The sequence below is a fragment of the Actinotalea endophytica genome (assembly GCF_025717005.1).
Taxonomy (GTDB): domain Bacteria; phylum Actinomycetota; class Actinomycetes; order Actinomycetales; family Cellulomonadaceae; genus Actinotalea.
The window spans coordinates 1-54,592 of sequence record NZ_JAOVZU010000001.1 but is presented as its reverse complement, the minus strand read 5'-3'; the positions used below and the strand labels follow the sequence as shown (position 1 = coordinate 54,592).

Annotated in this window: 59 protein-coding genes (1 of these 59 cut by a window edge); 28 read left to right on the top strand and 31 right to left on the bottom strand. The window is 72.9% G+C overall.

The window, feature by feature from the left end; all coding sequences use genetic code 11:
• From OEB99_RS00295 to OEB99_RS00280, 4 genes are all read left to right on the top strand, one after another.
• Positions 1-309 carry the 3' end of a universal stress protein gene (locus OEB99_RS00295; protein ID WP_263507576.1) on the top strand. 558 nt of this gene lie to the left of the window's left edge, so only the last 309 of its 867 coding nucleotides appear in the window; its start codon lies beyond the left edge, outside the window; it ends in the stop codon at positions 307-309.
• Positions 310-351: 42 nt separating this feature from the next.
• The gene (locus OEB99_RS00290) at positions 352-696 is read left to right on the top strand and encodes an STAS domain-containing protein (protein WP_263507575.1); all 345 of its coding nucleotides are present in this window, start codon (positions 352-354) and stop codon (positions 694-696) included.
• Between the two features lie 242 nt (positions 697-938).
• Positions 939-1,328, top strand: coding sequence for a hypothetical protein (locus tag OEB99_RS00285; RefSeq protein WP_263507573.1), 390 nt, complete (start codon positions 939-941; stop codon positions 1,326-1,328).
• A 117-nt stretch (positions 1,329-1,445) separates the two neighbouring features.
• Complete coding sequence (locus tag OEB99_RS00280; protein WP_263507572.1) at positions 1,446-2,612, top strand: hypothetical protein; 1,167 nt, start codon at positions 1,446-1,448, stop codon at positions 2,610-2,612.
• A gap of 173 nt (positions 2,613-2,785) precedes the next feature.
• On the opposite strand, the gene OEB99_RS00275 is transcribed toward OEB99_RS00280, so the two are convergent.
• The 8 genes from OEB99_RS00275 to OEB99_RS00240 form a co-directional block, all read right to left on the bottom strand.
• Positions 2,786-3,229, bottom strand: a complete 444-nt coding sequence (locus OEB99_RS00275) for a hypothetical protein (RefSeq protein WP_263507570.1) — start codon at positions 3,227-3,229, stop codon at positions 2,786-2,788.
• Between the two features lie 220 nt (positions 3,230-3,449).
• Positions 3,450-3,797: a type II toxin-antitoxin system HicB family antitoxin gene (locus OEB99_RS00270; protein ID WP_263507568.1), complete on the bottom strand. Its 348-nt coding sequence runs from the start codon at positions 3,795-3,797 to the stop codon at positions 3,450-3,452.
• A complete protein-coding gene (locus OEB99_RS00265) occupies positions 3,794-4,012 on the bottom strand; it encodes a toxin HicA (RefSeq protein ID WP_263507567.1) in 219 nt (72 codons plus the stop codon). Before OEB99_RS00265 ends, OEB99_RS00270 begins: the two co-directional genes overlap by 4 nt.
• Positions 4,013-4,209: 197 nt before the next feature.
• Positions 4,210-4,935, bottom strand: a complete 726-nt coding sequence (locus OEB99_RS00260) for an ABC transporter permease (protein ID WP_263507565.1) — start codon at positions 4,933-4,935, stop codon at positions 4,210-4,212.
• A complete protein-coding gene (locus tag OEB99_RS00255) occupies positions 4,932-5,843 on the bottom strand; it encodes an ABC transporter ATP-binding protein (RefSeq protein ID WP_263507564.1) in 912 nt (303 codons plus the stop codon). The genes OEB99_RS00260 and OEB99_RS00255 overlap by 4 nt, the downstream gene beginning before the upstream one ends.
• On the bottom strand, positions 5,840-6,715 hold the full coding sequence (locus OEB99_RS00250) for an ABC transporter permease (RefSeq protein ID WP_263507563.1): 876 nt from the start codon (positions 6,713-6,715) through the stop codon (positions 5,840-5,842). Before OEB99_RS00250 ends, OEB99_RS00255 begins: the two co-directional genes overlap by 4 nt.
• Positions 6,712-7,671, bottom strand: coding sequence for an ABC transporter ATP-binding protein (locus OEB99_RS00245; protein ID WP_263507562.1), 960 nt, complete (start codon positions 7,669-7,671; stop codon positions 6,712-6,714). Before OEB99_RS00245 ends, OEB99_RS00250 begins: the two co-directional genes overlap by 4 nt.
• A 70-nt stretch (positions 7,672-7,741) precedes the next feature.
• The gene (locus tag OEB99_RS00240; protein ID WP_263507560.1) at positions 7,742-9,841 is read right to left on the bottom strand and encodes a S9 family peptidase; all 2,100 of its coding nucleotides are present in this window, start codon (positions 9,839-9,841) and stop codon (positions 7,742-7,744) included.
• Positions 9,842-9,975: 134 nt separating this feature from the next.
• On the opposite strand from OEB99_RS00240, the gene OEB99_RS00235 reads away from it, so the two are divergent.
• Together OEB99_RS00235 and OEB99_RS00230 are read left to right on the top strand one after the other, a co-directional pair.
• The gene (locus tag OEB99_RS00235; protein ID WP_263507558.1) at positions 9,976-11,109 is read left to right on the top strand and encodes an exonuclease SbcCD subunit D; all 1,134 of its coding nucleotides are present in this window, start codon (positions 9,976-9,978) and stop codon (positions 11,107-11,109) included.
• Complete coding sequence (locus OEB99_RS00230; protein ID WP_263507557.1) at positions 11,109-14,045, top strand: AAA family ATPase; 2,937 nt, start codon at positions 11,109-11,111, stop codon at positions 14,043-14,045. Before OEB99_RS00235 ends, OEB99_RS00230 begins: the two co-directional genes overlap by 1 nt.
• Positions 14,046-14,060: 15 nt before the next feature.
• Here the strand turns inward: OEB99_RS00230 and OEB99_RS00225 are convergent, their stop codons facing one another.
• Entirely contained in the window at positions 14,061-14,372 is a 312-nt protein-coding gene (locus OEB99_RS00225; protein ID WP_263507556.1) for a hypothetical protein, read from the bottom strand.
• 78 nt (positions 14,373-14,450) lie between these two features.
• On the opposite strand from OEB99_RS00225, the gene OEB99_RS00220 reads away from it, so the two are divergent.
• The 3 genes from OEB99_RS00220 to OEB99_RS00210 all read left to right on the top strand — a co-directional run bounded on the left by OEB99_RS00220 (position 14,451) and on the right by OEB99_RS00210 (position 16,838).
• Complete coding sequence (locus tag OEB99_RS00220; RefSeq protein ID WP_263507554.1) at positions 14,451-15,104, top strand: LmeA family phospholipid-binding protein; 654 nt, start codon at positions 14,451-14,453, stop codon at positions 15,102-15,104.
• 436 nt (positions 15,105-15,540) lie between these two features.
• Complete coding sequence (locus tag OEB99_RS00215) at positions 15,541-16,287, top strand: purine-nucleoside phosphorylase (RefSeq protein ID WP_263507553.1); 747 nt, start codon at positions 15,541-15,543, stop codon at positions 16,285-16,287.
• Between the two features lie 296 nt (positions 16,288-16,583).
• Positions 16,584-16,838, top strand: coding sequence for a hypothetical protein (locus OEB99_RS00210; RefSeq protein ID WP_263507552.1), 255 nt, complete (start codon positions 16,584-16,586; stop codon positions 16,836-16,838).
• Here the strand turns inward: OEB99_RS00210 and OEB99_RS00205 are convergent.
• On the bottom strand, positions 16,810-17,472 hold the full coding sequence (locus OEB99_RS00205) for an HNH endonuclease family protein (RefSeq protein WP_263507551.1): 663 nt from the start codon (positions 17,470-17,472) through the stop codon (positions 16,810-16,812). The genes OEB99_RS00210 and OEB99_RS00205 overlap by 29 nt on opposite strands.
• 124 nt (positions 17,473-17,596) lie before the next feature.
• On the opposite strand from OEB99_RS00205, the gene OEB99_RS00200 reads away from it, so the two are divergent.
• Positions 17,597-18,886 (top strand): hypothetical protein, encoded by a 1,290-nt coding sequence (locus tag OEB99_RS00200; RefSeq protein ID WP_263507550.1) that lies wholly within the window; start codon positions 17,597-17,599, stop codon positions 18,884-18,886.
• Between the two features lie 364 nt (positions 18,887-19,250).
• Here the strand turns inward: OEB99_RS00200 and OEB99_RS00195 are convergent, their stop codons facing one another.
• From OEB99_RS00195 to OEB99_RS00180, 4 genes are all read right to left on the bottom strand, one after another.
• Complete coding sequence (locus OEB99_RS00195; protein ID WP_263507548.1) at positions 19,251-20,186, bottom strand: phosphotransferase enzyme family protein; 936 nt, start codon at positions 20,184-20,186, stop codon at positions 19,251-19,253.
• Positions 20,187-20,460: 274 nt separating this feature from the next.
• Positions 20,461-20,949, bottom strand: a complete 489-nt coding sequence (locus OEB99_RS00190) for a methylated-DNA--[protein]-cysteine S-methyltransferase (protein WP_263508261.1) — start codon at positions 20,947-20,949, stop codon at positions 20,461-20,463.
• Positions 20,946-21,383 (bottom strand): YdeI/OmpD-associated family protein, encoded by a 438-nt coding sequence (locus OEB99_RS00185; protein ID WP_263507546.1) that lies wholly within the window; start codon positions 21,381-21,383, stop codon positions 20,946-20,948. Before OEB99_RS00185 ends, OEB99_RS00190 begins: the two co-directional genes overlap by 4 nt.
• A 265-nt stretch (positions 21,384-21,648) precedes the next feature.
• Complete coding sequence (locus OEB99_RS00180; protein ID WP_263507544.1) at positions 21,649-22,593, bottom strand: EamA family transporter; 945 nt, start codon at positions 22,591-22,593, stop codon at positions 21,649-21,651.
• A gap of 70 nt (positions 22,594-22,663) precedes the next feature.
• Between OEB99_RS00180 and OEB99_RS00175 the strand changes: the two genes are divergently transcribed.
• Positions 22,664-23,116, top strand: coding sequence for a helix-hairpin-helix domain-containing protein (locus OEB99_RS00175; RefSeq protein ID WP_263507543.1), 453 nt, complete (start codon positions 22,664-22,666; stop codon positions 23,114-23,116).
• Here the strand turns inward: OEB99_RS00175 and OEB99_RS00170 are convergent.
• Complete coding sequence (locus OEB99_RS00170; protein WP_263507541.1) at positions 23,113-23,577, bottom strand: hypothetical protein; 465 nt, start codon at positions 23,575-23,577, stop codon at positions 23,113-23,115. The genes OEB99_RS00175 and OEB99_RS00170 overlap by 4 nt on opposite strands.
• Positions 23,574-24,035, bottom strand: coding sequence for a hypothetical protein (locus OEB99_RS00165; protein ID WP_263507539.1), 462 nt, complete (start codon positions 24,033-24,035; stop codon positions 23,574-23,576). The genes OEB99_RS00170 and OEB99_RS00165 overlap by 4 nt, the downstream gene beginning before the upstream one ends.
• Positions 24,036-24,113: 78 nt before the next feature.
• Here OEB99_RS00165 and OEB99_RS00160 point away from each other — a divergent pair, with 78 nt between their 5' ends.
• The 3 genes from OEB99_RS00160 to OEB99_RS00150 all read left to right on the top strand — a co-directional run bounded on the left by OEB99_RS00160 (position 24,114) and on the right by OEB99_RS00150 (position 27,040).
• The gene (locus tag OEB99_RS00160) at positions 24,114-24,407 is read left to right on the top strand and encodes a hypothetical protein (RefSeq protein WP_263507538.1); all 294 of its coding nucleotides are present in this window, start codon (positions 24,114-24,116) and stop codon (positions 24,405-24,407) included.
• A gap of 136 nt (positions 24,408-24,543) precedes the next feature.
• The gene (locus tag OEB99_RS00155) at positions 24,544-26,220 is read left to right on the top strand and encodes a choice-of-anchor I family protein (protein WP_263507537.1); all 1,677 of its coding nucleotides are present in this window, start codon (positions 24,544-24,546) and stop codon (positions 26,218-26,220) included.
• A gap of 448 nt (positions 26,221-26,668) precedes the next feature.
• Positions 26,669-27,040 carry a hypothetical protein gene (locus tag OEB99_RS00150; protein ID WP_263507536.1) on the top strand — a complete coding sequence of 124 codons (372 nt, stop codon included), beginning with the start codon at positions 26,669-26,671 and terminating at the stop codon, positions 27,038-27,040.
• A 100-nt stretch (positions 27,041-27,140) separates the two neighbouring features.
• On the opposite strand, the gene OEB99_RS00145 is transcribed toward OEB99_RS00150, so the two are convergent.
• The 4 genes from OEB99_RS00145 to OEB99_RS00130 all read right to left on the bottom strand — a co-directional run bounded on the left by OEB99_RS00145 (position 27,141) and on the right by OEB99_RS00130 (position 31,336).
• Positions 27,141-27,635: a hypothetical protein gene (locus OEB99_RS00145; protein ID WP_263507534.1), complete on the bottom strand. Its 495-nt coding sequence runs from the start codon at positions 27,633-27,635 to the stop codon at positions 27,141-27,143.
• A 130-nt stretch (positions 27,636-27,765) separates the two neighbouring features.
• A complete protein-coding gene (locus tag OEB99_RS00140; RefSeq protein ID WP_263507533.1) occupies positions 27,766-28,152 on the bottom strand; it encodes a DUF2237 family protein in 387 nt (128 codons plus the stop codon).
• Positions 28,153-28,156: 4 nt separating this feature from the next.
• Complete coding sequence (locus OEB99_RS00135; protein WP_263507532.1) at positions 28,157-29,833, bottom strand: HNH endonuclease signature motif containing protein; 1,677 nt, start codon at positions 29,831-29,833, stop codon at positions 28,157-28,159.
• A gap of 90 nt (positions 29,834-29,923) precedes the next feature.
• Positions 29,924-31,336, bottom strand: coding sequence for an MDR family MFS transporter (locus tag OEB99_RS00130; protein WP_411910638.1), 1,413 nt, complete (start codon positions 31,334-31,336; stop codon positions 29,924-29,926).
• Between the two features lie 151 nt (positions 31,337-31,487).
• On the opposite strand from OEB99_RS00130, the gene OEB99_RS00125 reads away from it, so the two are divergent.
• Complete coding sequence (locus OEB99_RS00125; protein WP_263507531.1) at positions 31,488-33,323, top strand: MFS transporter; 1,836 nt, start codon at positions 31,488-31,490, stop codon at positions 33,321-33,323.
• Between the two features lie 4 nt (positions 33,324-33,327).
• Positions 33,328-33,771, top strand: coding sequence for a MarR family winged helix-turn-helix transcriptional regulator (locus OEB99_RS00120; protein ID WP_263507530.1), 444 nt, complete (start codon positions 33,328-33,330; stop codon positions 33,769-33,771).
• A 10-nt stretch (positions 33,772-33,781) separates the two neighbouring features.
• Here the strand turns inward: OEB99_RS00120 and OEB99_RS00115 are convergent, their stop codons facing one another.
• Both OEB99_RS00115 and OEB99_RS00110 read right to left on the bottom strand, forming a co-directional pair.
• Positions 33,782-34,153, bottom strand: a complete 372-nt coding sequence (locus tag OEB99_RS00115) for a hypothetical protein (protein ID WP_263507529.1) — start codon at positions 34,151-34,153, stop codon at positions 33,782-33,784.
• Between the two features lie 131 nt (positions 34,154-34,284).
• Entirely contained in the window at positions 34,285-35,259 is a 975-nt protein-coding gene (locus OEB99_RS00110) for an ADP-ribosylglycohydrolase family protein (protein WP_263507528.1), read from the bottom strand.
• Between the two features lie 194 nt (positions 35,260-35,453).
• Here OEB99_RS00110 and OEB99_RS00105 point away from each other — a divergent pair, with 194 nt between their 5' ends.
• The gene (locus OEB99_RS00105; RefSeq protein ID WP_263507527.1) at positions 35,454-35,678 is read left to right on the top strand and encodes a hypothetical protein; all 225 of its coding nucleotides are present in this window, start codon (positions 35,454-35,456) and stop codon (positions 35,676-35,678) included.
• Between the two features lie 132 nt (positions 35,679-35,810).
• Positions 35,811-36,083: a hypothetical protein gene (locus OEB99_RS00100; protein ID WP_263507526.1), complete on the top strand. Its 273-nt coding sequence runs from the start codon at positions 35,811-35,813 to the stop codon at positions 36,081-36,083.
• Here the strand turns inward: OEB99_RS00100 and OEB99_RS00095 are convergent.
• Both OEB99_RS00095 and OEB99_RS00090 read right to left on the bottom strand, forming a co-directional pair.
• Positions 36,080-37,315, bottom strand: coding sequence for a phosphotransferase (locus tag OEB99_RS00095; RefSeq protein WP_263507525.1), 1,236 nt, complete (start codon positions 37,313-37,315; stop codon positions 36,080-36,082). The two genes, OEB99_RS00100 and OEB99_RS00095, sit on opposite strands and share 4 nt — an antisense overlap.
• Positions 37,316-37,345: 30 nt before the next feature.
• Positions 37,346-38,464: a DNA glycosylase AlkZ-like family protein gene (locus OEB99_RS00090; protein WP_263507524.1), complete on the bottom strand. Its 1,119-nt coding sequence runs from the start codon at positions 38,462-38,464 to the stop codon at positions 37,346-37,348.
• A 184-nt stretch (positions 38,465-38,648) separates the two neighbouring features.
• On the opposite strand from OEB99_RS00090, the gene OEB99_RS00085 reads away from it, so the two are divergent.
• Genes OEB99_RS00085 through OEB99_RS00075 form a run of 3 tightly spaced genes read left to right on the top strand, consistent with a single transcriptional unit; the run spans position 38,649 to position 40,593 of the window.
• On the top strand, positions 38,649-39,092 hold the full coding sequence (locus OEB99_RS00085) for a GntR family transcriptional regulator (protein ID WP_263507522.1): 444 nt from the start codon (positions 38,649-38,651) through the stop codon (positions 39,090-39,092).
• On the top strand, positions 39,089-39,937 hold the full coding sequence (locus tag OEB99_RS00080) for an ABC transporter ATP-binding protein (RefSeq protein WP_263507520.1): 849 nt from the start codon (positions 39,089-39,091) through the stop codon (positions 39,935-39,937). The genes OEB99_RS00085 and OEB99_RS00080 overlap by 4 nt, the downstream gene beginning before the upstream one ends.
• Positions 39,934-40,593 (top strand): ABC-2 transporter permease, encoded by a 660-nt coding sequence (locus OEB99_RS00075; protein WP_263507519.1) that lies wholly within the window; start codon positions 39,934-39,936, stop codon positions 40,591-40,593. Before OEB99_RS00080 ends, OEB99_RS00075 begins: the two co-directional genes overlap by 4 nt.
• A 100-nt stretch (positions 40,594-40,693) precedes the next feature.
• Here OEB99_RS00075 and recQ read toward each other — a convergent pair whose 3' ends face one another.
• Positions 40,694-42,535 (bottom strand): DNA helicase RecQ, encoded by a 1,842-nt coding sequence (gene recQ / locus OEB99_RS00070; protein ID WP_263507518.1) that lies wholly within the window; start codon positions 42,533-42,535, stop codon positions 40,694-40,696.
• Between the two features lie 152 nt (positions 42,536-42,687).
• Here recQ and OEB99_RS00065 point away from each other — a divergent pair, with 152 nt between their 5' ends.
• The 3 genes from OEB99_RS00065 to OEB99_RS00055 all read left to right on the top strand — a co-directional run bounded on the left by OEB99_RS00065 (position 42,688) and on the right by OEB99_RS00055 (position 46,041).
• Complete coding sequence (locus OEB99_RS00065) at positions 42,688-44,040, top strand: DUF429 domain-containing protein (protein WP_263507516.1); 1,353 nt, start codon at positions 42,688-42,690, stop codon at positions 44,038-44,040.
• Between the two features lie 490 nt (positions 44,041-44,530).
• Positions 44,531-45,172, top strand: coding sequence for a DUF6318 family protein (locus OEB99_RS00060; protein WP_263507514.1), 642 nt, complete (start codon positions 44,531-44,533; stop codon positions 45,170-45,172).
• The gene (locus tag OEB99_RS00055; protein WP_263507513.1) at positions 45,169-46,041 is read left to right on the top strand and encodes a hypothetical protein; all 873 of its coding nucleotides are present in this window, start codon (positions 45,169-45,171) and stop codon (positions 46,039-46,041) included. The genes OEB99_RS00060 and OEB99_RS00055 overlap by 4 nt, the downstream gene beginning before the upstream one ends.
• Positions 46,042-46,425: 384 nt before the next feature.
• Here OEB99_RS00055 and OEB99_RS00050 read toward each other — a convergent pair whose 3' ends face one another.
• Complete coding sequence (locus OEB99_RS00050) at positions 46,426-47,181, bottom strand: glutamine amidotransferase-related protein (protein WP_263507512.1); 756 nt, start codon at positions 47,179-47,181, stop codon at positions 46,426-46,428.
• A 111-nt stretch (positions 47,182-47,292) separates the two neighbouring features.
• Complete coding sequence (gene asnB / locus OEB99_RS00045; protein ID WP_263507511.1) at positions 47,293-48,816, bottom strand: asparagine synthase (glutamine-hydrolyzing); 1,524 nt, start codon at positions 48,814-48,816, stop codon at positions 47,293-47,295.
• 214 nt (positions 48,817-49,030) lie between these two features.
• On the opposite strand from asnB, the gene OEB99_RS00040 reads away from it, so the two are divergent.
• Complete coding sequence (locus OEB99_RS00040) at positions 49,031-49,693, top strand: DUF6318 family protein (RefSeq protein WP_263507510.1); 663 nt, start codon at positions 49,031-49,033, stop codon at positions 49,691-49,693.
• A gap of 790 nt (positions 49,694-50,483) precedes the next feature.
• Complete coding sequence (locus OEB99_RS00035; protein WP_263507509.1) at positions 50,484-50,666, top strand: hypothetical protein; 183 nt, start codon at positions 50,484-50,486, stop codon at positions 50,664-50,666.
• 18 nt (positions 50,667-50,684) lie between these two features.
• Here OEB99_RS00035 and OEB99_RS00030 read toward each other — a convergent pair whose 3' ends face one another.
• On the bottom strand, positions 50,685-51,209 hold the full coding sequence (locus OEB99_RS00030) for a hypothetical protein (protein WP_263507507.1): 525 nt from the start codon (positions 51,207-51,209) through the stop codon (positions 50,685-50,687).
• Between the two features lie 146 nt (positions 51,210-51,355).
• Positions 51,356-52,087, bottom strand: a complete 732-nt coding sequence (locus OEB99_RS00025) for a PadR family transcriptional regulator (RefSeq protein ID WP_263507505.1) — start codon at positions 52,085-52,087, stop codon at positions 51,356-51,358.
• 73 nt (positions 52,088-52,160) lie between these two features.
• On the opposite strand from OEB99_RS00025, the gene OEB99_RS00020 reads away from it, so the two are divergent.
• Positions 52,161-52,895 carry an SdpI family protein gene (locus tag OEB99_RS00020; protein ID WP_263507503.1) on the top strand — a complete coding sequence of 245 codons (735 nt, stop codon included), beginning with the start codon at positions 52,161-52,163 and terminating at the stop codon, positions 52,893-52,895.
• 147 nt (positions 52,896-53,042) lie between these two features.
• On the opposite strand, the gene OEB99_RS00015 is transcribed toward OEB99_RS00020, so the two are convergent.
• Both OEB99_RS00015 and OEB99_RS00010 read right to left on the bottom strand, forming a co-directional pair.
• Positions 53,043-53,504, bottom strand: a complete 462-nt coding sequence (locus tag OEB99_RS00015) for an SLOG cluster 4 domain-containing protein (protein ID WP_263507501.1) — start codon at positions 53,502-53,504, stop codon at positions 53,043-53,045.
• Positions 53,505-53,539: 35 nt separating this feature from the next.
• Positions 53,540-54,124: a DUF1349 domain-containing protein gene (locus tag OEB99_RS00010; protein WP_263507500.1), complete on the bottom strand. Its 585-nt coding sequence runs from the start codon at positions 54,122-54,124 to the stop codon at positions 53,540-53,542.
• Between the two features lie 30 nt (positions 54,125-54,154).
• Here OEB99_RS00010 and OEB99_RS00005 point away from each other — a divergent pair, with 30 nt between their 5' ends.
• Positions 54,155-54,583 carry a DUF3054 domain-containing protein gene (locus tag OEB99_RS00005; RefSeq protein WP_263507499.1) on the top strand — a complete coding sequence of 143 codons (429 nt, stop codon included), beginning with the start codon at positions 54,155-54,157 and terminating at the stop codon, positions 54,581-54,583.
• Positions 54,584-54,592 lie beyond the last annotated feature (9 nt).

The window sequence follows — 54,592 nt, the reverse complement described above, 5'->3', positions numbered from 1 at the left end:
GTCGACGTCTACCCGGAGGGCCTCGCCGAGTCGATCAAGGAGGAGGAGCGTCTGGTGCTCGCCGAGTCGGTCGCCGGCCTGGCCGAGCAGTACCCGGACCTCGTGGTGCACGAGCGGCTCGTGCGCGAGCAGCCCGGGACCGCGCTGCTCGACGAGGCCGAGCACGCCCGGCTGCTCGTCGTGGGCAGCCGCGGCCGGCACGGTCTGACCCGGCTGCTGCTCGGGTCGGTGAGCCACACCGTGGTGCTGCACGCACCGTGCCCGGTGATGATCGCGCGGACCCGCCACGTGGAGACGCAGCACACCTGACGATCTCGGGAACCTGCCGCGCCGCCCACTCGTCTGCCAGGTGTGGGTGACGCGACGCTGCAGGACCTCGAGCAGGACGGGCTCGAGGCGGTGGCCGTTGGGGACGGCACCCTGGTGCGCATGTGGGGCTCGGTCGACGAGTCCCTGCGCTCCAGGGCCGGCGTCGCGATGGCCTACGCGCTGGCCAGGTCGGGGCCGGTGGTGATGGACGCCGGCCGGGTGGAGTTTCTGGACTCCTCCGGCCTGGCGTTCATCCTCCAGATGCTCCAGGCCGGCGAGGAGGACGGGCGCGCCGTGGTGCTGCGCGACCCGCCCGACCTGCTGCTCGACATGCTCCAGGTGCTCGGGCTGGCCGGTGAGGTCCCGCTGGAGTTCAGCTCGCGTTGAGGGTGCGGCTGAGCGCAGCCGAGCATCGACCATGACCGCCATCCGGGCCGACCCGGTCAACGGCAGGCAGGTCGAACGCGCGCGACGAGCGGCACGAGCGGACGAACTGCGCCGCCCGGTTCTCGACGCGGCGGGTCACGTGGCCCACGAGCATCGCGATGGAATCATGGTCGAGCGGCCACCCGGTGACGGCGGCTGGTGGGGCAGGTCGTCGGTGAGGCGGTGCGGCTGAAGGGCGGGGCGTGCAGCGGCTTCGACGCGAGATCGACGACAACAACCGGCGCGCGTGGTCCGAGCACTTCGCTGGTGCCCAGCTCGACGAGATGGTCGCCGCGGCGAGGCGCCAACTTGTCGGGGTCGTTCTGATGCTTGTGCTGGTGTGCGTCGCCTTGGCCCTCGTCCCCACGATGGGCTCGCTCCATCCGAGCGCCCGCGTGGCGATCGTGTTGGCGGTGACGGTCCCCGGGTGCGCGGTCTTCCTTCGACGCGTTCGAGAGCAGAACGGGATCGCCGCGAGGGGCCTCGGCCTGACACCGCGAGAGATGCGCCGCCTCGACGCCCGATCGCCCGAACGCTTCCGTTCCTCGCTCGCGCGGATCCACAACCGACGCAATGCACGACCAGCGGCATGAGCCGATGAGATGCCGCCGTGCCATCAGCGGCATGAGCGGATGACTGTCGTGCGGGCCGGTCGGTCGCCTGGGCTGCGAGTGGGGCGTCCGGGTGTGCCTGCCACCTACGATCCGTTCATGAGTCGACGGGTTTCCGCGCCGCCCAGACCCATGGCTCCGGGTGACGTCGTCACGGCGTTCTCCGATGCGTTGGGCGAGTGGACGGCAGCCCAGGTGACCGACCTCGATCCGAGCTGGGGCACGGCTGGTGTGCTCGACTTGGCCTGGTCGGGCCCCGAGCCGAGCTCCGTCGGGGATCTCGGGGACCCGGCGCCACTTGTCCTGACCCATCACGCGTGGACAGGCAGGCCCTCCCACCGCAACTACGACTGGCTGTTGCCGCGCGGGTGCACGGTGATCGGCAACGTGCCGGCCTTGGTGGAGCGCAAGTCGGACACGTACGCAGCGGGTTGGCACCTGGGCGATCAGCTCGCCCTGCAGCGCTCCTGGGACCGTGGTGAGCGCACGTCGACCCACCGGGGAGAGCGGTCCTTCACCGGCGCTGAGGTCGCGAGCCTCGTCGCCACGGGGGCTGTCTTCCCCGACGTGTGGAAGGTCTCGATCACGGAGATCGACTCCTTGGACTGTGGCGGCCTGGTCACGGTCCTTCCCAACGTGACGCGGCTGTCCTTGTCCGGGGACCTGGGGACGTTGGTCAACGCTTCGAGCCTCAACGGTCTGACCGGGCTCAGGTCGCTGCTCGTGAGCAAGCTGTTCGGGATGGTCGCGTCCGACCTGCTTGTGCCCGAGTCGGCCCCGGGCCTGGAGATGCTCGCACTGCACAGCATCCCCGCCGAGTACGCCGCGGCTATGAGGAAGGTGTGGACCCCGGAGATCCCCCACGGCACCCGAGTCGATGTGACCGGCGCCCGCAAGCCGGAGTGGGTCGCCGAGAACCGCGACAACCCGTTGCGTGACTGGGACGGCCGCGGTCACATCAGCGCAGTGCGCTTCCGCAAGGCCGTCGCCCAGTACAAGGCGACCCGACGTGCCGTCCTCGACGCCCTCGACGACGCCGAGGGCGCGGTGGACACCGCCCGTCTGACCGCGCTCGGCAGGGAGTACGGGGAGGCGTTCAACCGCCTGGACGGGAGCCGGAGCCCGTTCATCGAGACCGAGGAGCGTGAGGACCTCTTCAGGGCCCTCGAAGCGATCGTCGACCAGGCCGAGGCGATCAGCGGCACGCCCCTTCCCGGCGCACGTGAGCACCTCCTCGCGGGCCTCGACAGCATCCGGGAGTGGTGACCACACCAACCGCCGGCAACCCGCTGCGCGCCCGCCGTACCCGTGCACCAGCCACGAGGCCCGGGCATCCGCCCGCCGCCATGCCATCAGCGGCATGACCGTGCGGCACCCGGAGGGTACGCGCTCAGTGCAGCCCGATGATCTGGGTGTGCGGCTCAGGCACGATCATGCCTTCACCATAGGAAGAGCGAGGCTGTCAGCAGGAGTGTCCCTGCGACGAGAGCCCAGGTGGCGGGCGCGATATGGCGGCGACTGGGTGGGCCAGCCTCGTAGACGACCAGGCGCCCGAGGAACAGGCGGCGAGGGCGCGCCCTCACGAGGCGCAATGCCGCGAGGTACCCCATCGCGAAGACGATCTCGCTGGCCGCCGACCAGGCGACGGGCGCGTTCAGGGACGATCCCTCGGGCCAGTGGGCCGCGACCGAGACGACCCCGAAGACGGCAAGCACAGCCGAGAAGGCGCCGATCGCACCGGCAACGGGCCCCCACTTGGCGCCGCGCCGCCAGTAGTCCGGGGCGCCCAGGTGGAAGCTCTCGGTGCCGCGCCAAGCCAGAGCGCAACTGAACGGGACCGAGACGAGCGCGAGAAGGGCGCCGACGAACTGCAGTCCGGACACCGTTCCTCCCCAGGCTCCGACAGCACTGGCCACGATCTTCCCGGATCTTGCCGTGCCTCCTGAGCCGCTCGAGACGGTCCGAGTTCGGCGACGAGGCCGATGCCGTGCGGGAACCAGTCGAACTAGCACGGTGGACTGGTGAGGCCGGCGACAACTCCGCGTCGCGGAGATCGCCTTGAGCGCCCCGATCGACCAGCGGACTGGCCGCCCGGAACCCGGATCAGGAGGCGTTGGTCAGGCGGCGTACGACGTACTGGTTCAGGCTCAGATGCTCCTCGGCGGCCTCGGTGGCGAGCTTGCGGTGCAGCTGCTCGCCGACCCGGAGGTTGAACTTGCCCGAGTAGGTGCGCGAGGAGAGTGGTTCGGGCACGGGTTCGCCGTTGGCGTCCAGGTTGGCGACGGTCTCGGTGACCAGGTCTCGCATCCCGCGCAGCGCCTCGTCCTGGGTGCCGGCCAGCCAGGACAGCGAGGGCAGCTCCAGGCAGGTGGCGACGTACTCGGCGTCTTCGGCGGACCAGGTGACCCGGTAGGTGTACCAGGTGATGTCGATACGGCCGGTGGAGCTCATGCCTGGGCCTCCTTCTTGTCGATCGCGGCCAGGACCTGCCTGACCTGGTAGGCCTTGGCCTGCCCGTGGTCGTTCTGGATGTTGACGCGTGGGTCGCCGGGCCAGGGAGTCTTGAACACGGCGTGCGACCCTCCCGTGGTTCTCGGCGGGCCGAAGTAGTGCTCGCAGACCTTGGCCAGGTCGTCGTAACGGATGCTGCGTGGGTTGGCACGCATGGCAGCGACGATCTTGGCTACCGACGGCACCGCCCCATGGTACCGCGGGCGGTACTGCTTCGTCAGGTCTCCACACGACCGGAACTCGGCATGACCGCGCATGCGCCGGGGCCGCCGAGCGCGCACGCGGGAGAACTGGGCGTGCCGTTGGCGGGTGACCGGCGCCAGGGCGCCCCCGCCCGTCGCCGCCGCAACCGTCAGTCGGCGGCGGCCAGGCGGAGGGTCTGGAGCCGACGGATCGCCACCCACGTCGCCCCGACCACCAGCACCGCGAGCAGCGACAACCCCACCGGCACCGTGACCGCCGACTCGACACCCCACGCTCTCGCGTTGTCGCCGAGCAGGGCCTCGGCCGGGGCCAGTGCCCACTGCCGCACGGAGACGTCCCGGATGCCCGGCACGAACCCGCCGAGCAGCGTCTCCCACAGCAGGGCGTACAGCAGGCCGATGATCACCGCGTTGCGGGTCAGCACCGACAGCGCCACGAACAGCGTGGTGTACGCGATCCCGGCGAGCAGCGCCGCGAGGCCGTAGGCGGCGGTGAGCTGTAGGCCCTCGTCCCCGGCGATGGCCGCCGAGGCCGTGACCGGCAGCACGGCGAACACCAGCATCGCCGCGAGGCCCACGCCGAGCTTGGCGAACAGGATCGTGCGCCGCGGCAGCGGCTTGGCCAGCAGGTACACGATCGAGCCGTCGTCGATCTCCGGGCCGATCACGCCGGTGCCGATCAGCAGGCACATCAGCGGGAGCAGCGTGCCCATCGCGAAGCCGCCGGTCAGGTTCGCCGAGTCGGTGACCGAGCCCGCCGAGGCCCAGCGGGTCAGCCCGGCGAGCACGAGCAGCAGCACCGGCAGGATCACGAGCAGCAGCGAGCGGCGGCGGCCCAGCAGGCCGCGCGCGGTGAGTCCCACGACGACGTTCATCGGGCCACCAGGTACGCGAAGACGCTCTCGAGGGACTCGTCGGCGGGCGACACCTCGAGCAGTCGCACGCCCTGCTCACGGGCGACGCGGGGCAGCGCGTGCACGAACCGCCCCCAGTCCGAGGTCTGCACGGCCAGCACCCCGGCGCCCACCGTGACACCGTCGGCAGCACCCGCCGCGATCAGGGCGCCGGCCAGGCGCCGGTCGTCGGTCGACGCGATCGTGTACTGGTGCGGCCGCTCGGTCATCAGCCGTCGGATCCGGCGGTAGTCGCCCGACGCGGCGTGCCGGCCGGCGACGAGGACCTCGATGGTCCCGGCGATCTGCTCGACCTCCTCGAGGATGTGGCTGCTGAACAGCACCGTGCGGCCATCGGCGGCCAGGCGCGTGAGCAGGTCCATCAGGTGCAGCCGCTGGCGGGGGTCCATGCCGTTGAAGGGCTCGTCGAGCAGCAGCACCGACGGGTCGTGGACCAGCGCCGTCGCCATCTTGATCCGCTGCTTCATGCCCTTGGAGTAGGTGGAGATCGGCCGGTCGCTCGGCTCGACCATGTCGACCACCTCGAGCGCCCGCTGCGCCGCCGCCCCCGCGTCGGCCAGGCCGTGCAGGCGGGCGTTCGCGAGCAGGAACTGCCGGGCGGTGACCATGTCGTACATCGCCTCGGGCTCCGGGACGAGCCCGATGGTCCGGTAGATCTCGGGGTTGCGCCACACCGGCCCGCCGTCGAGCGTCACCGTGCCCGTCGACGGAGCGAGGAAGCCGCCCATCATCGAGATGAGCGTCGACTTGCCGGCGCCGTTCGGCCCGAGCAGCCCGGTGATGCCGGGGCCGACGGTGATCGACACGTCGTTGACCGCGACGACGTTGCCGTACCAGCGGGAGACGGAGTCCAGGACGATGGTGGTCACAGCGGCACCGAGTTCCGGTAGCGGCGCAGCAGAAGCCCGCCGAAGCCGAGCACGCCCAGCAGCCAGGCCAGGGCGAGGACACCGGCCTGCCAGGCGGCCGTCGGCGCGAACTCGCCGATCGCGGCGTCCACGCCGAGCACCCACGACGACAGCCCGTCGATGAGCCGGTAGGGGTCGAGCGCACCGGCCACGACCGCCAGGTCGGACAGGTCCTCCTCGGACGCAAGGCCCGACAGCGCGAAGCTGAAGCCCTGCACCACCAGCAGGATCGTGATGATCGCCGCGACCCCCACGCCGCGTCGGGGCGTGAGCGTCGCGACCGCGAGACCGAAGGCCGAGAGCAGCACCGCGAGCAGCGCCGACATCAGCAGACCCCCGGCCCAGCCCACCAGCTGCTCGTCCACCGGCAGCTCGGCCAGCAGCGCCGCGATCATCAGCAGCGTCTGCGGCACCGCCATGATCGCGAACATCGAGATGGCCAGGCCGGCGTACCGGGCGGCGAGGTAGTCCGAGCGCATCAGCGGCCGGGACAGGTACAGCGACATCACGCCGTGCCGCAGGTCGCGCGAGACGGCGTACGGCGCGGAGCCGGCCAGGAACAGCGAGATCGGCAGGTTCAGCTGGTACAGGTACTGCGTGTAGGAGATCGGCGGCCGGTCCGCACCGGTGATCAGCACGACGAGACCGATGACGATCGGCGGCAGCGCCAGGATCGCGACCAGCAACCACGGCATCACCTTGCTGCGCGCCGGGCGACCCAGGCCGAAGATGCCGCGGATCGTGTCCACCAGCAGCGACCGCACGATCCAGCCGCGGCCGAACCGCTCGCCCTCGTAGCGCCGGAAGCCGATGTCGTGGATGACGTCGCTCATCGCGTCCCCCCGAACAGCTCGGTGAGGTGGTGCCGGCGCCGCTGCATGCGCACCAGCCCGACGCCGAGCTCGGCGGTCGCGGCCGTCACCGCGTCGAGCACGCGCGCGTCGGCAGCGACGGAGAACGTCGGGCCGCCGTCGGTCTCGACCGCGGCGCCCAGGGCGCGCAGCCGCGCGACCACCTCGTCGGCGCGGTCGGTGACCTCGACGAGCAGCACGCCGGACAGCGCCGTCGCCTCGGCCGTGGAGGTCGACCGCTGCAGCACGCCGGCCTCGATGACGACGACGTGGTCGGCGATCCGTTCCAGCTCGCCCAGCAGGTGCGAGGTGACCAGCACCGAGATGCCGAAGTCCACGTGGACCCGGCGGATGAGGTCGAGCATCTCGTCGCGCCCGGCCGGGTCCAGGCCGTTGGTCGGCTCGTCGAGCAGGACCAACTGCGGGTCGTGCACCAGGGCCTGCGCCAGCTTGACCCGCTGCTTCATGCCGGTCGAGTAGCCGCCGATGGGGCGGTACCGCTCCTCGTACAGCCCGACGTGGCGCAGGGTGTCCGCGGCGCGCTCGCGGGCGGCGGCGCTCGGCAGCCCGGACATCCGGGCCAGGTGCACCACCAGCTCGGTGGCCGACACGTCCGGCGGCAGGCAGTCGGACTCGGGCATGTAGCCCACGACCTGGCGGATCGCGAGGCCGTCGGTCCGCGCGTCCCGGCCGAGGATCTGGGCGTCACCCCCGGTCGGGGGGAGCAGGCCGAGCAGGATCTTGATCAGCGTGGACTTGCCGGCGCCGTTCGCACCGACCAGCCCGACGACGCCCGTGGGCATCTCGACGGACAGGTCCTGCAGCGCGGTGACGGGGCCGAACTGCTTGGTCAGGTGCCGGGTGGTGATCGCCGCGCCGAACGACCGGCGGGTCGGCGGGTTCGGGGTCGCGGCGTGATCGACCGGGTCGGCGGGCACCCGCCCATTCTGGGTGGGGCGGGTGACCGCTGTACATCAGGGTCTGCCCGGAGGCGACCCTGATGAGACCTCAGCCCAGGCTCTCCGGCCGGGTGTGCTCCTCGCCCAGGACGTGCTCGGCGAGGAAGCCGCTCACGACCTGGTACCAGATCTTGGCGTGCTGCGGTGAGAGCACCCAGTGGTTCTCGTCCGGGAAGTACAGGAACCGGTGCGGCGACCGGCCCTGCTCGTCCGCGGCGAGCCTCGACTCCGACAGCAGCTCGTACCAGAGCCGCAGGCCCTCGCCGATCGGCACCCGGTAGTCCTTGTCGCCGTGCACCACGAGCATCGGCGTGCCGATCTCACCGACGAACCGGTGCGGCGAGTTCTCCAGCGCCATCTCGGGGCTCATCTCGCGGCGCCAGTACCAGGCGGCGTCGGTGGTCGGTCCGAACTGGTCCAGCGCCCACAGGCTCGCGTGCGTGACGATCGCCCGGAAGCGGTCGGTGTGGCCGGCCACCCAGTTGGCCATGTAGCCGCCGAAGCTGCCGCCCATCGCCGCCGTGCGGTCCGCGTCGATGTCCTCGCGGGCCTCGGCCGCGTCGGTCACGGCCATCAGGTCCGTGAACGGCGCCTTGCCCCAGGCACCCCAGCCGCGCTGGATGAAGTCCTGCCCGTAGCCGGTGGACAGCGCCGGGTCGGGCAGCAGCACGCCGTAGCCCTGGGCCACCATCAGCCAGGGGTTCCAGCGCCACGACCACGCGTTCCACGAGCCGAGCGGGCCGCCGTGGATCCACAGCAGCAGCGGAGCGGGCTCGTCCGCGGACGCCTCGTCGGGCAGCGCGAGCCAGGCGCGCACCGGCGTGCCGTCGTCGGCCACCGTCCGGACCTCCTCGAGCCGGCCGGGCAGCGTGGGCGGCGGGACCGGGGCGCGCAGCACGGTGACCGTGCCGGGCGCCTCGCCCTGCAGCGCGATCCGCACCGGGTGCGGCGGCGCGAGGTAGGACGTGCGCAGCGCGTAGACCACGGTCGCGTCGGGCGAGACCTGCAGGTCGGAGTAGGTGTAGTCGTCGTCGGTGAGCTGGTGCGCGACGTCGGCCTCGGGGTCCACCAGGAACACCGGTCCGCGTCCGTCCTGGTCCGCGGTGACGACCAGGCCGGAGGCGTCGGGCAGCCACTGCACGCCCGTGACCCAACGGTCCCAGGAAGCCAGCAGCCGCAGCGGCTCGCCACCGACCACGCCGTTCGGCCCGAGCGGCAGGACCCAGAGCTGGACCTGCGGTGCCTGGTGCGGCGTGGACAGGGTCTCGCGCAGGTACGCGATCGCGCTGCCGTCCGGCGCGATGACCGGCTTGAACAGGTCGGCCTCGGGGTCGTCGACCAGCACGGCGCGCTCGCGCGAGTCCAGGTCGACGCTGACCAGCGTGCCGCGCAGCTCGCCGCGCGAGCCGGGGACCTGCCAGGTCGTGACGACGAAGCTGCCGTCGGGCGAGAAGTCGTAGTCGGCCTCGCGCAGGGCGCCGCCGGGGTGCGGGGTGAGGTCGGAGACCTCGAGGTGCTCGACGCTGCGGGAGGCGATCTCGACCGCGCGCGCGGGCTCGTCGTCGTGCCGGAAGTGCCAGCCGAGCAGGTGCGGCTCGTCCGGGCCGAGGTCGTGGTCCCAGTACCGGACCGGGTAGCCGGTGTGCAGCACCGCGGAGACCTTGAGGTCCTTGCGCTGGGTGCGCAGCCGCTCGTCGTCGGCGGCGTCGTGCGCCGAGGGGAGCATGTCGGTGCTGAACAGCACGGCGGCCGAGAAGCGGGCGGTGCGCACGCCGGACACGCCGCCGGGACGGGTCGCGACCACCCGGGCCTCGCCGCCACCGGCCGGCAGCACCCACAGCGCGGGCACGTCGAGCGGCTTGTCGGAGTCCTTGGCGTCGGCGTCCGGGCGCTTGGAGGTGAACAGCAGGTCGCCGTCGGGCGTGAACGCCGCCCCGGTCTCGCCCTGCGCGCTGCGGGTCAGCCGCCGCGCAGGCTTGGACCTGGTCGGGAAGACCTCCCACAGCGCGCTGTGCGCCGTGGTGCGGTCCTGGTTCAGCGTCGAGACCGTGGTGATCAGTCGCGAACCGTCGGGCGAGAGCACCAGGCCGGACATCCGCGGCAGCGCGACGTACTCGTCCAGGTCATGGAACGGGGTGTTGAGAGTCATTCATCCTCCTCGGCCCCCTGATCCTGCCACCTGGACCCCCTCGGATGCCCGCATTGGTGGGCCGGTCGAGTGATCTGTCCGGGTGGCGGCGGGCCTCGACCGGCGTGTCGGCGGGTCCGGATAGCGTGCTTGGCATGCGGCTCGTGCACACCAGTGACTGGCACCTGGGCCGCACCCTGCACGGCGTGCCGATGCTCGAGCACCAGGCCGCGTACCTCGACCACCTCGTCGAGCTGGTGCGGGACAGCGGTGCGCGCGCGGTGCTGGTCGCGGGCGACGTGTACGACCGCGCGATCCCCCCGGTCGAGGCCGTCGAGCTGCTGGCCGACGTCCTGCGCCGGCTGAGCGAGACCGCGACCGTCGTGCTCACGCCGGGCAACCACGACTCCGCGGTGCGGCTCGGGTTCGGCGCCGCCCTGATGCGGTCCGAGGTCCACCTGCGGGCGCGGGTCGCCGACGTCGGGACGCCCGTGCTGCTGCAGGAGGACGGGGTCGAGGTCGCGGTGCACCCGCTGCCCTACCTCGACCCGGACCTCGCGCGCGAGGTGCTCGACCCGGACCTGCCGCGCTCGCACGAGGCCGCGGTGGGCGCGGCGATGGACCGGGTGCGCGCCGACCTCGCGCAGCGCCCGGGAGTGCGCTCGGTGGTCATGGCGCACGCGTTCGTCGTCGGCGGCGAGCCGTCGGACTCCGAGCGCGACATCAGGGTCGGTGGCGTCGACTCGGTGCCCGCGGGCGTCTTCCGCGGGGTGGACTACGTCGCGCTCGGCCACCTGCACGGCGCGCAGCGGATCGCCGGTACCGGGACGGTGCTGCAGTACTGCGGGTCGCCGCTGGCGTACTCGTTCTCCGAGCGGCACCACACCAAGGCGACCGCGGTGGTCGAGCTCGGCGCGACCGGCGCCCCGGGCGTGGACCTCGTGCCGGCCCCGGTGCCGCGGCGGCTGACCGAGCTGGTCGGTGAGCTCGACGTGCTGCTCGGGCTCGTGGAGCACCGCGAGGACTGGGTGCGGCTGGTCGCGACCGACGCCACCCGGCCGGTCGACCTGTACGCCCGGGTCCGGACGGCGTTCCCGCACGTGCTGGCCGTCGAGCACCGCCCGGCCACGGCTCCCGGTGCGCCGAGCCCGGTGGTGACGGCGACCCGCGACCCGCTCGAGGTGGTCGCGGAGTTCGTCGAGCACGTCACCGGTGCCGCGCCGACGCCGGCGGAGGCCGCCGTGCTGCGCGCCGCGTACGAGCACGAGCGTGCGCTGGAGCGTGCGTGATGCAGCTGCTACGACTCCGCCTCGGTGCGCTCGGCCCGTTCCCGGGCGAGCACGACGTCGACCTCGCCGAGCTCGGTGCCTCGGGGCTCTTCCTGCTCGAGGGGCCGACCGGTGCTGGCAAGAGCACGCTGATCGACGCGATCGTGTTCGCGCTGTACGGCAAGGTCGCCTCGCCGGGCGCGTCCGAGGACAGGTTGCGGTCCAACCACGCCGCAGCGGACGCCGAGACCTACGTCGAGCTCGAGTTCGCGACCGGTGCCGGGACCTACCGGGTCCGACGCACGCCGGCGTACCAGCGGGCCAAGCAGCGCGGCACCGGGACCACGACGCAGCAGGCGACGATCAAGCTGTGGCGGCTGAGCTCGCCCGACGCACCGGGAGAGCTCCTCACCACCAGGCTCGACGAGGCCGGGCTCGAGCTGCAGCAGATCGTCGGGCTGGACCGCACGCAGTTCGTCCAGACCGTCGTGCTGCCGCAGGGGGAGTTCGCGGCGTTCCTCCGGTCGGACCCCGAGCACCGCCGGGGCCTGCTGCAGCGCCTGTTCGGCACCGAGGTGTACGAGCGTGTGCAGCAACGGCTCGAGCGGATGCGCGCCGAGGCCTCGCGGGGTGTGGCCGAGGCCGAGCAGGCGGCGGCGCGTGAGGTCGCCCGGTTCCTGGGCGCGGCCGAGCTGCCCGAACCGGAGCAGGTGGACGCGCGGGCGCTCGCGGACCTCACCCGCCGGCTCGAGGCCGACGCCCGGCGCGCATCCGAGGTCGCGCTCAGCGCCGCAGAGGCCGCGGTCGTGGCGCGGGTCGAACGGGACCGCCGTGCTGCGCTCGTCGTGCTGCTCGAACGTCGCGCCGCGCTCCGGGCCGAGTCCACCGAGCTCGACGCAGCCGCCGACGAGCACGCGTCCCGGTGCCGGCGGCTGGCGGCCGCGACGGCAGCCGAGCAGTGCTGGCCCGCGGTCGAGGCCGCGAGCCTCGCGTCGCGCGCCCGGTCCGAAGCCGCGGCGGCGCTCGAGGTCGCGCGCTCAGGGGCGTCGGACGACCTTCGTGCCGTCGTCGGGGCGGCCGACGCCGAGATCGCGCTCAAGGCCCTTGCCGACGAGATCGAACGCACCGCGACAGCTCGGGGTGCGCTCGCCCGTGCGCTGCACCTCGAGGCCGGGCTGACGGACCGCCGGGAGGACCTCGCATCCCGGCGCGAGGCGTTGGCCACCGCGCGGCTGGCCGTCGAGCAGGGGCGAGCGGCGCTCGCCGAGGTGCCGGAGCTGCGTGCCGAGCTGACCGTCGAGCTCGGCATCGCGCGCTCCGCAGCAGGAGGGCTCCCGGCGGCCAGGGTCGCCGCGCGCGAGGCGGAGGCCGCCGTGGCGGCAGCGCACGAGGCCGCGGCGCTCGACGTGCGGCTGGCCGATGCCGAGGTGACGGCTCGCGAGGCTGCGGGTGCGGCTCACGCGGCGGCCGCGGCGCTCGCCGAGGCGCACCGCGCCCGGATCGCGGGGATCGCAGGGGAGCTCGCCGCCACGCTCGAGCCCGGAGCCCCGTGCGTGGTGTGCGGCTCGCTCGAGCATCCGGCGCCGGCGCCGGGTGCGGCCGAGCCACCCGACATCGACGGGCTGGAGGCCGCCCGGGCAGGGGCCGAGGGCGCCCTGAGGTCTGCGGTGAGCGAGGTCGAGCGACTGCGCGAGCGCCGCGCGGCACTCGGCGACGTCACAGCCGACGAGGACGCCGTGGGCGCAGCGCAGGACGCGGTCGCGGCCGCGGAGGCTGCGGTCGTGCGGGAAGCCGAGCTCGCTAGCCGGCTCGCCGCCCATGAGCGGCAGTGGGAGGCGGACCGGGCCGAGCTGACCGCCCGCGAGCAGGTACTCGTCGTGGACGAGACCCGCGCCCAGGCCGAGCTGGCCGCGCTCGAGTCGGACGAGGCCGAGGTCCTGGCCGCTGCGGACGGGGCTCCGAGCGTGCGCGCCCGGGACGAGGAGCACCGACGCCGAGGTGCGCAGGCGAGGACCTGGGCCGAGGCGTTGGACGCCCTCGTCGAGGCCGAGACGGTGCTGGCTCGCGAGGAGCGCGAGCGGGACCGTGTGCTCGATGCGGCGGGCCTCGCGCTCGACGAGGTGCTGCGGGTCCGCCTGCCGCGCGCCGAGGTCGCGGCACTTCGCTCCGCGATCGAGGCCCACACGACGCGGGTCGCCCAGGTCACCGGTGCGCTCGCCGAGCTGCCCGAGCTCCCGGACGGCGAGGTCGACCTCGCGGGCGCCGAGCAGGCCGCCGCCGAGGCCGATGCGACGGCGCGCACCGCCGGGGGCGAGGCCGCCGTGCTGGAGCGCCGGGCTCAGGCCGCGGCACGGGCCCGCGAGGGCGTCGAGGCGGCGTGGCACGAGCTCGACGCCGCGCGCGCCGCGGCCGAGCCCGTGACGCGGATGGCGAACGTCGCAGCGGCGAGCGGCGGCGAGGGCGCACTGACGCTCGCGACCTACGTGCTCGGCCAGCGGTTCGCTGACCTCGTCGCTGCCGCGAACGCGCGACTGGGCGGGATCTCAGACGGTCGCTACGAGCTGCTCCGCAGCACCGAGAAGGAGGCCGTCCGCACGCGGCGGATCGGCCTGGCGCTCAGCGTGCTCGACCACCGCACGGGGGTCGCCCGCGATCCCCGCACGCTGTCCGGCGGCGAGACGTTCTACGTGTCGCTGTGCCTCGCGCTCGGGCTCGCCGACGTCGTGACCGCCGAGGCCGGCGGGATCGAGCTCGGCACGCTGCTCATCGACGAGGGGTTCGGCTCGCTCGACGCCGAGACGCTCGACGTGGTGCTCGCCGAGCTCGGCCGACTGCGTGAGGGTGGGCGTACGGTCGGCGTCGTCTCCCACGTCGAGACGCTGAAGCAGGCGATCGCCGAACGGATCGAGGTGCGCCGCCGCCCGGACGGCGCCTCGACGCTCACGGTGCGCTGCTGAGCGTGCCGGGGAGCCTCACCAGCTCCAGCCGCGGGCGGTGAGCTCGAGCTCCTCGCGGAGGCGCTCGTCCTCGGAGACCTCGCCGTCCGGCACGCTGACTCCCGCCAGTCGGCAGGCGTCCGCCAGCAAGGCGTCGTAGGCGGCCTGGTAGGCGATCCTGCGCCGACCACGCGCGAACATCCGCTCGTCGGTGTCGATCGTGTGCAGCTGGGCGGTCACCGCCGCGAGCCGGACCTGGATGGCCAGTGCCTCGAACGGGTCCGGGCGCGCGGAACGCCTGGCCCACCAGTGGCGGCGGCCCGGTTCGGCGGTGTCCTTGCTCCGCACAGCGCTCCCCTTCGAGACATCTCCAGGCTAGGCACCGCAGGAGGAACGCGAAAGGGGGCAGCAGGTAGGGTCGATCGGGTGCGGCGCATCGGGTGGAGCCTCCTCATCCTCGTGGTGCTCGGTGCGGCAGTGGTTGCCGGCGACGTGCTGCTGCGGGCCCACGCCGAGTCGGTCGTCGCACAGGGCCTGCGGGATCGGCTGAGCGGACTCCACGGGGTCGACGTCTCCATCGAAGGCACGCCGTTCTTCACCCAGCTGCTCGCCAAGCAGTTCTCCACCGTCGACGTGACCGCGACGTCCATGATGGCCGGCGGTCTCGAGCTCGACGACGTGCACGCGGTCCTGACCGGGGTAGGCACGGAGGGAGGCACGGTCGGGACGCTCGCCATGACGGCAACCGTCACTCCCGGGGCGCTCGACGCGACCTCGGGCGGCACGCTCACGTACACCGTCGAGAACGGAGAGCTCGTCGCAACCCTGACCTCGGCTCCTCTGGCCGCGTCGATGGTGCCGCACGTGAACGGCGACGCGATCGACCTCGAAGTCACCGAGCTTCAGCTCGCGGGGGTCGGGGTCGCGCCCGAGGACCTGCCTCTCGGTCTCGGCGCGGTCTTCGAGAATCTCAGCGTCGCCGTCGAGCTCCCCACCGGGATGCACCTCGACGAGGTCACCGTGGGCGCCGACGCACTGGAGGTCTCGGTCTCGGGGACGGACCTCGTGCTCGAGCAGTGAGCGTCGGGCCGAGCCTGCGGCGCGTTGTCTGGCGGGCCGTCGGGCCGGCCCTGCGAGGCGTCGAGTGTCCGGCCGTCGGGCCGGCCCTGCGAGGCGTCGAGTGTCGGGCCGTCGGGCCAGCCCTGCGAGGCGTCGAGTGTCGGGCCGTCGGGCCAGCCCTGCGAAGCGCCGCGTGTTCGTGCCCTACCGCCGTGCTCGTGGGGTTGCCTCGTTCGGCGCCCACGAGAGGTTCGGCCGGCGCCCACGAGAGGCTCGGCCGGCCCGGCGCCGGCCGCGCTCGGCCCAGTCGAGGGTCTCGTCGGGCTCAGTCGAGGGTCTCGTCCGGCTCAGTCGAGGGTCTCGTCCGGCCCAGTCGAGGGTCTCGTCCGGCCCAGGTGGACGTCTCGCCCGAGCCGCGCGGCAGCCACGCCCCGCCGGGGCGGTTAGGGTCGCACTCATGGCCACTCCGCACATCGGCGCCGAAGCCGGAGATTTCGCACCTGACGTCCTGATGCCCGGTGACCCGCGGCGTGCGAAGCGGATCGCGGAGACGGTGCTTCAGGACGCGCAGCTCGTCACAGAGGTCCGCGGGATCTTCGGCTACACCGGCACGTACGACGGTGCGCCGGTCTCGGTGCTCGCGTCCGGGATGGGCCAGCCGTCGATCGCGATCTACGCGACCGAGCTGTTCCGGTTCTTCGGCGTCAAGCGGATCATCCGGATCGGCACCGCGGGCGGCATGGCTCGGCACCTCGACGTCGGCGACGTGGTCATCGCCAGTGCCGCACACACCGACTCGGCGATGACTGCCTCGCGGATCCCGGGCATCCACTACAGCCACGCCCCGAGCTTCCGGCTGCTGGCCGCGGCTGCTTCCGCGGGTGGGTACGGGGCTCCCGCGCCGACGGGGCGCCGTCGCCGCGCCAAGACGGGCAGCGTCTACGTCGGCCCCGTGCTGAGCAGCGACACCTTCTACGCCGACCGAGCCGAGATCAACGACCTGCTGGTTGCGCACGGGACGCTCGCGGTGGAGATGGAAGCGGCGGCGCTCTACGCGTGCGCGGACCGCGAGGGCGGCGAGGCGCTCTCAATCTGCACGATCTCCGACCTGCTCTTCCGCGACGCGTCGCTGCCCGCCGAGGAGCGCGAGATGCTCTTCGACCGCTCGGTGCAGCTCGCGCTCGCGGCGTTCGCACAGGCCTGACGCACCCGCGACGTCGCCGCTGCGGGTGACCCGACCGCACGGGCCACGGCCGAGGAGCCCGACTGTGGAGCCCGACCGTGGAGCCCGACCGTGGAGCCCGACCGGGGAGCCCGGCCGAGGAGGCCGACCGAGGAGCCCGACTGTGGAGCCCGACTGTGGAGCCCGACCGTGGAGCCCGACCGGGGAGGTGCTCGGGTGCCGGGACACCTGCGTGGCCGCTCGGACAGGGAGCGGCTACCCCGCGATATCACCCGCGCCCCTGGTCATGCCGAGCCCGCGCGTGCCGATGGACTGGCATGACCAGGACGGTGAGCACCACCTCGGCGGTGCTGCATGGCACGCACCCGCTGCGTGGCTACCCCGTGACGTACCGGCTGACCCCGCTGGTGCGGCAGCCCGGCATGCCCGCGGGTTTCATGGTCGAAGAGGCGGACGGCGACCTCTCCGAGGACGCATGGGAGACCGCGGAGATCTCACGCGTGCTCATGACGCCGGTCCAGGTCCGCGAGCTCGTCGCGCGGGTCACCCATCGGGTGCCGACTCAGCGATAACCACGCAGCCACGCAGCTGGCGGGCCAGCGCATCACGTTCGGCGTGCGTGACCCACAGGCCGTAGCGCTGCTTCACCGCGATCTGCCGGATGGCGTACGGGCAGCGGTAGGACTCGTCCGGTGGCAACCATGTCGCAGCGTTGCCCGAGCCCTTCTCCTGGTTCAGATCGCCGTCCACCGCGAGCAGGTTGAGCGGGTCGTTCGCGAACTCCACTCGTTGCGCGTCGCTCCACGAGCTTGCACCGGAGCGCCACGCGTCCGCGAGGGCCACGACGTGGTCGATCTGCACCTCCGCAGGACGCGAGCGGTCGAACTGAACCGGGTCGCCGCCGTACGGGTCGAGGAGCGTGCCGGACATGACCCGGCAGCCGTCCAGGGTCACGCCGGTGAGGTCACGTCGCAGCACCTCGTCGCGGGTGGTGCAGCCGTCCGCACCCTCGGCCCACCCGTCGCCGAACTCGCTCCGGTCGTACTCCTCGTACGGCCCGCGGTCCACGACCGGCAGAGCGGCCAGCCCGGAACGGGCGGCGTCGAGCTCGGCGGCCGGCACCGCGTAGGTCGCCCCGGATCGCGGCCACAGGAGGAGCACGGCGGCGATCGCGAGCAGCACCAGAACCGGGACCCAGCGACGCACGCGCCGACTCTTCCACGCGGCGCCGACGTGGCGATCAAGTTCACCTCATCGAGGTGTCAGGTCCCGCGGGGCTCGTGCCGATAAGGCAGGGAGTCCGAGATGGCGTTCCGCCGAAGGAGACCTGATGACCGCCGACGCCCTGCCGACGCGCCGCGAGCTGCGCGACGCCGAGCGTCCGTTGAGCCGCCGCGACCTGCGGGCGACCGAGCGAGCACTCAGCGGCCTCGAGACCGAGCCGGAGGTACCGCACCAGCCCGCCGCACCGCCGCAGCCCGCTCCGCAGGTGGAGCTGGAGTCCGAGGCGTGGGCTCCGCAGGTGGAGCTGGACCCGGAGGCGTGGGCTGCGCAGGTGGAGCTGGAGTCGGAGGTGTGGGCGCCGCAGGTGGAGCTGGAGTCCGAGGCGTGGGCTCCGCGGGTGGAGCTCGACTCCGAGGTGTGGGCGCCGCAGATGGAGCTCGACTCCGAGGAGTGGGCTCCCCAGGTGGAGCTGGACTCCGAGCCGTGGGTGCCGCAGCAGTCGGCCGAACCGGCGGCATCGGCCGAGCTCCTCGCGTTCGGGGACCTGGCCGCATCCACGGGATCGGCCTCGGTGGCGCGTCCGATGACCGGCTCGACGACGTCGGTGAGCACACCGGGTTCAGGGTTCGACGGGGAGTTCGGCGCGCCCGCCGTACTCATGGACGCGCCGGTGCTGCCCGCGCTGCCGCCGATCGGCGAGGACCTCCGCCCGCTCGAGGAGCGGATCGCCGCCCTTCCGGTCGCGCCGTGGGCCGTCGACCTTCCGGAGCTGAGCGCCGCCGAGCTCGCCTGCGAGCCGATCGACGTGCCACGCCCCCACGCCCCGATGGACGACACCCTGGGCGGCGACTCCGCGGGTGACACATCGGACGGGTTCGGATCCGAGCTCCAGCAGCGCCGGCCCCTCCCGCAGCGACCCGTCCAGGAAGGCGGCCCGGAGGTGGAGCGCCCTGGTCGCATGTCGACCTCGGAGCTCGCGTCCGGGCGTGACCCCGCGGCGGGGTCTTCGCGCGGCTTGGCGGTCTTGTCTCCGCGCGGCTCGGCGCCGTCGTCTCCGCGCACTCCTGCGGCAGTCTCCCCGCGCGATCCGGCCACTGCATCTCCGCGCGATCCCGCACCCTGGGCGGAGGCTCCCACGGCGCCGCGCCCGGTCAAGGCTCGCGACGACCTCATGCCGGAGTTCCCACCGAGCCCGTGGCAGGCGGTGTACGGGGCGTGGATCGGCGTCGCCGCGATCGCGATCTGGGCGCTAGGCCCAGTTGCCGTCGTGCTCGGCATCTGGTCGCTCCGCCTCGCCAACCAGGAAGGTCACGGCAAGGGGCGCCCCATCACGGCACTCGTCGGCGGCGCGATCGGCACCGTGCTCGGTGCGCTCTTCCTCGCCTTCGGGCTCTAGCGCCTTCGCGTTCGGGATCCGACGCCTTCGCGTTCGGGATCCGACGCCTTCGCGTTCGGGGTCTGGCGCCTTCGCGTTCGGGGTCTGGCGCCTTCGCGTTCGGGGTCTGGCGCCTTCGCGTTCGGGGTCTGGCGCCTTCGCGTTCGGGGTCTGGCGATCTCGCGTTCGGGGTCTGGCACCCATGCCCGCGGGATCCGGCGCCATCGCCTGCGGGGTCTGGCGCCCGGTTCTCGGTTGCCGGGCCGGGTCGAGGCGGGCCCGGCTCGCTCGAGCGCGGGGCTTGGTCGAGCGCGGGACTTGAGCGCGCGGAGACTGTGCCCAGCGCGTGACCCGCTTGAGCCCCGGCCTCGCTCGACCGCGGCACTCAGTCGAAGAGCCAGGTCGGTGACCCCAGGTAACGAGTCGCGACGTCGAGCGTCCCCTCGGCGAGCGCGGGATCGTGCGACAGCAGGGCCAGGCGGCGCAGCATCACCAGCGCCCCCGCGAGCCGGAGGTCGAGCTCTCCTTCGTACGCCTCGAGCCACGCCTTCGCGAGCGACGGTGCGCTGATCTTGTCCTCGAGGCCGGACATCGAGCCCGCGAGGTCCTGCTCCCACCAGGTCCAGCGGCAGTCGAAGCTGCGCAGCAGCGGCTCCTCGCCGATCACGACAGCGTCGCGCAGGTCACCGTGCACGAGGCCGCTCGGCTCCGCGGCCCACGAGACGCGGTCGAGCGCCTCCTCCTGTGCGGTGCCGAGCAGGTTCTGGGCGGACGACGACAGCGGCAGGGCCTCCCAGTCGATCCCGGACGTCGGGCCCGCCAGGTCGAGCACCTCGAGCGACGGCCGGCGGAACCAGGCCGGTGGCTGCCACCGGCGCGCGTGCTCGTGCAGCGCTCCGGCCAGCCCGCCGAGTGCGGCGAGCGTGGCTCGCCCCGACCCGGGCGCCGGCGGCGCGGCGATCAGCGGCTCGTAGCGGATGCTCACCGCGGACCAGCGGGTGTTGCGCGGCCCGTCGAGCACCCCGACCGCCGTGCCGGTGCGCGTGGTCAGCACCCGCGGCACGCGCACCACGTCGTCGGCACCGAGCGCCGTCATCCAGGCAACCTCGGACTCGATCGCCGTGACGCTGATCCGGCCGGGACGCAGCACCCGCGTGATCGCATAGGGCAGCCCGTCGACGTCGACGACGACGATCGCGTCGACCGTGTCGTCCAGCACCGAGACCGTCACGTGGTCGAGGTCCCAGGTCTCGGCGATGCCGTCTGCGATCCAGGCCGTGTCGCCTGCGATCCAGTCGTGCGTCGAGGTGATGATGCTCACGAGGCTCCCGTCGTCGGGAGCGGGTGGCGGGCTAGGCGAGCGTACGTCGCGTTCGGGCGCCTGGGCAGGTTACGGCGAAGGATTTCACGACGACGAAACGTGCTGCGTCGCAGGTCACCCGCTCGTTACCGTCCCGCCCCGCCCGCGTGACGTTCGGCTGCCAGTCTTGGCGATGAGCGGGGGCGGGCGCCTGACGCTCGACAGGCTCCGGCGCGACGCCGGGGCCGCATCGTGCTGCGCCCGGGCGGCGATCGACGCCCACCGCCGGCGATCCTCAGAGCAGTGCCGACCCCTCGAGCGCGAGCAGGGTCTCCTTGCGTTCCACCCCGCCGCCGAATCCGGTGAGCCCGCCGTCAGCGCCGATCACCCGGTGACACGGCAGCACGATCACGATCGGGTTCTGGCCGAGTGCGACCCCGACCGCCCGGGCGGACGCGCCGACACGCGCGGCGAGCTCTCCGTAGGTGATCGTGGTGCCGTACGGCACGTCGGCGAGAGCGCGCCAGACCGAGCGCTGGAACTCGCTGCCGCGTGGCGCGAGGGGCAGCGCGAACTCCTCGCGTTCGCCCGCGAAGTACTCGGCGAGCTGCCGCGCGGTCTCGTCCAGCAGCGCTTCTTCGAGCGGCGACTCCTCGGGTGCGGACGCGGCCGCGGTGCGCGCGGCCTCGGCCTGCTCGGGCCCGAGGAACGTGATCCGGCGCACGCGGGGGCCGTCGGCCTCGAGCAGCAGGGGGCCGACACCGCTCGCGACGACGCGTCTCAGGGTGATGACTCCAGCTTCGTGATCGCTGCGGCGATCCGCCGGCTCCGGGTCTCCGGCTTCTTCGCCGCCTCGACGGCACGCACGTGCTCCTTGCGGTGCGAGGGTGCGAGCCGCTGCCACGCGTCGCTCGCGGTCGGCGAGGCTGCGATCGCAGCCGCGAGGTCCTCGGGTACCTCGACGGTTCGGGGCGCGGTGTCGGCCGTGAGGTGGACCAGGACTTCGTCACCCGCCGCAACGCCGGCTGCTGTCCGGTGCGCGGCGCTCAGCGGGATGAGGGCGCGACCGCCTCGCGTGCCGAATGTGGTGCGGAACTCGTGGCCGCCGACCGCGACGACGACGGCGGCCCGCTTGCCGAGCTCGCGCACGACCTGATCCGGGACCGGGATGCCGGTGGTGCTGCCGCCGGTTGCCTCCACGACGCTGCCGAACTCCATCTCGCCTCCTCGTGGCGTCAGTTCAGCACACCCCGCCGACACCTGTGCGCCCCGACGAGACCCGCCGAGGCTGCGACTCCGGTGCGCCGGAGCTCTGATCTGCCGAAACTGCGGGCCTGGTGCGCCCGGACCCCGACCAGCCGGTTTCGCGGCCCTGGTGCGCCCGGACCCCGACCAGCCGGTTTCGCGGCCCCGGTGCGGCCGAACCCGACCAGCCGGTTTCGCCGCCCCGGTGCGGCCGGACCCCGACCAGCGGACTCCGCCGTTACGGCGCAAGCTCCGGGACGGCGCCGACGACCTCGACCGGTCGCGCCTCCCCGAGCCGCACCACCACGACGCCGGCGACCACGAGGATGCCGCCGAGCAGCTGGATCGGACGGGGCACCTCACCGAGCACGAGCCAGGCCGCCAGGATCGCCGCGAGCACCTCGGTGAGGGCGACGAAGCTCGCCAGCCTCGAGCCGAGGCGCCGAGCCGCGGCGATGCCGGTGGTGTACGCGACGGCCGCCGAGACCACGCCCAGCGCGAGCACCGGCACCCAGAACGCCACGGTTCGGTCGTTGTAGACCGCGTCGGCGGTGCTGGCCGTCATCGGCAACAGCCCGATGGCCCCGAGCGTGCCCAGCGTCGCGGCGCCGACCAGCAGACCGCCGCCGGCGAGCGTCAGCGGTGGCAGAGCCGTGTCCGCGGACAGCACGAAGTACGTCGCGGCGCCGACCATCGCGCCCAGGGCCCATGCGACACCGGCCGGGGACACCGCTCCGAGGTTCAGGACGAGGAGCAGGCCCACCCCGGCGAGCGCCGCCCCGCCGATCGTCAGACCGGTCGGTCGCTGCCGGTGCCGGAACCACATCCACAGCACGACCGCGGCCGGTGCGGTGTACTCGATCAGCAGCGCGGGGCCCACCTGCATGTACTGCACGGCCGCGAAGTAGCAGAACTGAGCGCCCGCCACGGCAAGGACTCCGTACAGCAGCACGACGCCGAGGTTCGCGCGCAGCAGCCGCCACTGACCGCGCAGCGCGATCAACCCTGCCGGCGCCACGATGAGCGCCGCGACGAGAACTCGAACGAGCGTTGCCGCACCGGGTGACCAGCCGGTGTCGAGTAGGCCGCGTGCGAGTGTGCCGGAGGTGCCGAACGAGACGGACGACACCAGCGCGAACGTCAGGCCGCTCGCGAGTCGGGTGCCGTGCGCGGTGGGTGGCATGGCGCGAACGGTAGTGCGTGCGCGGCGTCGCTCCAGCACGTGTCCTGCAGTCGGATGGTTGGATTGGTGCATGGCACGTCATCGCCGCGGCTGGTTCATCCTGCTCCTCGTCCTGATCGGAGGGGGTGCCGCGTGGGCGTGGCGCGTCCTGCGGGACGACGACGCGTGGACGGAGGTCGGTCACGAGCCCTGGGAGCCGGTGCCGTCCCCGGAGCCCGCGCCCGAGCCCACCGCCGACGCAGAGCCCGCGCCCGAGCCTTCGCCTTCGCCCGGCCCGGCTCCGACCGAGCCTGCGTCGTCCGCTTCCCCGGCCCCCGCCGAGCCTGCGTCGGCCGATGACCTCACCCGCATCGAGGGCATCGGACCCAAGATCGGCGCGGCGCTCGTGGCCGCGGGTCTGACGACCTTCGCTGCGCTCGCGGAGGCGGACGAGGACACCCTCCGCGCTGCACTCTCCGCCGCGAACGTGCGGCTCGCGCCGAGCCTGCCGACCTGGTCCGCCCAGGCCCGCGAGCTGATCTAGCGCTTCAGGCTCCACCACCCGGCGTTGTCCTTGAGCTCGCGCAGCGTTCCGACGCCGCGCAGGGCGGCCTGGAGCTCGAACACACCCTCCTCCGGCAGGTGCACCACCGCGAGGTGCCCGCGATCGGTCATCCGGGCGACGCTCGCCTGACCGCTCTCGATCGCCTCGACGGTGTGCACCCAGGCCGCGCACGCGAGCAACCGGGCCCAGTCGTCGTCGTCGGTGACGTGCACGCGTGCGACGGGGTGACCGCGGCGCAGCTGCGCGACCGTCCGCTGCCACGTGGTGCGCGGTTCGACCAGCTCCTCGAACGCCTGGACCGCGTCGGCGGGGGCGCCGGCGAAGTCGTCGTCGATCCGTGCCTCGGCGATCAGTGCGTACGGCCGGATCGTCTCGAGGATGGCGAGCGCGAACGCGTCGGGCGAACCGGTCGCGGTGCAGGCGTACCAGGCGCGGGTCACGACACCACCTCGTCGGAGAGGACCGTGACGGTCAGCTCGGGGTCGTCGCCCGTGCGGTGCTCGTAGAGGACCGGCATGCCGGGGCGGCCCACGTCGAACCAGTAGGTCATGACCTTCTCTCCGGTGACCGTGTACCGGTCGCACAGCAGCTCGCCGAGCGGCGTGGTGAGCAGCACCCGCTCGTGCTCGGTGCGGTCGGCGGGGAACGAGCCGTGCATCTGGAGCTCGACCCAGGTCGCGTCGGTGCGCTCAGCAGGTGTGCGGCTGCCGTCGGGTCGCTCGGCCCAGCTCTCGATGACGCAGCCGCCCTCGTCGACCTCGTCGAAGCGGTTGACCTGTCGTTGCGGCGGCTCGCCCGCCTGCTCGACGAGCATCCGCAGGGTGCGCCCGGCGGGGCAGGCGTGCTTGATCTGCTCCGCGGTGAACGGTGTCGGCAAGGAGGTGGCGCCGGGCTGCATGGCTCAAGCCTGGCGCGCCACGGGTCCGGACGCCAAGCCCGCGGCCGGTCAGTCGCATGCTCGGGCTACCGTTCCGGGGTGCCGTCCTACCGTGTCGTGATGGCGCTCGGGCTGATGCACGCCGGCGCCGACCCTGCCGACGTGCTGCCTGCGGCGTCCGCTGCGGCGCGCGAGCACACTGCGGTCGAGGCGGCAGACATCGGGATCGTCCGCGGCGCCCCGCGCGTGACGGTGCGGTTCGAGGCGGGCGACGACGCGAGCGCCGCGGGAGTCGCGCGCGCCGTCGTCGATCGCACCGAGGAGCTCGTCGAGGTCGAGGTCGCGCGGGTCACGCGCCGTTGGGGCTCGCGCTGGAGCCCGCTGGGTCGCTGACGAGTCGGCACCGGCAGCCGTCGGGTCGCCGACTGTTCGGCAGTCGTTCGGCATCCCGACACCGGGCAGCAAGATCGGCCGACACCTGGCCGCCCTACGTTCGCAGCGTCCCTCCCCCTCCTCGAGGAGAGCCCTGATGCGATCCGTTCTTCGCCGGGCCGGTGTCGGCCTCGGCAGTGTTGCTCTGTGCGTGGGGGGTGCCGGTGTCGCGTCCGCGGCCGACCCGGTGCCTGACCCGATCACGTACTCCGCGCCCGGTGCGCGGCTGGCCGTCACTCCCACCGCGTCGTACGAGACCGGGATCTTCGACGAGTCCGCGCAGGAGATCGTCGCGTACCACGCGCGCACGAACCGGCTGTTCACCGTCAACGCCCAGCTCGGTCGGATCGAGGTGATCGACGCGTCGGCCATGTCCAAGGTCGGCGAGATCGACACCGCGGGGGTCGAGGCGGCGGACGGCTCGAGCATCCCGGCGGGGGCGGTCGCGAACTCGGTCGCGGTCCGCACGGACGGTCTCGGCGTGATCGCTGTGGAGTCGAGCGTCAAGACCGATCCGGGCTGGCTGGTGCTGTTCGACGCGTCGCGGCTCCGCGTGCTCGGTGCGCTGCGGGTCGGTGCGCTGCCGGACATGGTGGCGCTCTCCGACAACGGTCGCGTCGCGGTCGTCGCGAACGAGGCGGAGCCGAGCGACGACTACGCCGTGGACCCGGAAGGCAGCGTGTCGGTGGTCCGCCTCCCGGCGTCGGTGCGGCACCTGCACGTGCGGCAGTCGATGGTGCGCACGGCGGACTTCCACGCGTTCGAGGACGCGCTGCCGGACGGGGTGCGGGTGTTCGGACCCGAGGTGAACACGGAGTTCCCCGTGTCGGCCAACCTCGAGCCGGAGTATGTCGCGATCTCCGGCTCGACGGCGTACGTGACCTTGCAGGAGAACAACGCGATCGCCGTGGTGGACCTCGCGCGTGCGAAGGTGACCCGGATCATGCCCCTCGGCTACAAGGACTGGGGCACCACGCCGCTCGACCCCTCCGACAAGGACGGTGTGGTCGACCTGCGCACGTTCGACGGCCTGCGCGGCCTGTACATGCCCGACTCGATCGCGACCTACACGGTGCGTGGCCGGACCTACCTGGTCACGGCGAACGAGGGCGACGCCCGCGAGTGGGGCGACTACGTCGAGGGGGCACGGGTCAAGGACCTCGGCGACGACGGCCTCGCGCCGATCTGCGCGGACTCGCCGCTGGCCGGCCTGACCGGGAACGCGGACCTCGGCAGGCTGAACGTCACGACCGCGTCCGGCCTGTCGGCGGACGGCACGTGCTACGAGAACCTCTACACGTTCGGTGCGCGGAGCTTCTCGATCTGGACCACCGACGGCGAGCTCGTCTACGACTCCGGTTCGGAGTTCGAAGAGGTGACCGCAGCGGCGATCCCGGACTTCTTCAACTCCAACCACACCGAGTCGGGCTTCGAGAACCGTTCGGACGACAAGGGCCCCGAGCCCGAGGGCGTCTCGGTCGGCAAGGTCGGTGGCCGCACGTACGCCTTCGTCGGGTTCGAGAGAGTCGGCGGCGTGATCGTCTACGACGTGACCGACCCGCGGCACGCGAGCTTCGTCACCTACGTCAACAACCGCGACTTCTCGGTCTCGGTCGAGGACGGCGGTGCGCTCGCCGCCGCCGGTGACCTGGGCCCCGAGGGTGTGACGTTCCTGCCCGCGGGCGCGTCACCGAGCCGGCGTCCGATGCTGGCCGTGGCGAACGAGGTCTCCGGCACCACCACGTTGTTCTCGGTGGAGACCTCGAGGCACTGAGCGCCGAGCGCTGAGCGAGTGGGCGGCGGAGGACTCTCCGTCGCCCACTCGGGTGCGTTGGCGGGTGGGCTCGGGTGCGTTGGCCGGTGGTGGCGGGTGGGCTCGGGTGCGTTGGCCGGTGGTGGCTGGTGGGCTCGGGTGCGTTGGCCGGTGGTGGCTGGTGGGCTCGGGTGCGTTGGCCGGTGGTGGCTGGTGGGCTCGGGTGCGTTGGCCGGTGGTGGCCGGTGGGCCCGCGTGTCTTGGCCGGTGGGCTCGGTGCCGTGATGTGTCGGCGCACTGGAGTGCCGGTGGTCTCGGCGCCTGGCGCGGGGTCGTGGGCTCCGGCGCCGAGGTGAGCCGGCCTGCCGTGGTCGCGTGGCGACACTCGCCCGGTGGTGCCGTGGGCCGTCGGCGTGATCGCGCGCGGAACGGCTCCTGCGCCGACGCGGTGGACGCCAGGATGTACGCCATGTGGCATCGGGTGGCGGCAGTGGGCGCGGGTCTGGTCGCAGCATCGGCGATCGGCGGCGCGATCGGGTTGGCCACCGGCGCGGATCCCTACCTGGTCGGCCTGCACGACCGTCTGCCGTTGCAGTCCCCGGTGCTCGGCGGGGTGCTGCTGACCGCGGCAGTCGGGGCGCCCTACTCGGCGCTGGCCGCGCGGACCTGGCGCCGCGACGAGCGCTCGGGCCTGACAGCCGTCGTGGCGGGTGTCGCGATGGTCGGGTGGCTGTGCGCCGAGGCGGCCTGGCTGCGCGAGGTCAGCACCACGGAGCTCGTGTTCGGCACGGTCGGCCTCGCGACGGCAGCGCTCGGAGTACGGGCCGCGCGACCCAGGTGAGGGCGGCGGCCGGCCGCCGAGCGAGGGCGGTAGGGGCGGCGAACGGGGACGCGAGAGGGCGGCCCGACGCGGGCGATGCGGGTGACGCGGGCGCGTCGGCTCAGGGGATCGCGATGCCCAGGTAGCCGAAGCGCATGAAGTCCAGCCACGGCGTGACGACCATGGCCGAGATCGCGCTGAAGATGAGCCCCGAGAACAGGGCGAGCAGGAACGCCCAGCCTCCGGTGAGACGCCAGGGGCGCGTGTACGCCGGGCTCTCCTGCCAGACGGGCACCGGCTCGACCAGCAGGAACACCACGGTCATCGGCCCGACGCCGAGCAGCCAGAACCACGCCCACTTCGTGGCCCACCGCGGCTGTGGCCCGGTGATCAGCAGCACGAGCGTGACGAGTCCGGCGAGGCCCGCCCACCCGACGTGCCATCCGCCGCTGGCGAGCGCCTGCTCGCGGAGGGTGTCCGACACCCACGCGAGGGCGAGCACCGCCGCGAGCAGCAGGCGAAGCACGCGCATGCCGCCGCTCTGCTGCGGGACGAGCACCACGGGTGCGTACGGCGCCGGGTATGACGCCGGCGCTGGGTACGACGGATTGGGCATCGGCGGCTGGTTCGGCATGGTCTCCCCCTGACCGGGTCACTCCCGGTTCACCGGAGATTCTCCCCTGTGTGACCTGCCCGCCGAAGCCAATTGGGCCCAGGTGGCGAGCGCCGACCGAGTGAACGGTGCGTCAGACGAGACTGCTCGGGTCCTCGGGGACGTCGACGGCGTAGAGCTGCAGCACCTCGATGGGGACCACCTCGAGGGTCCGCTCGTGGGTTGCGGCGAGCACCACGGGTGCCGCCGCGCCGTCGGCGTGAGCACGGAGCCAGTTGCGGGCCGTGACGCACCAGCGATCTCCCGGGACCAGTCCCGGGAAGCGGTACTGGGGTGCCGGGGTGACGAGGTCGTTCCCGATCGATCGCTGATGGGCGAGGAACTCGGCGGTCACCACGGCGCACACTGTGTGGCTGCCGATGTCCTCGGGTCCGGTCTGGCAGCTGCCGTCACGGTAGAAGCCGGTGAGGGGGTCCACCCCGCACAGCTCGAGCTCACCACCGAGCACGTTGCGCGCCATGCCTTCAGTATCGCCACGCCGCAACACCTGACGTCAGTGATCGCGGCAATCCCGACGCCCGAGTCGACGGTCTCTTCTGTGGGCGTGGTCCGCCCCATGGTGCGGGTCTCGGACCGGGACCGCGTGCGGCGGCTCGCGGCCCTGAGTTCGCGCTGGGGAGTCCGTCAGCACTCGCCGCGCGAGTGACCGCAGCCGTGCGGGGTGGATCGTCCGCGCTGGTCGGCAGGACCGTCTCCCGCTCGGAGCGAGCCGCCGCCTCGACGTCGATGCTGATCGCGGTGCCGTCGTGGCGGCGGAACTCCCAGGCCGACCCGACGCGGGCGATCCGGATGCCGCGGCGGTGGACGAGGTCGTGGTGGTACCAGCACAGCAGGATCCCGTTCGCGACCGACGTCTCGCCGAGGTGGAGCCAGGACAGCACGTGGTGCACCTCGCCGAGGCTCGGCGGCGCGCCGCACCCCGGGTATCGGCACGAGTGGTCGCGGGCGATGACCGCGAGGCGCTGCTGGCCGCTGTAGGTGCGCTTGGCGCGACCGACGTCGAGCACGGCGGAGTCCGGGCCGAACACGACCCGCGTGATCGCCGAGTCGCAGGCCAGGCGCGCGAGCAGGACCGGCGAGATCGCGCGGCCGTCGGACAGCTCGGCCGGTTCGGCGTCGTCGAACGGATGGGCCACGGATCCGGTGTCGCCCGGCGCGCCGGCGACAGCCCCTGCGCCGTCGAACGAACCTGACGCCGCCCGTGCGTGGTCGAACGAACCTGACACCGCCCGTGCGTGGTCGAACGAACCCGTCACCGCCCCTGCGCCGTCGAACGAACCCGCCACCGCCCCGACGTCGGTCGTGGCCCTGTCGGCCTCGAGGCGCTGCAACGTCTCGAACGGGACGTGCACGAGGAGCTGGGGCCGGACCTGCTGGCCGCCGCCGGCCAGACCTCTGTCGAGGACGAGGCGTGCGGCGTCGGTCAACGCAGCGGCCTGGCGCTCTTCGCGGGAGCGGGTGTCGCCCTGGGACGGCACGCCTGCGACGGCCCGCAGCGCGATCGCGAGGGCCTCGCCGTGCTCGGCGGTCAGGAAGCCCTTGAGTGCCATGCCGTCGTGCTGGCGCGCGAGGGTCAGGTACTCCTTGGCGCACGCGGCGTCGTGCTCGGCGTCGGCGGCGGCGGCGTCGACCCGGGTGGCCCAGCGGTCGACCTCGCGGCGGAACCCGTCGACCGACATGGTCGCCGCCTGGGTCAGCAGGAAGCCCTCGTTGCGATCCGGGTCCGGTGAGGTGAGAGCCGCCTGTCGCGCCGGGGACGATGCCGCGCGGCGGGCCAGCACCTGAGCGTGCTCGAGCGACAGCTCACCGGACATGACCGCCGCCGAGGTCCGCGGCAGGACGTCGAGCGTGTGGCCGAGCTCGACCTGCCGCCGGACGGCGCCTGCTGACGCCGTGCGCTTGCGGGCCTCCCACTCGCCGAAGGTTCGCGCGCCACCGGCCGACCAACGGCCATCGGATTCGACCCGTGCGAGCACGCGCGCGGCGAAGGCCTGGAGCTGGCCGGTCGCGCGGTGCAGCTCGGCGTGGAGCGCCGGGCCGGACGAGCCGTCCACGCCGGACAGGTCGGCGGCGACGAGCTCGGTGATCTCCGCGCGCAGATGCGCGATCCGCTCGACGAGCTCCGCTGACGACCCGCTCACCCCATCACCCCCTTCGAACAAGTGTACGAGAGATCGCCTCCCGTCAAGGGCTCCGAGGTGAATCTGTGGACAACTGCGCGGGCACTGCGCCTACCCCCCGACGCGCCCGTCCTTCGGCATCGCCGCGGCCCACGCCGCGATCAGCACCGCGACCCCGGCGACTGCCCAGAACGCCGCCGTCGCCGCCTGCCCGAACAGCGCGGGGTCCGCCTCGGCCGCGGTGCCGCGCATGATCCCGTTGACCAGCGCCCCGAGCACCGCCACGCCCACGGAGCTGCCGACCGACCGGGCGAACATGTTGGCTCCGGTGACCACGCCGCGCTCGCCCCACTCGACGCTGGCCTGTGCGGCCACCAGCGACGGCGCCGCCACGAAGCCGAGCCCGGCGCCGAGCGTGAAGCACGCGACCCCGGTCCACAGGACCGACGGCGTGCGGGAGAGCAGCGCGAGCGAGATCGACGCCACCACGATCGTCGCCGACCCGATCAGCACCGTGCGCCGGAACCCGATCCGCAGGTACACCCGCCCCACCTGGGACGCGGCGATCGGCCAGCCGATGGTGAGCGTCGCCAGGGTCAGCCCGGACACGAGCGGCGTCACCGCGAGCGTCGCCTCGAGGAAGGTCGGCACGTAGGTCGTCACACCCATCAGCACGGCCCCGACGCCGAGCGCGATGGCGCCGGTGGTCGCGAGCAGCCGGCGGGACAGCACCCAGACCGGCAGCACCGGTTCGTCGGCACGCCGCTCGACCAGGGCGAACGCGGCGAGCAGCGCGGCCCCGAGCCCGTACCCGCCGATGCTCTGCCAGGAGTCCCACGCCCAGGACTGGCCGCCCTCGAGCGTCGCGAGGATCAGCAGGCTCAGCGCGGCGGTGAGCAGCGCACCGCCGAGCCAGTCGATCCGGTGCGAGCGGTGCTCGACCTGCTCGTGGAACCGGCCGATCAGCAGCCAGGTCGCGACGAGCCCCACCGGCAGGTTGACGAAGAAGATCCACTGCCAGGTCAGGTACTGGGAGAACACGCCGCCGAGCGTGGGGCCGATCACCGCGGAGACGCCCCACACGCTCGCGATGTACCCCTGGACCCGGGCGCGCTCCGCGACCGTGTAGATGTCGCCGACGATGGTCATGGACATCGGCTGGACGGCGCCGGCGCCGAGCCCCTGGACCGCGCGGAAGACGATCAGCCAGGTCATCGTGGGTGCGAACCCGCACAGCACGGACCCGGTCACGAACAGCCCGACCCCGAGCAGGATGATCGGCTTGCGGCCGATGGTGTCGGCGAGCTTGGAGTAGATCGGGACCGTGACGGCCTGGGTGAGCAGGTAGATCGAGAACAGCCAGGGGAAGCTCGTGAAGCCGCCGAGGTCGGCGACGATCGTCGGCACCGCGGTCGCCAGGATCGTCGAGTCGATCGCGATGAGCCCGGTGGTCGTCATGAGCGCGATGAGCACCGGCCCGCGCTCGGACCGGAAGCCCACCTGCGCATGGCTCGCGACGCTCACGTGCCGCAATCTAGGGCCGCGCCGACCCCTGCGCTTTGTCACGCCGCGAGTCCGTGCGTAAAGTAGTTGCTACTTAGCAACTTTCTCGGCCGGCGCCTGTGCTTCAGCGCCGAACTCCGGACCGCGGCCGACAGTTCCCACGGAGCACCGGATGAGCACCAGGACGCCCAGCATCACCTCCGACCACCCGCGCTACCGGTGGGTGGCGCTCAGCAACACGACGCTCGGCATGCTGATGGCCACGATCAACTCGTCGATCGTGCTGATCTCGCTGCCGGCGATCTTCTCCGGCATCGGGCTCGACCCGCTCGGGGCGGGCAACGTCAGCTACCTGCTGTGGATGCTGATGGGCTACATGCTCGTCACCGCGGTGCTCGTGACGAGCTTCGGGCGGCTCGGCGACCTGTTCGGGCGCGTGAAGATCTACAACCTCGGCTTCGTCGTGTTCACCGTCGGCTCGATCGCGCTGGCGCTGGTGCCCTGGCAGGGCGAGGCCGGCGCGATGTGGCTGATCGGCTGGCGACTCGTCCAGGGCGTCGGCGGCGCGATGCTGTTCGCGAACTCGACCGCGATCCTCACCGACGCGTTCCCGGCGCACCGGCGCGGCATGGCGCTCGGGATCAACCAGGTCGCGGCGATCGCGGGCAGCTTCCTCGGGCTGCTGATCGGCGGGGTGCTCGCGGTGATCGACTGGCGTGCGGTGTTCATCGTCAGCGTGCCGATCGGCGTTCTCGGGACGATCTGGTCCTACCGGTCGCTGCACGAGGTGCAGCGCCCGCGCGCCGCGGTGCGGCTCGACTGGGCCGGCAACGTGACGTTCGCGGTAGGCCTGACCTCCGTGCTGCTCGGGTTCACCTACGGCATCCAGCCGTACGGGTCGGCGGCGACCGGGTGGACGAACCCGTGGGTGCTGACCGGGATCCTCGGCGGCCTGGCGATGCTGACCCTGTTCGTCGCGATCGAGCTGCGGGTGCCGCAGCCCATGCTCGACATGCGCCTGTTCCGGATCCGCGCGTTCTCGATGGGCAACCTCGCGGGACTGCTCGCCGCGATCGGGCGCGGCGGGCTGCAGTTCATGCTGATCATCTGGCTGCAGGGCATCTGGCTGCCGCTGCACGGCTACTCCTACGAGTCGACGCCGCTGTGGGCCGGCATCTACATGCTGCCGATCACCGTCGGCTTCCTGCTCGCCGGGCCGGTGTCCGGGATGCTGTCCGACCGGTTCGGCGCTCGCGGGTTCGCGACCGCAGGGCTGCTGCTCGTGGCGGCGACCTTCGTCGGGCTGGTGCTGCTGCCGGTGAACTTCGACTACTGGCAGTTCGCGATCCTGTCCGGGCTCAGCGGGATCGGGTCCGGCATGTTCGGGGCGCCCAACCGCTCGGCGATCATGAACGCGGTGCCCGCCGGCGACCGGGGCGCAGCGTCCGGGGTCGCCGGGACCGTGCAGAACGCCGGGTCGGCGCTGTCGATCGGCGTGTTCTTCTCGCTGATGATCGTGGGCCTCGCGCGGTCGCTGCCCCAGGCGCTCACCGCCGGGCTCACCTCGCACGGTGTGAGCGACGCGATCGCGGGGCAGATCGCGAGCCTCCCACCGGTCGGCTCGATGTTCGCGGCGTTCCTCGGCTACAACCCGATCCAGACGCTGCTCGGCCCGACCGGGGTGCTCGACACGCTCGACCCGTCCGACGCGGCCGCGCTCACCGGCAAGGAGTTCTTCCCGCAGCTGATCTCCGGGCCGTTCCACGACGGGCTCGTCGTCGTGTTCGCGGTCGCTGCGCTGCTCTCGCTGATCGGTGCGGTCGCGTCGTTCTCCCGCGGGCGGAAGTTCGTGCACGACGAGGGATCGAGCGCGAACGGTGAGACGGCCGCGGTCGGTGACGTCGTCGCGGACGGCGAGTTCGCCGCCGCGGCACAGGTCGCGGCCGCGTGCGACGCGTCGGGCGCGGCGCCCGCGCGGGAGCCCGATACGGTGCCCGTGGAGGGATGAGCCGATGACCGATGCGCCGGAGACCGTGGACGACCTCGCCTACCGCCTCGCCGCCGCGCTCGGACAGGTGAACCGGCGGCTGCGGCCGATGCACGGCGACCTCTCGCTCGGTCACTTCTCGGCGCTCGCGACGCTGGAGCGCTGGGGGACGCTACGTCCCAGCGACCTCGCTCGGTCCGAGCGGGTCACGCCGCCGGTGATGACCAGGATCGTCGCGCTCCTCGAGGAGCGGGGGCTCGTGATCCGCGAGCCGAGTCCCGAGGACGCGCGGTCGATCCTCGTCGAGATCACCGACGAGGGCCGCCGCGCCGTCGCGCGTGTGCGCACGGAACGCTCGGAGATCGTCGCCGAGCTGCTCGAGGTGCTGTCCGACGGCCAGCGCCAGGCGCTCGACGACGCACTGGGGGCGGTCGAGGCGCTCGCCAGGGAGGCCGGTCGGCTCGCGTGACCCGGCGCGGTCAGGCGGGCTGCCGCAGGCCGGCGTCCCGGTGCGCCGAGGTGGGTGCGCGCAGCACGAGTCCGGTCGCGGCGACGTGCCACCGCGGCGTGCCGAGCGTTCCACGACCTGCGCCGAAGTAGGCGGCGACCGCGTCGGCCGCGGCGGCCGGCGTGCGGAAGACGGCGCCGGCCCACGGGCGGGTCAGGACCCGGAGCTCGAGGTTCGACGGTGTGAAGCGACCCTTCACCGTGTGGCCGGCGATCGAGAGGACGACGTCCTCGACGTGGTGGGCGATCACGGGACGGGGATGCGTCGGGATGCGGCGGCGTGGCGTGACCGCGGGCGCGGGTGAGCTGGACGGCTGACGCGAGTGCGGCTGTGCGCTCGTCATGTCCTCTCCGGTGCTCGGCCCGAGACGCCGTGCGCGGGCGGGCGCGCGGCCTGACTCGAGTCTGGCGGATGTGGCGGCGGTCGATCAATGCCTGCGGCCCGGGCTCCGGACCTCGCCGGACGGCGCCGCCGTCAGAGCGCGAGCAGGGCCCCGCGCGCCCCGAGCTCGATCACGGTCGTCCCTGGCCACCCGTGGACCACCGCGAGCCACTCGTCGGGGATCGCGCCGCGACCGTATCGGGCGCCGACGAGCGCCCCCGCGATCGCTGCCACGGTGTCCGTGTCGTAGCCGCCACGCGCTGCGGCTTCGAGCGTTCGCCGGAGGTGTCCGTGCTCGCCACCCGGCGTGGCCTCCGCCGTTGACGTGATGGCGGCCCAGGCGGCCTGGAGAGCCTCGACCACCCAGCCGTTGTGCCTGAAGTCGGCCGGAGACGAACCCTCGGCGACGTCGAGCCGCTCCGCCCAGATCCAGCGGCGCTGCTCCGGGAGCAGCGTCAGGCCCCGGCGGAGGTCGAGCTCCCCGTGCAGCACCGCGTGCCGGATCGCCGCACACCACAGCACGCAGGCGTCGCCCGCGTCGATGTCGACGTGGGTCAGCTCGCTGACGGTGCGGGCAGCATCGGCCATGGCCGGCTCGTCGTCGAGGTAGGCGAGGGCCACGGGGGCGGTGCGCATCAGCGACCCGTTGCCGGCGGTGCGACCTGTGCGCAGGTGCAGGGCGGTGGCCGCCGCGCTGATCGACCTGGCGGTGACCGAGCCGCCGGTGGCGCCGTCGCGGAGCACCTGGCCGGTCTGGGCGCCGACGTCGGGAGCGTTCGCGGCCCACACGGCCCAGCCGTTCGCGACGTCGTCCAGGCGCTCGGTCAGGGGGACACCGTCGACCTTCGCGTGCTCGGCGGCCTCGAGCAGCACCACCACCATCGAGGTGTCGTCGGTCCACTCTCCCGGCGCCCAGCCGAAGCTCCCGCCGCCGACCATGCCGACCGGCGCATCGGGGCCGAGCGGAGGTGCGAACTCGTAGGGGGCGCCGAGCGCGTCGCCGCACGCCATGCCCATCAGGCAGCCGGCCGCTCGGTCCGCTACGGCGGAGCGGTCGACATCGTCCATCAGATCCTCCGGTGCGTCGCTGGCGCGACCCTATCCGTGGGGGCCGACGCCGGAGACGGTCGACGTCGACCCGAGCGCGGACGCCCAGCCACCCGGCCGCTCCCCAGCCACTTCCCAGGCGCACCTCACGCGGGTCCAAGGTTCGCCGCGTTTCCTGGACTCACCCCACCCAGCGCGGCAGAGCGGAGCGGCCCATGCACCTGGTCCACGTGATCACGACAGACCTCGCTGGGACGATCCAGATGGGGGAGTTCAGCATCAGCGTCCGCGCGCTCATCATGAGCGTCCTCACGATCGCGGTGGTGATGATCGCCCTGACGCTGCCCTTCCCGCACGGCAAGGGCGCGATCACCCCGCACGGCGAGGAGGCGGACGTCGACGGCACGGGGCCCGTCGGGCGGAGCGCGACGCGGCGGTGATCGGGCACGGCGGTGATCGGGCACGGCGGTGATCGGGCACGGCGCTTGTCCGTGATCGGCGATCGGAGGAGACTCCCGGCGTAGATCTGATCTTGGGGGCGCAGGGCGTGGCGGTCGTCGGGGTGGTTGCCGGTGTCGGATAGCGGTGCCGAGCACGGCACGGTCGCGGCGCCGGACGCGAGTGTTCCCGATCCGGACCCGCGGGGATCGTGGCGGCAGCTGCGGTTCCTCGCCAGCCAGGTCCTGGTCTTCGTCATCGCGTTGTCGAACGGGTTCCCCTGGTCGACCGGGACCTGGCAGTTCGCATGGTTCCTGATCGCGGCCGTCTGGCAGGTCGCGGTCCTGGTCATGCTGGTGCAGTGGGTCCGGGTGCGGCTTCACGGTCGGTCGCGCAGACGCCGCTAGCCGACCCCCGCCACCGCCGCCGCCCGGTCGAGCCGGTCGGGGACGTCGGCCCAGTGGTACACGTGCTCGGACGGTTCGATGTTGGCGAGCAGCCAGGCGTAGACCGCGGCGGCCTGGAGCTGGGCGACCTGCCGGACGAGCGCGACAGCGCGCTCCGGGTCGCACCCGGGCACGTCGCGGCGCCATCGTGCGGCCCAGGCCTCGAGGACCGCGGCGCGGTCAGCCTCGGGCGCGCCGCTGATCAGGCCGAGCACGTCGAACGCGGGGTGGCCGAGGAAGCCCTCGCCCCAGTCGAGGAACACCACGCGCTCGCCGTCGAGCAGCGCGTTGCCGGGGTTGTTGTCGCCGTGCGAGAGCGCCGCGGGCAGCCCGCACGCGTCGATCTCGTCGAACGTCCCGGGCAGGCGCTCGAGCAGCTCGCCGGCCGGGTGGTCGCCCACGTGCTGCTCGAGGTGGCCCCGGATCCAGTCGACCATCCGGGCGCCGCGGTGATCGGGGACGCCGAGCGCGAGCAGGTCGTCGGCTGCCTCGGCGCTGATCAGGTGCAGCCCGTGCTGCGCGGCAGCGACCGTCTGCAGCTCGGCGAGGCCGCCGTCGTAGTGGTGCACGCCATCGACGAACCCGAGCAGCTGCCGGCCGTGCTCGCCGGTGGCCAGCGTCCGGGGTCCGAGGTGCGGTGCGTGCTCGCCGAACCACCGCAGCACGGCGAGCTCGGTCTCCTGGTACGGCGGCACCTGCTTGAGCCATGTCACCTGGCCTCGGTCGGTGAGCCGCCAGTGCGCGGCGACGTTCCAGGTGCGCTGCTGCACGGCGTCGAGCCGAGGCGCCCCGAGCGCCTCGCGGGCCCACGCGAGGCTCGCGGCCGGGCCGCCGGGTTCCGCGTAGGGCGCGCGCAGGGGATGCGTGGTCGCGGCCGCGGCGAGCTGTGCCGCGGTCGGTGGTGCGAGCTCAGGCAGAGGTGCGCGGTGCGCGGAGGTGCCGGGGGCCGGGGCCGACGGGTCGACCACCGGTTCGCGCACCTGCGCGAGGTATGTCACCGCACCGCCCGGCGGGCTCGGGCGCTCGTGCTCGATGAGGCGCAGCACGTCGACCGTCAGCCCGTGGCGTCGGGCCACCTCACCGACCACGTCCGACATCTCGATCCAGTACGGCATCGCGACGTCGAACGGCGGCAGGGAGCCGAGCGGCGTCCCGTCGCCGTCGGCGAGCACCACGGTGACCGTGCGCGTCATGCGCCCACCGTACGGGCGCGGGCGGTGCGGTCACTCGTCCCGGGCGAGGTCGAGCTGGAGCCACCGTGCGAGGTCGGCGACCTCGACCTCGACCGCCGCGCGCTCGTCCGGCGCGAGCGAACGGTCCTCGTGCAGTGCGTGCACACGCAGCACGCCAGCCGCGAGGTCGGCCTTCGCGTCGAGCTTGCCGACCAACTCGTCGCCCACGAGCACCGGCAGCGCGTAGTAGCCCCAGCGGCGCTGCGCGGCGGGCTTGTACATCTCGAGCGTGTAGTCGAACTCGAAGAGCTCGGCCATGCGCTTGCGGTCGTAGACCAGCAGGTCGAACGGGGAGAGCAGGGCGGCACGCGAGCCGCCCGACGTCGGCCCGACCGCGTCGAGCACCTCGGGGTCCACCCGCCATCGGCCCCGCACGCCGTCGACCACCGCTTCGATGCCCGCGTCGGCGACGTCGATCGGCTCGTCCTGCTGCTCGGCGGCCTTGGGGCGCGCGATGCCGAGGGTGCCGAGCCGTCGCGCGTCCCGCAGGCGTTGCGCCTCGCCTGCGGGGAGGTCGGGCACGTCGGGGTAGACCCGTTCGGCCAGGTCCCAGAGCCGTTCGCGCCCCTCCCGCCCGGCGACGGCGACCTCGCCGCGGCGGACCAGCTGGCCGAGCATCTGCGTGACGTTCTTGTTGTTGTTCCAGCCGCTGCTGCGCCACGGACGCACGCACGTGTCCGGCAGCTCGCGCGACGGGAGCGGACCGTCGGACCGGAGCAGCTCGAGGATGTCCAGCCGGAAGCCGCGGTTGTCCTCGACCCAGTCGAGCGCGGCCTGCTGCCAGGGCTTGAGCGGCGCACCTTCGCCGCGCCACGCGGCCATCTCGGGCTTCAGGAGCACGACGTCCTCGGCAGGACGCAACGTCCCCTGGAACTCCACGAGCTCCTGGGCGTCCACGGCGTCGGCCAGCTCGCGGGGCTCGAAGGCCGAGCCGCGCCGGCTCCACACCACCAGGTCGGCGCTCGGCGCGATCGCGGAGATCGGGTCGAGGACGAGCAGGCCGAGGCCACGCACCGTGGTGAGCAGGTTCGGCGGGCGGTGCGCGGTGAGCAGCTGGGCCCGGACCGCGACCCGACGTGCGTCGTCCCGGGACAGCCGGAGCGGAGCCATGGCGCGAGGCTACGGCCGGGTGCCGACGCGGGCGCGCGGAGCCGGTGGCCGGCCACACCGCCGCTCGGCTGCGCCCTGCTCGGCCGTGCCACCGACTCCCGCCAAGGGCAGGTGGCACTCCGGCACTCTTACTGTCTATAGTGCGTATATACAGTAGACCGACACCGACGAGAGGAGCTTGGCCGTGCGGGTCGTGCTCTCGAACACCTCGGGCGTGCCGCTCTACGAGCAGATCAAGGAGCAGGTGAAGGCCGCGATCCTCGCCGGGGAGCTCGCCGAGGGCGACGCCCTGCCGTCGGTCCGCGGTCTCGCCCGCGACCTGCGGATCAGCGTCATCACCACCACCCGCGCCTACGCCGACCTCGCCCAGGAAGGCTTCATCACCAACGTGGCCGGCAAGGGCGCGTTCGTGCTCGGTGTGGACTCCGAGCTCGTCCGCGAGCAGCTCTTGCGCCAGGTCGAGGACGGCCTGACCGCTGCCCTCGACGCGGCGCGCTTGGCCGGGCTGGACCGGGACGGCGTCGTCGAGATCCTCGACACCCTGATCGCGACGGACGAGCCCGAGGATGCCGGCGCCGCCACCACGGACCGCCCGACCGGGCACCGCACAGAAGGACAGGACCAGTGAACGACCTCGCCATCGCGGTGCGTCACCTCGACGCGACCCGCGGAACCTTCCATCTCCGCGACGTGAGCTTCGAGCTGCCCACCGGGTTCGTGATGGGCTTCGTCGGCCGCAACGGCGCCGGCAAGACCACCACGATCCGTTGCCTGCTCGGCATGCTCACGCCGGACGCCGGTGAGATCGAGGTGCTCGGTCAACCGCTGCCCGCGGACCCGGCGCTGCGGGAGGACATCGGCGTGGTCCTCGACCACTCGACGCTCGTCGAGGACTGGCGCCTGACGGAGGTCGAGCGTGCGCTCGCACCCTTCTACTCGCGTTGGGACGGGGCTCGGTACCGCGCGCTGCTCGAGGAGTTCGAGCTCGACCCGCGGCACAAGGTCAAGGAGCTCTCCCGCGGCCAGGCCATGAAGCTCGGCATCACCCTCGCGCTCTCGCACCACGCGCGCCTCCTCGTGCTCGACGAGCCGACCAGCGGCCTGGACCCGGCGGCCCGGGACGAGCTCGTGTCGATCCTCGGGGACTTCCTCACCGACGACGGTCACAGCGTGCTGTTCTCGACGCACATCACGAGCGACCTCGAGCGGATCGCCGACTACGTGACGGTCATCGACGCGGGGCGAGTCGTGGACAGCGCGCCGAAGGACGAGCTCCTGGACGCGTATCGGCTGGTTCGCGGCGGCCCGGAGGACCTGGTCGACCCCGACGTCGACTTCCTCGGCCTGCGCCGCAACGAGACCGGCGCCGAGGCGCTGGTCGCGGCGGGCCAGGTCGACCGGCTGAGCGGCGACCTGGTCGTCGACCGGCCGACGCTCGACGAGATCGTCGTGAAGATGGGGGACCACCGATGACCAGCAGTGCCGTGCTCCGTCTGGCCCGACTCGACGTGCGCAGCGTCGCCCCGTACCGCAACGCGCAGGTGCTGCTCATGGTGATCCTCGCGCCGCTGCTGGCCGCGATCTGGGGGGAGCCCGCGTCGGCGCTCGTGATGGCGGTGGTGTTCGCGACCTTCCTCGCGGCCTACCCGTTCGCCGTGGCGGACAAGAACGACCTGGACACCCTCTACGGGATGCTGCCGGTCGCCCGCCGGGCGGTGGTGGTCGGGCGGCTGGTGTTCTCGCTCGGCCTGTTCGCGGCCGCGCTGGCCTACGGCGGCGTGGCCACGGCGGCGCTCGCGACCCTGATGCACCGGCCGCTCACCGCCGAGGACGCCGTGATGGTGGTGACCATCTCGTTCGCGATCTTCGCGCTCATGGCGGCGCTGCAGTTCCCCTTCTACTGGGCGTTCGGCTACACGAAGGCGCGGGCGGCCTCGTTCGTGCCGCTGTTCGCGCTCGCGTTCGGAGTCGGCGTGGTGTCGATCGCGACGGGGCAGGACCCGACCGGGACGTTCCCCGGTGCGCCGTCCGCTGCGCTGGTGGCTGCCGTGTCGCTGATCGGCGGGACGGTCGCGCTCGCGGTGAGCACCGCCCTGAGCGTGCGGCTGGACGCGCGTCGGGTGCGGTGAGCGCAGGAGCGCGCGCCGGCCGTGCCGACCGGACGGGCGAGCGCGCGCCGGCCGTGCCGACCCGATGGGCGGGCGCGCGCCCGTGCCGACCGGTCGACGGTCACTCGGGCGCGAGCAGCTCGAGCACGCCGTCCCCGTAGCGCTCGAGCTTGGCCGCGCCGACCCCGCTGACCCCGGCGAGATCGTCCAGCGACGTGGGCCGCTCGGTGGCCATGGCGCGCAACGTCGCGTCGTGGAAGACCACGTAGGCGGGGACGCCCTGCTCCTTCGCGACCGCGGCGCGCCACTCCCGTAGTCGCTCGAAGAGCGTGAGGTCCTCGGGCGAGAGGTCCGCGGCGGCCGCGGCGGCACTGCCGGAAGTCTTGGTGCGGCTTCGACCCGCCTTGCGTTCGGGCTCGCGGCGCAGCATGACCTGGCGCTCGCCGGCGAGGACCGCGCGGCTCGCCTCGACCAGGTGCAGGGTCTGGTAGCCGCTCGCGTCGACGCCCAGCAGTCCTTGTGCGAGGAGCTGGCGTACGACGCCCCGCCATGCACGCTCGTCGAGCTCCTCCCCGACGCCGAAGACGGTCAATGACTCGTGCCCGAGCTGGGTGACCCGGGCCGTCGTCTTGCCGACCAGGATGTCGATCACGTGGCCGGCCCCGTAGCGCTGCCCGCGCTGGTCGAGCCGGACCACTGCCGAGAGCAGCTTCTGCGCTGCGACCGTGCCGTCCCACGCATCCGGCGGAGCGAGGCAGGTGTCGCAGTTGCCGCACGGCGTCGACTCCTCGCCGAAGTAGCGGAGCATCTGCACACGCCGGCAGTCCACGGTCTCGCACAGCGCGAGCATCGCGTCGAGGTGCGCCGACAGCCGCCGCCGGTGCGCCGCGTCGCCCTCGGAGGAGTCGATCAGCCGCCGCTGCTGCACCACGTCGGCCAGGCCGTAGGCGAGCCACGCCGTCGACGGCAGGCCGTCGCGTCCCGCGCGCCCGGTCTCCTGGTAGTAGCCCTCGACGGACTTCGGCAGGTCGAGGTGCGCGACGAATCGCACGTCAGGCTTGTCGATGCCCATCCCGAACGCGATGGTCGCGACCATGACCAGGCCGTCCTCACGCAGGAAGCGGGACTGGTTCGCCGCACGGGTCCGGTTGTCGAGGCCGGCGTGGTAGGGCAGGGCCTCGATCCCGTTGTCCACCAGGAACTCCGCGGTCTGCTCGACGCTCGCGCGGGACAGGCAGTAGACGATGCCCGCGTCACCCGCGTGCTCGGCGCGGATCAGGCGTAGCAGCTGGTTGCGCGGGTTGTCCTTCGGGTCGACGCGGTAGGTGATGTTCGGTCGGTCGAAGCTCGCGACGAAGGAGCGGGCGTCGTGCAGGCCCAGGCGTTCGGTGATCTCGGTGGCGGTCGCGCGGGTCGCGGTCGCGGTGAGCGCGATGCGCGGCACGTCCGGCCACTGCTCGCCGAGCACATGGAGCATGAGGTAGTCCGGCCGGAAGTCGTGGCCCCACTGGGACACGCAGTGCGCCTCGTCGATCGCGAACAGCGCGACCTCGGCCTGCTGCAGCAGCGCGAGGGTCTCGGGCACTCGCAGCCGCTCGGGCGCGAGGTAGAGCAGGTCGAGCTCACCGGCGAGCAGCGCACGTTCGGTCTCCCGGCGCTGCTCGAACCCCTGCGTCGAGTTGAGGAATCCGGCGCGAACGCCGAGCGCGGACAGGGCATCGACCTGGTCCTGCATCAGCGCGATGAGCGGCGAGATCACGACGCCGGTGCCCGACCGGACGAGTGCCGGGATCTGGTAGCAGAGCGACTTCCCACCACCGGTGGGCATGAGCACGAGGGCGTCCTCGCCGCCGACCACGGCGTCGATGATCGCGGCCTGGTCGCCCCGGAACTCCTCGTAGCCGAAGACGGTGCGCAGCACGTCGAGAGGGGTGGCGGACACGTCGAGCACAGTAGACGGCATCGGGAGACTCAGCGGATCGAGGTCAGGTCAGCGGTGGTCACGTGCGACATCGTCGCGGCTGCCGCCGACACGGGTCGCGGACGGGCCGGGTCGGCTGTGGATGTGGTCGGTCTGCTGCGGCGTGGTGGCCGCGGATCGGCTAGACAGGGCGGGTGAGCGCCTTCGTCGGCATCGACCTCGCGTGGGGCCCGCGCAACCGGACGGGCGTGGCGGTGTGCGACGGGACCGGCCGCCTGGTCGCGTCCGAGACCGTGCGGACCGACGACCAGCTCGCGATGGTGCTCGACCCGTGGCTCGCGGGCGCGGGTCAAGATGTGGTGGTGGCGCTCGACGCACCACTGGTCGTGCCGAACGACACGGGGCGTCGGGACTGCGAGGCCGAGCTCGGCCGGGTCTTCGCGCGCTACGACGCGGGGGCCCACCCGGCGAACCGGGGCCGGACCTGGTTCGACCCGCCGCGAGGCACCGAGCTGGCCCGCAGGTTCGGCTGGGAGATCGACCCGGCGGTCCGGCCGCTCGGTGGTAGGGCCGTGGCGATCGAGGTGTACCCGCACCCGGCGATGGTTGCCCTGTTCGGGCTCGGCCGGGTGCTGCCGTACAAGCAGAAGCCTGGGCGCGACCTCGAGACCCTGCGGACGGCGTGGGTCCAGCTGCTCGGGCACCTCGAGAGGGTCGCCGGTCCGACCCTCCGTCTTGCGGAGTCGGTGCGGTGGGCGGAGATCCGGCGGACGGTGCACACCGCGACCCGCAAGGTCGACCTTCGGGCGATCGAGGACGAGGTCGACGCGATCGTCTGTGCGTACCTGGCGTGGCTCTGGGCCCACGACCGCGACCGGATGGACGTGTTCGGGGACGTGGAGCGGGGGTACATCGTGGTGCCGCACCGGGACCTCGTCGCGCCGGAGGGCAGGGTGCCGCGGGTCGGCGGGACCGTGATCGTCCTCAACGGCACGTCGAGCGCGGGGAAGTCGTCGCTGCTGACCGCGCTGCAGGACCGGTGGCCGGGTCCGTTGATCGACGCTGGGCTCGACCGCCACCTGGCGATGCTGCCGCGCCGCTACCTCGGAGCGGCGTGGCCGGAGGTCTTCGGCTACGAGTGGCACGACGGCGAGATCGCGAGAGTCGTGCCGGGTCCGGTGGGTCACCGGCTGGTCCGCGGGATGCACCGGTCCGCGGCGGCGCTCGCCGCGGCGGGCTTCGACGTCGTGGTGGACCACGTGCTGCTCGAACCGGAGTGGGCGTCCGACCTCACGGAGGTGCTGCGCGGCACGAGAGCGGTGCTGGTCGGGGTGCTGTGCCCGGCCGACCCGCTGGTGCAGCGCGAGCGCGAGCGGCAGAGCCGGACTCTCGGGCAGGCGCTGGCGCAGCTGCCGTACGTGCATGCCCATGGCCGGTACGACGTCGAGGTGGACACCTCTGAGCTGGATGTCACCGGAGCGCGCGACGCGGTGCTCCGCTGGTTCGACGCGGGCGTGGAACCGACCGCGCTGGGGACCTGGGGGTGAGCTCGGAGGAGGCCACTCCCGGTGCGGCGAGTGCGCCTCCGGCGGAGATCACCTACTGCACCCCGGAGGCCATGGACGGCACCTCATGCCCGTTGCTCGGCGCTGGGGCGGGCTGAGCGGAGCCCGACTCACGTCGGCGTGATGTCGCGTGAGGTCGTGGTGCGCGGGCGACGCCGCTCCTCGCTGGCGGGGCGCGACGCCCCGGCGGCGCCGCGGTGCGAACGCGGCTGTCATCGCCGGGACGCGCATCGTCGGAACCGCGGGGACGCGCATCGTCGGAGCCGCGGGGACGCGCATCGTCCGAACCGCCGGGGGCGGGGTGTTGTTGTCGGAGTTGTGCATCGTGTGATGCGAGTCGCAGGGCCGACGCCCCTTCGTTGGGCTGGGCAGTGGTGGTCGGCGGGTCGAGCGCGAGATGGGGTGGGTTGGAGTGTCCACAGGTTCGCTGAAGCCCTGATCTTGGTGGCGGTGCGCTGCTACGTTCACCCGCATGGCGCAGGGGGACGGCGGCGTGGTGCATGGCCGCGCCGGTGCGGTGGTGGCCGCGTTCGTGGTGATGACGGTTCTGGCAGTGGGCGGGTGCTCGTCGGATCCGGATCCTGGGGCGACGCCGAGCGTGTCGTCCCCGGCTCCGACTCGGACGGTGACGCCGACGACGACGCCGGAGCCTTCACCGACCGAGACGTCCCTGGTTGCTCCGGAGAAGCCAGCGGAGATGGAACGGACCGATGAGGTCGGTGCCGTCGCCGCGGCCGAGTACTTCATGGACGTGTACTCGTACGCGAAGCAGACCGGTGACCTTGAGCTGTGGGACTCGTTCAGTGGTCAGACCTGCGGCTTCTGCCAGAACTTCCACGATGCTGTTGGCGATCTATATGGCTCCGGAGACCGGCTGGTCGGGGGATCAGTTGAGCTGACCGCACCCGAGGTGCTCGGCCATGACGCGCAGCTAGACATCTACGGCGTCCAGTTCGCCTATGCCACGGCTTCGTCAGTCCGCGTCGACCCGTCGGGTGCGGAGATCGCCGACTTCGATGGCGAATCGTCGTGGCTCCTTCTCAACGTCGGTCCATCGGCACGGGGCTGGGTGCTTCTCGCTGGCGAGCAACTCGACGCGCCGGCCGAGTCATGAGAGCCATCGCAGCCTTCGCTGCTTCGCTCGCAGCCTTCGGCCCTGCGGGCCTTGCTCCCTTCGAGGCCGCGCCGGAGCCCGGCGTGGACCCACTGGCGGTGACCGGGGCGGCACGTGACGATGCCATCGACTTCTGGGCGCAGCGCCAGACCAAGTCTGACGCCGGCGGCGCCCCAGCGCCGAACCGGTATGTGTACGTCCGCCGCCCCCTTGTCGTATGCGGCGCAAGCAGTGGTCGGGCGGTGTCGGATGCGATGTGTGTCGCTGATGCGGCTGATCTCGTCCTGGGTCGGGTGTGTGAGGACGGTTCCCCGGCTCTGAACCCGTTGTTTCGTCGTGAGGTGGATCCGGTGTCGGGGGGCTTCGTGGGGCCGTGGGTGCGGGTGGATGACGGGGGGTGTGTGGGGGATCCGGGGGTGGCGGTGGTGGTCACGGCGGAGGACTTTCGGCGGTTGCCGTTGGTGGCGTCGGTGCCGCGGGTGCAGCCCGGTGATGGGCGGGGTCTGGTGCACATGGATGTGATCGTGTGGACCGATCCGGTGCCGCAGGTGGTGGCGACGACGGTGTTGGGGGTGGCGGTGGTGGTGCGGGCCACGCCGGTGGGGTTCGCGTGGGACTTCGGTGATGGTGGTGGGGTGTTGGTGACGTCGGATCCGGGTGGGCCGTATCCGGATCAGACGGTGGCGCGGGCGTATGAGCGTTCGGGGGCGTATGAGGTGCGGTTGACCACGACGTGGGCGGGGGAGTTCCAGGTCGGTGGTGGTGGGCCGTGGTTGCCGGTGGTGGGTACGGCGACCACGACCAGTGAGCCGGTGGCGTTCGAGGTGGTCGAGGCCCCGGCGTATCTGGTCTCCGGACCCGAGGGCTGACCCGGCCCGCGCAGGGTGATGCGGGGTCTCGCGGAACCCGGCATCGCGGTCCCGCGTCGGGTGATGCGGGACTCCGAGGAACACACCGCCACCTCGGCATACCCGACGATGCGGGGTTCGAGGCCTACGGCCGCACCCGTCCCGCGTCAGGTGATGCGGGACTCCGAGGAACACACCGCCACCTCGGCGTACCCGACGATGCGGGGTTCGAGGCCTGCGGCCGCACCCGTCACGCGTCAGGTGATGCGCGACTCCGACAGACACACCGCCACCCCGGCGTACCCGACGACGCGGGGCCCGAAGAACAGGCGGGCGCCCTGACGCGGCGGGCGAAGCGTAGCCCGGACAAGCACGTCGCGTGCCGGAGGGCCCGGCGGCGCAGTGTCAGGCTGCCGCGGGACGCAGCCCGAGCTGGGCGAGCGCCGGTTCGGCCAGCAGCTCCTCGGCCGTCCAGGGCGACCAGGCGGGGCCGCCGAGCACCGTGACGTCGGGGTCCACGCTGGCGAACGCCGCCGCGGGGTCCGCGCAGCGCTCGGCGACGAGCCCGATGTGCCGCCGGAGGACCTGAGCTGCATCGGCGACGTCCCACTCGGGGTGGAACTGGTAGCCGAACACCGAGTCACCCCATCGAAACCCCTGCACGGGCGAGTGGGCGTTCGTGTGCGTGACCGTCACACCCGGCACCGTCGCGAACGACGGGTCGATCTGCTCGTAGTGGAGCTCGGCGACGCGCAGCGCTCCGAAGCCGTCGGTCTGCTCGACGGTGCACAGTCCGGCCTCCATCCCGCCGTCCGGGTACGAGATCGGCAGCGTCGGATCGATCGCGCGGGCGATCAGCTGCGAGCCGAGACATATGCCGAGCACCGTCGCCTCGCCGCGCCAAGCGCGCTCCAGCACCGTTCTCAGGTCGGTGAGGGCACGCAAGGTGACCTCATCGGTCGCGAACGACGAGGTCTCCCCGCCCGACAGGACATGCACCGGTGCTGCCAGCTCAGTCGGCGTCAGCGCGCGTCGGCGGTACGGAACGACCCGGACGTGGCCGCCCGCTCGGCGCAGCAACGCGGCAACTCGCGCGCCGTAGCTGAGGAACGGCAGCGGCTTCCCGTCCGCCGCCCACACGACCACCTCCGGTGCAACCATCGCCACGCCTCCGCCGTCCGCGCGTCCGTCCCGTCCGTACGACGGTCGCAGCGGCTCGCTTCAGGCGAGGTGCGCGGGAGTGAAAGGTGTGTAAAGCGGTGCGCGCCCGGCTCAGACCGGGATGCGTTCGGCGGCCCACGTGCCGGCGTTCGCGAGGATTCGCTCAGGGTCGTCGTACCGGCCGCGGAGCAGGCGCTCGTACAACGCAGCCTCCTGCTCGCGCGACACGGGGAGGTCGAGGCCGAGCCGCTCCCGGAGCGCGTCCTGCAACGCGTCGACGGCACCCGACCCCTCGTCGAACTGGGCCTTCTTGCGCCACACCAGGTCCTCGGGGAGCAGGTCGGCCACCGCCTTGCGGAGGATCCACTTCTCGGTGGTCTCGCCCGTCGACTCGGCGGCAGTCGGGTCCGTGCGGCGAAGCTTGAGCGCGGCCGGCACCGACTGCGCGAAGTCGATCAGCTCGCGGTCCAGGAAGGGTGTCCGGGCCTCGAGGCCGAGCGACATGGTGATCCGGTCCACGCGCTGCAGGTTGATGTGGTGCATCGTGCCGAGCGACCGGGTGAGCTCGTCCGCGAGTGCGCGGGGGTTGTCGACGTAGTCGTGGTGGTAGGCGTAGCCCGCGAACAGCTCGTCGGCACCCTCGCCGGTCAGGACCGCCTTGACCTGCGCACGTGCGAGGCGGGTGGCGAAGAGCGTCGGCACCGCGCTGCGCACCAGGTCCACGTCCGCGGACTCGAGGTGGTAGACGACGTGGTCCAAGACCTCCGCGACGTCGTGCGAGGTGAACGCAAGCTCCCGGTGGTCGGAACCGATGTGCTCGGCCACCGCACGCGCGGCGGCGAGATCCGGTGAACCCTCGACGCCGACCGCGAAGGTCCTCAGCGGTCCGCGTCCGTTCGCGAGCCGCACCCGCTGGGCGATCGCAGCGATGATCGAGCTGTCCAGACCACCGGACAGGAACGAACCGACCTCGACGTCGGCCACCATCCAGGTCGCGACCGCCTCCTCGAGCACGAGACGCAGCTCCCGCGCGATCCCGTCGACATCCAGTCCGGGCTCGACCTCGGCCGCCCCGTGCGGCGTGCGGTACCACTGGCGCAGCCCGTCGCGGGAGTCGTAGAGGCTGCCCGGCGGGATGGCCTCGACCGAGTCGACAGGGATGCCGTCGAACGCCTTCAGCTCGGACGCGAACGCCATGCCGTCGCCGATCCGGGCCAGGTACAGCGGCTTGATGCCCAGCGGGTCGCGCGCGGCCACGATCCGTCCGCGCGTCGCGAGCACGAACGCGAACATCCCGTCGAGCTGCGTGATCCAGCGCGTCCGACCGGACCGGAACAGGTGCAGGATCGTCTCGGAGTCGCTCGCCGTCTCGAAGGCCGACTCGCCCAGGATCGCCCGCAGATCCTCGTGGTTGTAGATCTCGCCGTTCGCGACCAGCAGGTCGTCGGTGCGGTAGATCGGCTGCGCACCGTCCTCCGGACCGATGATCGACAGCCGGCAGTGCGCCATCACCACCGGCGCGCCCGGCAGGGTCGCGACCGCAAGCGCGTCCGGTCCCCGGTGCGCGATCTGCCGGATCATCCTGTCCGCCAACATCTCGTCGCCGACGTTCCACAAGCACACGAACCCGCACACGGGGAAGCTCCTCTCGACGCGTTCCTTCCTATCGCAGGGGTCGCGGACGCGCAGGTGGGGCGCATCGCCCGAAGCCCGCGAGGCCGGAGGCGAATATCCGGAAGCCCGCACCGGGCGACACCCTCGCGCGCGCAACCCGAGCTCCGGCGCCGTCGTCCACAGGCGTCGCGGCCCGACCCGGGTGCCGCCTCCGAGCCCCGCTACGTTCGCCGGCATGACACAGGGGGGAAGAGCGCGGCTCGGCCGCGCCGGCGCGGCGCTGGCCGTGGTTGTGGTGGTCGTCGCTGTCGCCGGATGCGGCTCGGGATCCGAACCGACCGAGCACGCGGACTCGTCCAAGGCAGCGGTCACGACGGCCGAGGCGTCACCGAGCCCTTCCGGGCAGCCGCCGTCCGGCTCCGACCGAACACAGCCGACGGTGTCGCCGGAGATGGCGCAGGACGACGACGCCGGCGCAGTCGCAGCCGCGCGCTACTTCACGGAGCTCTACACCTACGCCACCGGCACGGGCGACCTCGCGGCCTGGGACGGGTCCACCGCTGCGACGTGCTCCTTCTGCGCCGCCTTCAGCAACGTGATCGAGGGTGTGTACCACGGGGGCGATCGGATCGACGGCGGAGCCATGACCGTCTCGGACGGCGACGTTCTCGTCCACTACGAGGATGTGCCCGCGTACACGGTGCAGTTCGCCTTCACGACAGGCCGCGCGGTTCGCGTCGACCCGTCCGGTGACAGCGTGGACAGGAGCAAAGGCGTCCGGGGCTGGTGCGAGCTCACGGTCGCACCGACGGCGGGTGGCTGGGAGCTGCTCGACATGCAGGTCGGCGGCACCCCGAGCGCGGGAGCCTCCGGCACCTCCGGCGGAAGCGCGGGCTGAGGACGGTCGTGGGGCCGGGGAGCGCACTGGTGGCAGGCCAGGTCACCCCCGCAACCCCCACGCGCCTTCTAGGCTGTGCTCGGCGGTCGCACCACTGCAGCGGCCCCCGCCGACCCGAGGAGCTGAGGTGGACCCGGAGACCGTCCCCTACACGCCGTCGTGGGCGCCCTTCGGGATGGCCTGGCTCGACTCGCGCGAGTCCGGCACAGGCTCGCTCATGTCGACCAGGGTGAGCATGGCGCCGATCGGCCGGGTCTCCAGCCTCACCGACTACGAGCCGGGTCCGGGCACCACCGGCAGCGGATCGGGAACCATGGCAGCCGCGATCGCCACCGCCATGCAGAGCGCGCCCGCCCAGGCTGCGTCCTCGGCCCCGCGCATGGCCGCCCCCGCTGCGACGGCGCCGCCGCGGCCCGGCGAGAGCTACCAGCCGCAGCCCTACGGGTCCGGCTCGCGGCGCAGCCGTCGGTCACGATCGAACGTCCCCGCGGCCGGCCGCTCCTATCCCATGCCGCCCGGTTCCTATGCACAACGGAGCCCGCAGCGGGTAGGTCCGCGCACGGCACTGCCGCCCGGTCCGCCGATGCCCGCTGCCTCCGGCCCGCGCACCGCGCTGCCTCCGGGCCCGCGCCCCGTGCCGAGCTCCGGGCCGCGCACGCCGCTGCCCCCCGGTCCCCGACCCCCGACCCCGGGCGGGTACGGGTCCGCGCGGCCTCGGCCACCGGCCCCACCCCCGGGCCAAGGGCCGGCAGGTCTCAAGTTCGACCCGCTGGTCATCCCGACGATCTTCATGGCGTTCTTCCTCAGCCCGATCGCGGTGATCATGGCGATCTCGTCGATCAAGCGGGCGAACCGTCAGGGCCTCAACGTGTTGCCGTCCGTCGTGGCCCTGCTGATCGCGGGGTTCATGCTGGTCACCGGGGCGGGGTTCTTCGGCTCGTTCTTCTCGACGATCCTGTCGTCGTTCGGCTAGCCGCGGCCGGCTGACGCCTCAGACGTGCGTGCGTCCGCGGCCCGCACGGTCGGCGAGCAGCTGGGCCGACAGCGTGGCCTGGGTGGGAAGCTCCTCGGCACGTCGGGCGCGCGCCTGCGCCACGCGCCCGACCACGTCCGCCATGTCGTCCGGGCCGAAGTGGATCGGCAGGTCCTCGAGAGTCCACGCCAGAGCGTCCGCGCCGACCAGGATCAGTCCCGGCCGCACCTTCACCGGGCCGGCGTCGCCACGTGCGACGACGACCGGTGCGACCCACGGGCGGTGCCGCTTGTGCAGCAGTCCGGCGAGCGCGTCCGCCTCACGGACCAGATCGGCCGACTGCAGCTCGCGGCGGCGACCGTTCTGGAACAGCACGCCCTCCGTCACCGCGACGTCACCGCTCCAACGAGCCACCGCCAGCACACCACCCTGACCGACCAGAACGTGCTCGACCGGCCCGGGGAAACGGCCCGGCGGATCGATCACGAGCCAACCCGCGGCGACCTCGAGCTCGTCGCGCTGCTGACGCAGGCTCTTCCACATCGCGGCGCCTCCCCTCGGATGGTTGCTCTGAACGGGTTATCGGCGCGCCGCGGCGCCTGGTTGACGCGCCAAGCGGGTGATCTCGACGACACGCCGAGGGCCGCCCGTCGCATCGACGGACGGCCCTCGGCGTGATCAGCCCCGGCTCAGCCCTCGGCGGAGTCGTCCTCCGCGAGCAGCCGGTACAGCTCCTTGCGGGCTGCGGTCACGGCCGCGGCGGCCTTCGACAGCTGCGCCGACGACCCGACCCGGGTCACCTGTCGTGCAGCGTCACCCAACGCGCGGAGCTCCTCGTGGAGCGTCATCGCGGCGGCGGGCGGTCCGCCGATGTCGAACGGGTCGCCCAGCTCCTCGCGGTGCTCGGCCACCCACGCGGAACCGGCCTCGGTCAGCGACGCGGTGCGCCGCCCCTCGACCTTCTCCAGGGTGAGCAGTCCCTCGTCCTCGAGCGCCTGCAGCGTCGGGTAGATCGAGCCCGGGCTCGGGGTCCACACGCCGCCGGAACGTTCGGTGATCTCACCGATCAGCTCGTAGCCGTGCCGCGGCTGCTCGTCGAGCAGCAGCAGGATCGCGGCGCGGACGTCGCCGCGGGGACGGGGACCGCCCCAGCCGCGCCGGCCGCGCCGGCCGAAGCCCGGCCCATCGGGACCGAAACCGTGCTCGCCGTCCGGGCCGTGGCCGCCACGGGGGCCCTTGCCACCGCGGCCACCACGCTCAGCGCGATCGCCCTCGCCGAAGCCGGGGCCGTAACCGCGTCCACCGCGGTGCCCACGACCGTTCCCGTGGCCGCCGCGCGGTCCGCGCAGGTCAGCCGGGTCCTCGGTCGGGAAGTCGGGACGGAAGGTCCGCCCTCGGGGATCCATGTTCGGGTGCCTCATGAGCGCCCTCCTCTCGGAATCTCGCGACAGAGTTTCTGTCGACACGCTCACGATATATCGCGAACGTGTCGCGATGCAACCCCTGACGCGAACTACGATCGAAAGGGCGGAGGAGGGGATCGAGACGTTGCGGCACCGCAAGCTCTGGGAAGGCGTTCAGATCGCCCTGCTCGTCGCGATGTTCGGGTCCGCGGCGCTGCTCTGGAGCTCCGTGCCCGAGCAGATCCCGGTGCACTGGAACGCCGCGGGTGAGGTCGACCGGTACGGCGGGCGGTTCGAGGGGTTGCTGCTGGTGCCCCTCATCGCGCTGGGGATCTACCTGCTGCTGCTCGTCATCCCGCGGATCGATCCCGCGCGGCGGAACTACGAGGCGTTCGCCGGCACCTGGATGCTGCTGCGGGTCTCGATCCTGGTCTACCTCGCGTTCGTGGGCCTGGTGACCCAGCTCGCGATCGGCCGGGAGGAGACGCTGCCCGCCGCGCAGCTGATCGTCGGCTCGGTCGGCGTGCTGTTCATGGTGCTCGGCGGCGTGATGGGCCGGATCGAGCCGAACTGGTTCGCCGGCATCCGGACCCCGTGGACGCTGAGCAGTACACGGTCCTGGGAGGCGACCCACCGCCTCGGCGGACGACTGTTCGTCGCCCTCGGCGTGCTGACCCTGATCGCCGCTGTGATCGGCGGGACCGTCGCACTCGTCACGATCCTGGGCGGGATGCTCGTGGTGCTCGTCGTGGTGTCCGTCTACTCCTACCGGGTCTGGCGCGACGACCCCGACAAGGTGCGCCTGGCTCGCGCCGACCGACGCTGACCGCGACCGTGCGACGCCTGACACCGCGACCGCGACCGCGCGACGCCCGACACCGCGACCACGCGGCGCCCCTGCCCGCGCCCCGCGCCCCGCGCCCGCGACCGCGCCCGTAGCCGTAACCGCGCCCCCCGCCCGCGGCCGGGTACCTCAGCGGTGCAGGTGGCTCGCGAGCGCCTCGCACACCTCGGCCGCCGAGCCCACCTCGAGCAGTCGCCCGGGCGCCCGGGCCGGGACCCAGGTGCGCAGCGCGACCACCGGGACGCCCGTGCGCACGGCGAGCGCGAGCTCGGACAGTGTGCCCCACGACCCACCGATGCAGACCACGACGTCGGCGGCGCGGACGAGCAGGGCGTTCCGCATCTCGCCGAGGCCGGTCGGGATGGTGACGGTGAGCTCAGGTGCAGCGCCGTCGCGGGTCGGGCCGGGCAGCAGCCCGACGCTCGTCCCGCCGCCGGCCGCCGCACCCGCCGCCGCCGCGGACATCACGCCACCCAGGCCCCCGCACACCACCACGTGACCGTGCTCGGCCGCCCACCGTGCCACGTGCTCGGCGTCGGCGGCGTCGGCCGGCGTCGCGTCGCTCGGACCGGAGATCGCGAGATAGGCCATCGGTGCTCCTCCCGGTGTCGGCCCGCGCCGACGGATCAGTGCAGCGAGGCGTCGGCCGGCCCGACGCGCCAGGACCGGAACCGCACGGTCAGGCCGGCCCGGGTCGGCGCGCAGCAGAACGGACCCGCCGCTGCTTCGCCGTCGCCGAACGGTGCGACCCGCACCAGCCGCCACGGCTCGTCGTCGACCCGGGCGCGCACCGTGACCGCGTCCGGGCCGCGGGACAGGCGCACGGTCGCGGTTCGGCCGCGCCACTCGGGCACCGGCGCGGTCGACCAGTCCGAGCGGCCGAGCGTCACCACACCGCCGAGCATCGGCGCGCCGTCGGCGACCTCGACCCCGGTCTTCACCCAGGTCTCGGAGTCGGCGCGGAGCATGAGGCCCGCCTGGTCGAACTGCTCGTCGTAGTCGACGTCGAACGAGACCTCGACCGCCCGGTCCACCGGGAGCGGCGCGAGCAGGGCGTGCGCGTCGTCGTGCACGAACCCGTACGCCGTGTGCCGCCACGCGTCGCTGCCCTCGACGCAGGTGACCAGCAGGTCCGGGCCGTCCTCGCGCACCGCTGCCGGCGGTGTGGTCCAGGTCCCGGTGCTCCACGGAAGGGCGTCGTCGCCGTGCATGGCCCGACCGTACCCGGCACGATGGCGGGCATGAGCGCCGAGCCGACCGCTTCCTCGTCACACCGGGTCGCCGCCGGCCCGTCCGACCCCGCCGCGTTCGGCGTCGATGTCGCGTCGGTCCTCGTGTTCGTCCTGCTCGGGCGACGCTCGCACGACGAGGGCTCCGCAGTGCTCGGGACGCTGAGCACGGCGTGGCCGTTCCTGCTCGGCGCCGGGATCGGGTGGGTCGGGCTGCTGCTGGTGCGCCGCGCGGGAGGCCGGCAGATTCCCGGTCGCTCGTTCACCGCGGGGTCGGTGGTGCTGGTCGACACCGTGGTGGTGGGCATGCTGCTGCGTGCGCTCACGCGGGACACCCCGCCGCTGTCGTTCATCGTGGTCGCCACAACGTTCCTCGGGCTGTTCCTGCTCGGCTGGCGTGCGGCCGCCGCGTGGTGGGCCGCCCGCGCTGCGCGCGCCTGAGCCGCGGGC

Bases quoted from the DNA above. Each gene is read 5' to 3' on its own strand.
- OEB99_RS00280 (WP_263507572.1), top strand. From the start codon at position 1,446: ATGAGTCGACGGGTTTCCGCGCCGCCCAGACCCATGGCTCCGGGTGAC.
- OEB99_RS00270 (WP_263507568.1), bottom strand. From the start codon at position 3,797: ATGAGCTCCACCGGCCGTATCGACATCACCTGGTACACCTACCGGGTC.
- OEB99_RS00265 (WP_263507567.1), bottom strand. From the start codon at position 4,012: ATGCGTGCCAACCCACGCAGCATCCGTTACGACGACCTGGCCAAGGTC.
- OEB99_RS00260 (WP_263507565.1), bottom strand. From the start codon at position 4,935: ATGAACGTCGTCGTGGGACTCACCGCGCGCGGCCTGCTGGGCCGCCGC.
- OEB99_RS00250 (WP_263507563.1), bottom strand. From the start codon at position 6,715: ATGAGCGACGTCATCCACGACATCGGCTTCCGGCGCTACGAGGGCGAG.
- OEB99_RS00240 (WP_263507560.1), bottom strand. From the start codon at position 9,841: ATGACTCTCAACACCCCGTTCCATGACCTGGACGAGTACGTCGCGCTG.
- OEB99_RS00235 (WP_263507558.1), top strand. From the start codon at position 9,976: ATGCGGCTCGTGCACACCAGTGACTGGCACCTGGGCCGCACCCTGCAC.
- OEB99_RS00230 (WP_263507557.1), top strand. From the start codon at position 11,109: ATGCAGCTGCTACGACTCCGCCTCGGTGCGCTCGGCCCGTTCCCGGGC.
- OEB99_RS00215 (WP_263507553.1), top strand. From the start codon at position 15,541: ATGGCCACTCCGCACATCGGCGCCGAAGCCGGAGATTTCGCACCTGAC.
- OEB99_RS00210 (WP_263507552.1), top strand. From the start codon at position 16,584: ATGACCAGGACGGTGAGCACCACCTCGGCGGTGCTGCATGGCACGCAC.
- OEB99_RS00200 (WP_263507550.1), top strand. From the start codon at position 17,597: ATGACCGCCGACGCCCTGCCGACGCGCCGCGAGCTGCGCGACGCCGAG.
- OEB99_RS00185 (WP_263507546.1), bottom strand. From the start codon at position 21,383: ATGGAGTTCGGCAGCGTCGTGGAGGCAACCGGCGGCAGCACCACCGGC.
- OEB99_RS00180 (WP_263507544.1), bottom strand. From the start codon at position 22,593: ATGCCACCCACCGCGCACGGCACCCGACTCGCGAGCGGCCTGACGTTC.
- OEB99_RS00175 (WP_263507543.1), top strand. From the start codon at position 22,664: ATGGCACGTCATCGCCGCGGCTGGTTCATCCTGCTCCTCGTCCTGATC.
- OEB99_RS00165 (WP_263507539.1), bottom strand. From the start codon at position 24,035: ATGCAGCCCGGCGCCACCTCCTTGCCGACACCGTTCACCGCGGAGCAG.
- OEB99_RS00155 (WP_263507537.1), top strand. From the start codon at position 24,544: ATGCGATCCGTTCTTCGCCGGGCCGGTGTCGGCCTCGGCAGTGTTGCT.
- OEB99_RS00150 (WP_263507536.1), top strand. From the start codon at position 26,669: ATGTGGCATCGGGTGGCGGCAGTGGGCGCGGGTCTGGTCGCAGCATCG.
- OEB99_RS00145 (WP_263507534.1), bottom strand. From the start codon at position 27,635: ATGCCCAATCCGTCGTACCCAGCGCCGGCGTCATACCCGGCGCCGTAC.
- OEB99_RS00140 (WP_263507533.1), bottom strand. From the start codon at position 28,152: ATGGCGCGCAACGTGCTCGGTGGTGAGCTCGAGCTGTGCGGGGTGGAC.
- OEB99_RS00125 (WP_263507531.1), top strand. From the start codon at position 31,488: ATGAGCACCAGGACGCCCAGCATCACCTCCGACCACCCGCGCTACCGG.
- OEB99_RS00120 (WP_263507530.1), top strand. From the start codon at position 33,328: ATGACCGATGCGCCGGAGACCGTGGACGACCTCGCCTACCGCCTCGCC.
- OEB99_RS00115 (WP_263507529.1), bottom strand. From the start codon at position 34,153: ATGACGAGCGCACAGCCGCACTCGCGTCAGCCGTCCAGCTCACCCGCG.
- OEB99_RS00110 (WP_263507528.1), bottom strand. From the start codon at position 35,259: ATGGACGATGTCGACCGCTCCGCCGTAGCGGACCGAGCGGCCGGCTGC.
- OEB99_RS00105 (WP_263507527.1), top strand. From the start codon at position 35,454: ATGCACCTGGTCCACGTGATCACGACAGACCTCGCTGGGACGATCCAG.
- OEB99_RS00095 (WP_263507525.1), bottom strand. From the start codon at position 37,315: ATGACGCGCACGGTCACCGTGGTGCTCGCCGACGGCGACGGGACGCCG.
- OEB99_RS00090 (WP_263507524.1), bottom strand. From the start codon at position 38,464: ATGGCTCCGCTCCGGCTGTCCCGGGACGACGCACGTCGGGTCGCGGTC.
- OEB99_RS00075 (WP_263507519.1), top strand. From the start codon at position 39,934: ATGACCAGCAGTGCCGTGCTCCGTCTGGCCCGACTCGACGTGCGCAGC.
- recQ (WP_263507518.1), bottom strand. From the start codon at position 42,535: ATGCCGTCTACTGTGCTCGACGTGTCCGCCACCCCTCTCGACGTGCTG.
- OEB99_RS00060 (WP_263507514.1), top strand. From the start codon at position 44,531: ATGGCGCAGGGGGACGGCGGCGTGGTGCATGGCCGCGCCGGTGCGGTG.
- OEB99_RS00055 (WP_263507513.1), top strand. From the start codon at position 45,169: ATGAGAGCCATCGCAGCCTTCGCTGCTTCGCTCGCAGCCTTCGGCCCT.
- OEB99_RS00050 (WP_263507512.1), bottom strand. From the start codon at position 47,181: ATGGTTGCACCGGAGGTGGTCGTGTGGGCGGCGGACGGGAAGCCGCTG.
- OEB99_RS00040 (WP_263507510.1), top strand. From the start codon at position 49,031: ATGACACAGGGGGGAAGAGCGCGGCTCGGCCGCGCCGGCGCGGCGCTG.
- OEB99_RS00035 (WP_263507509.1), top strand. From the start codon at position 50,484: ATGGCGTTCTTCCTCAGCCCGATCGCGGTGATCATGGCGATCTCGTCG.
- OEB99_RS00030 (WP_263507507.1), bottom strand. From the start codon at position 51,209: ATGTGGAAGAGCCTGCGTCAGCAGCGCGACGAGCTCGAGGTCGCCGCG.
- OEB99_RS00025 (WP_263507505.1), bottom strand. From the start codon at position 52,087: ATGAGGCACCCGAACATGGATCCCCGAGGGCGGACCTTCCGTCCCGAC.
- OEB99_RS00020 (WP_263507503.1), top strand. From the start codon at position 52,161: ATGCAACCCCTGACGCGAACTACGATCGAAAGGGCGGAGGAGGGGATC.
- OEB99_RS00015 (WP_263507501.1), bottom strand. From the start codon at position 53,504: ATGGCCTATCTCGCGATCTCCGGTCCGAGCGACGCGACGCCGGCCGAC.
- OEB99_RS00010 (WP_263507500.1), bottom strand. From the start codon at position 54,124: ATGCACGGCGACGACGCCCTTCCGTGGAGCACCGGGACCTGGACCACA.
- OEB99_RS00005 (WP_263507499.1), top strand. From the start codon at position 54,155: ATGAGCGCCGAGCCGACCGCTTCCTCGTCACACCGGGTCGCCGCCGGC.